We start from the raw sequence: 52972 nt of genomic DNA on the forward strand, positions 1-52972 counted from the left end.
TGCGCGCCGTCCGCGCCCTGGCCGCCGCCGACGTGATCGTCGCGGGCCCGGACGCCGACCCGGCGATCCTGTCCCTGGCCCGCCGCGACGCCGAACGCCTGGAGCCTGGCGAAGCGACCGCGGATCGCCTGGTCGGCCTGACGCGCTCGGGCCAGACGGTCGCGCTGGTGATGACCGCGCCGCTCCCGCCGGCCGAGCTGCGGGCGCTGGAACAGGCCGGGACTCCGGTCGAGATCTTGCCGACGGCGGCGCCGTGAGCGGCCTGACGCCCGACGACGTCGCCGCGGTCCTGCTGTCGCTCAAGGTCGCGGCGGCGGCGACGCTGGTCGCCCTGCCCATCGCCGTGCTCGTGGCCCTGGTCCAGGCCCGCGGCCGGTTCGCCGCCCGGGTGCTGCTGGACGGGGCGGTGACCCTGCCGCTGGTGCTGCCGCCGGTCGCCACCGGCTATGTGCTGCTGCTGCTGTTCGGCAAGCGCGGGGCGCTGGGCGTGTGGCTGGAGAAGGTCGGGATCGTCTTCGCCTTCGACTGGACCGGCGCGGCGCTCGCCGCCGGGATCATGGCCTTTCCGCTGATGGTGCGCCCGATCCGCCTGGCCATCGAGGCCATCGACCGCGAGGTCGACGAGGTGGCGCTCACCCTGGGCGCGGGCCGGCTCGTCCGCTTCTTCCGGGTCACCCTGCCGCTGGCCCTGCCGGGCGTCGCGGCCGGCGCCGTCCTGGGCTTCGCCAAGGCGCTGGGCGAGTTCGGCGCCACCATCACCTTCGTGGCCGCCATCCCGGGCGAGACCCTGACCCTGCCGGCCGCCATCTATGCGGCGACCCAGTCGCCGGGCGCCGAGGCGCGGGCCGCCGCGCTCTGCATGGTGGCGGCGGTGATCGCGGTGGGCGCGGTGCTGGTCTCCGATGCGGTCGGGCGCTGGGCGGGCAGGGCGGCTCGCGGCGAGCGGATATAACTACCCGGATAATATTGACGGCATATTTTAACCGGGTAAAAAGCGCGCCTTCCCTGCTGGAGGGCGTCCCATGCCGTTCGACATTCCGCCAACCGCCGCCGCCGCCGTCGAGCGGGGCCTGACCGCCGCCTTCGGGGTCGGCCGGCCCGATGCGGTGAAGCCGCTGGGCGGCGGGCTCTCGGGCGCGCGGATCTTCAAGATCAGGGTCGGCGGCATCGCCTACCTGCTGCGGCTGGAGGTCGAGCGCGACGGGTTCCGCGACCCGGCCCGGGCCTATGCCTGCATGGGCGTCGCCGCCGCCGGCATGCTGGCGCCGCGGGTGCGTTACGCGAACGCCGATGACGGCGTGGCGATCATGGATTTCATCGAAGAGCGGCCGCTGTCGCTGGAATATCGCGGCTCGCACGACGATCTCGTGGTCGAGGTCGCCCAGACCGCCCGCGCCCTGCATGGCGGGCCGCCGTTCCCGCCGCTGGTCGACTATCTGGACGGGGTCGACGCCCTGATCGCCCGGTTCCAGGCGCGTGGGTTGGTGGCGCCCGAGGCGATGGGCGAGCTGCTGGCGCTGCATGGCCGCCTGCGCCGGGGCTACCGCACCGCCCCCGGCGACCTGGTCGCCAGCCACAACGACCTCAACCCGCGCAACATCCTCTATGACGGCGCGCGCCTGTGGCTGGTGGACTGGGAGTCCGCCTTCCTGGCCGATCGCTACGTCGACCTCGCGTGCCTGGCCAACCTGTTCGCCCACACCCAGGCCGACGAGGACCTGCTGCTGGCGACCTATTTCGGGCGGGTGGACGAGGAGATGCGGGCCCGGCTCTACCTGATGCGCCAGGTCAACCACCTGTTCTACGGCCTGGTGACGGCCGCCGGCGTCGGCGCCTCGATCCCGCGCGCGCCGACCCTGGACGGGCCGAGCCTGGCGCAGATCCATGACGCCCTGACCTATGGCGACTTCGACCTGGCGAGCGACGAAGGCCGCATGGCCTACGTCAAGGCGCGGCTGGCGGCGGCGCTGGAGGGCCTGCGCGCGCCAGGGTTCGAAACGGCGCTGGCCAGGCTCGGCTACTGATCGAGCGAGCGGCCCCGGGTCTCCGGCGCCAGCAGCAGGCAGACGATCACCGAGACCAGGGTGAAGGCGAACGGATACCAGAGCCCGGAATAGATGCGCCCGGTCGCCGCCACGATCGCGAAGGCGGTGAACGGCGTGAAGCCGCCGACCCAGCCTGTGCCGATGTGATAGGGCAGGGACATGGCCGTGTAGCGGATGCGGGTCGGGAACAGCTCGACCAGGCAGGCGGCGATCGGGCCGTAGAGCGCGGTCGCGGCGACCACGAAGACCAGCAGCACCGCGAAGGCGCCCGGCAGGTTCATGCGCTCCGGATCGGCCCTGGCCGGATAGCCGGCCTGCGCCAGGGCTGTCCTGATCTCGGCCTCGACCCCGGCCTTGGCGGTCTTCGCCGCCTCGCCGGCCAGGCCGACGGCGCTGGCCGACCGCACCTGGGCCGAGCCGATCCGCACCAGGGCCGGCGCGCCCGCCGCCCCGGGCTCGTTGGAGTACGAGACCCCGGCCCCGGCCAGGGCGTTCTTGGCGATGTCGCAGGACGACAGGAAGGCGGCCTTGCCGACCGGGTCGAACTGCAGCGAGCAGTCGGCGGGGTCGGCGATCACCACGATCGGGGTCCGCGCCTGCGCCTCGGCCAGGGCCGGGTTCAGGGTCTGCGACAGCATGTGGAAGCCGGGGAAGTAGGCGACCAGCATCAGGCTCATGCCAAACAGCATCACCGCCTTGCGGCCCACCTTGTCCGACAGCCAGCCGAACAGCACGTAGCCGACCGCGCTGACCGCGGTCGCCGACAGCATCAGCAGGTTGATGGTCTCGGGCGGGACCTTCAGGAACCGCTCCATGAAGGTCTGGACGTAGAAGAAGGCCGTGTACCAGACCGCCCCTTGCGCGAACATGATCGCGACCAGGGCCAGCAGCACGATCTTCAGGTTGCGCCACTGGCCGAACGCCTCGGCGAAGGGGGCCTTGGAGGCGGTTCCCTCGGCCTTCATCTTGGCGAAGGCCGGGCTCTCCGACAGCTTCAGCCGCATCCAGATCGAGATCGCCAGCAGGCCGGCCGAGAACAGGAACGGGATGCGCCAGCCCCACTCGTCGAACGCCTCGGGACCGAAGAACCGGCCCAGCACCAGGCGGGTGATCAGGATCACCACCAGCGCGCCGAACAGGCCCAGGGCCGCCGAGGTCTGCACCCAGCCGGTGGCCCGGCCGCGGCCGTTCGCGGGCGCGTGCTCGGCCACATAGATCGCCGCGCCGCCGTATTCGCCGCCCAGGGCGAAGCCCTGCACGATCCGCATCAGCACCAGCAGGGCCGGGGCCAGCAGCCCGACCTGGGCGTAGGTCGGCAACAGGCCGATGGCGAAGGTGGCCGCGCCCATCAGCACGACGGTGACCAGGAAGGCGCCCTTGCGCCCGGCCTTGTCGCCGATCCGCCCGAACACCAGCGCGCCCAGCGGCCGGAACAGGAACCCCGCGCCGAACAGGGCCAGGGCGGCGACGTAGCCGGCGGTCTCGGGCAGGCCGGAGAAGAAGGTCTTCGAGATCACCTGGGTCAGGCTGCCGAAGACGAAGAAGTCGTACCACTCGAACGCGGTGCCCGCCGACGAGGCCGCCACCACGGTGCGCAGGGACGCAGGCTTCTTGCCCGTCGCCAAGGCTACGTCCGCCATCCGTCGTCTCCCCCCGAAACTGGAGAAAGGCTAACTCGGCGAACGGCGATGTGGGAAGGGACCATCGCGGTCCCGACCGAGCGGCGGCGGAGCCCTACGCCACCGCGGCCGGCTGGTCGTCGTTGGCGCCGGGTTCGACCGCGGCCAGCCGGGCGATCTCGCTCAGCAGGGCGGCGGGCGAGATCGGCTTGCCGACCACCCCGTCCATGCCCGCCTCCAGATAGGCCGTCCGCTGATGGGCCAGCACATTGGCGGTCAGGGCCACGATCGGCGTGGCCGCCACCGCGCCGCCCATCGCCCGGATGCGGCGCGCGGCCTCCAGCCCGTCGATGCCGGGCATCTGCACGTCCATCAGGATCAGGTCGAAGGCGCCGCGCCCCGCGGCCTCGACGCCGAGATAGCCGTCGGCGGCGGTCTCGACCACGGCGCCCAGCTTTTCCAGCAGCTTGGTGGCGATCATCCGGTTGGTCGAATTGTCCTCGACCACCAGCACCCGCAGGCCGTTCAGCCAGTCGTCGGTGGTCTCCTCCGCGGCGATGGCGGCCTCGGAGGGCGCGGCGGAGACCTCCAGCCAGAACACCGATCCGACGCCTTCGGTGGAGGCGAAGCCGACGCCGCCGCCCATCATCTGGGCCAGCCGCTGGGTGATCGAAAGCCCCAGGCCCGAGCCGCCGAACTTGCGGGTGGTCGAGGCGTCGCCCTGGTCGAAGCGCTGGAAGATCCGCGGCTGCACGGCCTCGGGAATGCCGACCCCGGTGTCGGCGATCTCCAGCCGCAGCATCGGGGTCAGCGCCCCCGGGCGCATGGCGGCGCGGATGGTCACCTGGCCCTTCAGCGTGAACTTCACGGCGTTGCCGACCAGGTTGAACAGCGCCTGGCGCAGGCGCACCGGATCGGACACCACCCAGCCGACGTCGGGCGCGACGTCGACCACCAGCTTCAGGTTCTTGGCCTCGGCCTGCGGGCGCAGCAGCCGGGCGACGCCCTCGATCAGGGACCGCGGATCGACCGCTTCCTGCACCATCTCCAGGCGCCCCGCCTCGATCTTCGAGAAGTCGATGACGTCGTTGAGCAGCTCGGCCAGCATGGCGCCGCAGGACAGCGCGTCATCCAGCATCCGCCGGCCCTCGTCGGACAGGTTCTCGGATTTCAGCAGGTGCAGCACGCCCATGACGCCGTTCATCGGCGTGCGGATCTCGTGGCTCATATTGGCCAGGAACGCGGCCTTGGCCTCGCCGGCCGACTGGGCCGCGCGCTGGGCGGCGATCAGGTCCAGCTCCTGGCGCTTGCGCTGGTCGAAGTCCTGGACCAGGCCCACGCCCTTCAGCCAGCGGCCCTGCCGGTCGGTGGACAGGTGGTGGAACACCCGGACCCAGCGTTCCTGGCCCGAAGGCGTGTAGGTCCGCGCCTCGAACGCCTCGCCCGGCGCGCGCCGGCCGTTGCGGATGTCCCGGAAGGCCTGGCGCACATGCTCGACGTCGTCGGGATGGAAGCGCGGGAACCGCAGGCTCTGGGCGTCCTCGTAGCCGCCGATCCCCTTGCCCACCAGCTTCTCGAACTCGGGACTGGTCCAGAAGGTCTTCTGGACGTGGTCGATCTCATAGACCCCGGCGTCGGCGGCGTTGAGCGCCAGCTTCAGGCGCCGCGCATTGACCTCGGCCTCCTTGCGGGCCTGGGCCAGGGGGGTGATGTCGTCGACATAGCAGACCACGCCCTGCACCCGGTCCTCGGCGTCGCGCCAGGGCCGGGCCTGCCAGCGCACCCAGCGCCTCATCCCCTCGACGTCGGTGAGGCGGCCTTCGGTGACGGTGACCACCTCGCCGCTCAGGGCGCGCGGCAGCGCGTTCAGCAGCCGCTTGGGCGCCCGCGGATAGGTCTGGGCCAGGGTCAGCCCGATCTGTTCCCTGTCCTTCTGGGTGAAGATGTCGCGCCAGCTTCCGCTCATCACCAGGTAGCGCAGCCGGCGGTCGAAGATGGCCACTGCGAAGGGCGAGCTCTCGATGAGCTGCAGCATCTGCTGGTGGCCGCGGACCGCGCCGTCCCGCGCCTGCACCAGCTCGGTGATGTTCTGCATCACCCCGCGCAGGGCGTATTCGCCGCCGGGCCGCGGTTCGGTGCGGAAGGTGTTGCGCCAGTGGGACCAGCCGCCGGTCTTGTCCTTCAGCCGGTGCTCGAACGAGCCGGCCTTGCCGTAGAGGATGCCCTCCATGACCGCAGCGCGGACGCCGGCCGCCTCGTCGGGGTGCAGGACCGCGCCGACCTTGTCGATGTCGTCGATTTCGTCGTCGCGGTAGCCGGTCAGGTTCAGGATGTCCTGCGACCACTCGATGCAGTCGTGCTCGGGCTCGTAGGACCAGGTGCCGATCCCCGCCGCCTGCGACAGCAACTGTCCGGTGCGCTCGGCCGCGACCAGGCGCGCGTCGCGCTCGCGCTCGCGGGTGGCGTTGCGCATCATCCCGATCAGCTCGCCGTCGGCGGTCAGTTGGGCGCGGCCCTCGAACCAGCGCCAACTGCCGTCCTTGGCGCGGATGCGCGAGCCGTGGTCGCTGTAGCCGTGCTCCTTCAGGCGCTGCAGGTGCGCCTCGATGCTGGCTTCCTCGCCCGGATGGATGAAGTCGCGGGCGAACTGGCCGACGACGTCGGCCTCGGTCCAGCCGGTCTCCCGCTCGAAGGTGGGATTGACCAGCTTGAACTTCTTGTCCGCACCGATGACGAACATCACTTCGCGGCTGTTCTCGAACAGCCACTCGGTGATCGCCGCCGATTCCTGCGGTGTCCGCTTTGCGGCCATCGCCCCCCGTCCTCTCGTTCAGGGGAAGTTGTAACGCCGGTCGGTAAACGTAACGTTTGAGCCCGGAACTTTCTGAACGCGATAGTTGTGGGCTGAAACCGCCGCGCGAAGGCCTAGAACGCGTTCTCGCCGGTGATGGCCCGGCCCAGGATCAGGGCGTGGACGTCGTGCGCGCCTTCGTAGGTGTTGACGGTCTCCAGGTTCGCGGCGTGGCGCATCACGTGGTACTCGCCCGAAATCCCGTTGCCGCCGTGGATGTCGCGGGCCTCGCGGGCGATGGCCAGGGCCTTGCCGCAGTTGTTGCGCTTCATCAGGCTGATGGCTTCGGGGACCCAGGCGCCCTCGTCGAGCAGCCGGCCCAGGGCCAGCGCGCCCTCGAAGCCCAGGGCGATCTCGGTCTGCATGTCGGCCAGCTTCTTCTGGACCAACTGGCGGGCGGCCAGCGGGCGGCCGAACACCTTGCGGGTCTGGGTGTATTCCCTGGAGGCGTGCAGGCAGAACTCGGCCGCGCCCATCGCGCCCCAACTGATGCCGTAGCGGGCCTTGTTCAGGCACGAGAACGGGCCGCGCAGGCCGCTGACGTTCGGCAGCACCTGGTTTTCCGGCACGAACACGTCGGTCAGCGAGATGTCGCCGGTGACCGAGGCGCGCAGCGAAAGCTTGTTCTGGATCTTGGCGGTGGCGAAGCCCTCCGAGCCGCGATCGACCAGGAAGCCGCGGATCACGCCGTCCAGCTTGGCCCAGACCAGCGCCACGTCGGCGATCGGGCTGTTGGTGATCCACATCTTGGCGCCGTTGAGCACGTAGCCGCCGTCGGCCTTCTTCGCCACGGTGCGCATCGAGGCGGGGTCCGAGCCGCCGTCGGCCTCGGTCAGGCCGAAGCAGCCGACGATCTCGCCCTTGGCCATGCCGGGCAGGTACTTCATCTTCTGCTCTTCCGAGCCGAAGGCGTAGATCGGGTACATGACCAGCGAGGACTGCACGCTCATCGCCGAGCGGTAGCCGGAGTCGACCGCCTCGATCTCACGGGCGATCAGGCCATAGGCCACGTGGCTGACGCCGGCCCCGCCGTACTGCTCGGGCAGGGTCGCGCCCAGGAAGCCCAGGGCGCCCATCTCGGACATGATCTCGCGGTCGAAGCGCTCGTCGGCGAAGGCCGAGACCACGCGCGGCAGCAGCTTCTCGCGGGCGTAGGCGCGGGCGCTCTCCCACACCATCCGCTCCTCCTCGGTGAGGCGCGAGGCCAGATCCAGCGGGTCTTCCCAGTTGAAGGTCTTTTGCTGGTCGCCGGTGTCGAGGGCCATGTCGCGTTCTCCGAAAGGTGACGCGCGCCTTATGACCCCATTTTACGTGCCCGTGTAGACGCCTTTGCGCTTCTCGCGGAAAGCGGCGGCCTGTTCCCTGGCGTCGTTGACCGCGCGGCGGGCCACGGTGAGGCCCACGGACTCGTATTTCAGCGCCTGTTCCAGTTCGCTCTCCAGGCTGTGCTGCAGCACCCGCTTGGCCGAGCGGACGGCCAGCGGCGGCCATTGCGCCATCTGCTCGCCATAGGCCACGGCCGCCTCGACCAGGTCGCCGTCGGTCAGCCGGTTGAGCAGGCCCAGCGACAGCGCCTCCTGCGCCTCGACCATGCGGCTGGTGAAGATCAGGTCGGCGGCGGCCGCATAGCCGACGATGCGCGGCAGGAACCAGGAGAGGCCGGAGTCCGGCGACAGGCTGCGCTCGACGAAGGTGGTCTTGAACCGCGCGCCCGGCCCGCCGATGCGCACGTCGCAGGCCAGGGCCGCGCTCATGCCGGCGCCGGCGCAGACGCCGTTGATGGCCCCGATCAGCGGCTTGTCGAAATCGTGGAACAGCCGCGCCCAGCGCCCGACCCAGCCCATCTCGTCCAGCCGCTCGTTCTGGCTTTCGGCCGGCGGCGGCAGGCCCGCGGTCAGGTCCGCCCCGGAACAGAACCCGCGCCCGGCGCCGGTCATCACCAGGGCGCGGACGCCGTCGTCCTGCCGGGCGACGGCGAAGGCGGCGTGGACGTCGCGGCGCAGCTCGGCCGAGATGGCGTTGAGCTTCTCGGGCCGGTTGAGGGTCAGCACCCCGACCTGGCCGCGGGTTTCGTAGGTGATGGTCTCGTAGGCCATGGCGCCGCTCCCCGTTTTTCGGAAGTCTGCGCCCTGGCGGGGCGCGCGCCTAGACCTCGGCCCACATCCGCAGCAGGTTGTGATAGGTCCCGGTCAGCGAGACCAGCTCGGGCGCCCCGGCCCCGACCTTCAGCGCCAGTTGCTGGATGGCGATGTCCATCTGGAACAGCAGCGCGCGGCGGGCGTCCTCGCGCACCATGCTCTGGATCCAGAAGAAGCTGGAGGTGCGGGCCCCGCGGGTCACCGGCGTCACCTGGTGCAGGCTCGAGGCCGGATAGAGGATCATGTCGCCGGCCGGCAGCTTCACCTCATGGACGCCATAGGTGTCCTCGACCAGCAGGTCGCCGCCGTCGTACTCGTCCGGCTCGGAGAGGAAGAGCGTCGCCGACAGGTCGCTGCGGATCCGCACGCTCCCGTCGCGGCTCTGGCGGATCGAGTTGTCGATGTGGGTGGCGAAGGTCTGGCCGCCGCCATAGCGGTTGAACAGCGGCGGGAACACCGTCTGGGGCAGGGCGGCGGTGACGAACAGCGGGCTGCGCGACAGGGCGTCCAGGATCTTCTCGCCGGCGAAGCGGGCGGCGTCCGATCCCTCCGGCAGTTGCTCGTTGCGCTTGGCCAGGGCCGACTGCGTGCCCGAGGTCGCGTTGCCGTCGACCCACTGGGCGGCGTCGATCACCTGGCGCAGTTCGGCGACCTGCGCCTTGGTCAGGACCTCGGGGATATGCAGCATCATCGGGCGGGACCTTAAGTCGGTATGGCCGGAAGGTAAAAGGCCCCGCCCGGGGAAGGGCGGGGCCTCTCGGCGTCCGTTCCAGGTAAGGGAAGGCTAGAAGCGGGCGTTGAGCGTCAGGATCGCCTGGCGGCCCGGACCGTAGTCGGCATGGTGCACGCCGTTGGTCTGGGCGATGTACTCCTCGTCGCCGACGTTCTTGATGTTGAGCTGCAGGTCCAGGTTCTCGCGGATGCGGTAGGCCGCATACAGGTCGAACTTCCAGTAGGCCGGGGCGTAGACGCGGTTGGTCCCGCCGCCCGCGCCGCCCTGGTTGCCGCCGTAGCTGTCCGAGGCGTAGTAGGCGCCGCCGCCGAAGCTGAAGGCGTCGGTCAGGTTATAGGTCGTGAACAGGCTGAAGGTGTGTTCCGGGGTGTTGGCCAGTTGCTCGCCCTGGTTGACGCTGTTGTAGGCGCCGCGGACCAGTTCGCTGTCCATGTAGGTGTAGCCGCCGAACACCATCCATTCGGGGGTGACCCGGCCGGTGACGCCGATCTCCAGGCCCTGGACCATGGTCTCGCCGACCTGGGCGAAGACGCCGTTGGCGATCTGGATCTGGGCGTTCTCGCGGGTCATGTGGAAGATCGCCGCCGAGGCCGACAGGCGCTCGTTGAAGAAGGCCCACTTCACGCCGGCCTCGGCCGAGGTGATCTCTTCGGGATCCAGCAGCACGTTGGCGAGGTTGCCCTGGCCGTTGCCCGTGCCGGTGTTCTGGTCGCCGCCCGAGATGGTCGGCGGGGTCGAGGACGTGCCGTACGAGATGTAGAGGCTGCCGTTGGCGACCGGCTTGTAGACCAGGCCGACCTGGTAGTTGGTGAACTGCCAGTCGCCCTCGCGCGGGGTGATGGTCGTGCCGGTGATCACGCCCAGGGCGCTGGTCGCGGTCACGTCGCGGCCCTTGACCGCGTAGTCGTCGAAGCGGACGCCGAGGTTCAGCATCCACTTGTCGCCGAACGACAGGGTGTCGAAGGCGTAGACGCCGACGGTGTTGGTGTAGTTCACCGACGGGTCGGGACGGGCGATGATCCCCTGCCACGGGTCGCTGGGGTTGGGCGCATAGACGCGGGTGCAGTCGGCGACGCCGGCGGCGGTGGTCGCGCCGGTGAAGCCGGCCGGGCAGGCCGCGCCGGCCGTGGTGTAGATCACGTAGGAGGCGTTGCGGTTGGTCTCGCGCGACAGCTCCAGGCCGACGTCGTAGCTGTGCTCGATGCCGCCGGTGCGGAACTTGCCGTAGAAGTCGGTGACGTTGGCGACGGTGACCGCCTCGTTCCAGCGGGACTTGGTGCCGCGCTTCATCCACCATTCGCCGGCCACGAACTGCGCGGCGCCGCCGTCGCCCGGGTTGGTGACCAGGTAGTCGTTCAGGGTCTTGGCCACGCGGAAGGCGTTGCGGAAGGTGATCGCCTCGTTGATGTCGTGCTCGGCGATCAGGGTGGCGACGTCGGCTTCCGTCTTCTGGAAATCGCGCGCCTTGAGGCCGTAGAACGAGTCACGCGGCACGTCGAGGACGCCGCTGGCGGTGGTGCGCGGGGCGGTCGCGCCGCCGAGCTTGGTGTACAGCGGCACGCCGTAGTCGGGCATGTCGTTGCGGGTCAGGTGATAGTAGCTCGCGGTCAGGCGGGTGTCGGCGCCCAGGCCGACCGCGGCGCTGATCGCCGCGCCCCAGGCGTCGAAGTCGACGCTGTCGCGGCCGGGGACGTCGCCTTGCGTGCCCATCAGGTTGATGCGCACGGCGCTGGTCTCGCCGACCGGCAGGTTGGCGTCGACCGTGCCGCGCAGATAGCCGTCAGTGCCGGCGGCGGCGCTGGCGCTGATCGCCTGTTCCAGCTTCGCACGCTTGGTGGTCAGGTTGATCGAGCCGCCGCCCGAGCCGCGGCCGTTATAGGCGCTGTCGGGGCCCTTGATGACCTCGACCTGCTCGAGGTTGAAGACCTCGCGGACCTGGCCGCCGGAATCGCGGATGCCGTCGACGAAGATGTTGTTGCCCGAGGCCTGGCCGCGGATGAACGGGCGGTCGGCCAGCGGCTGGCCGCCTTCGCCGGCGCCGAAGGTGATGCCCGGCGAGGTGCGCAGCAGGTCCGACAGCGAGGTGGCGGCGGTCTGGGTGATCACCGCCTGCGGGATCACCGTCACGCTGCGCGGGGTGTCCAGCAGTTGGGCGGTGTACTTCGGCGAGCTCGGCTTCAGGGCCTGGTGACCCTCGACCTGCACGCCCGAAACCTCGGTCGGCGCGTCGGCCGCCGCGTCGTCGGCCAGCGCCAGTTGCGGCGCGAGCGCCAGGCCGGCCACGCCGGCGACCGCCGCCGGCGTCAGCGCCTTGCGTGCATAGGCGCGAACGCCGCCTGTCCGTCGATTGTCCACGGGAATGCCCCCTAAAATATGCGAATGAAACTGCGAGGCGTTATTAGTAATCGAGAAACAAACTAGCAATAATAATTATTCGCAATTGCGCCGGGTGTGTCGCGGAAGCCGCAGTGGCGCGATCGGCCCGCCACGGGCGGCGGCGCGCGGCGCCCTACTTCCGCTGGTCAATCGGCCGCCGTGGTGCTTTCAGTCCGGGGTCCAGCCTGGAGGCTCCATGATCATCCAACCTCGCGTTCGCGGCTTCATCTGCACCACGGCCCACCCGGAAGGCTGCGCCCGGAACGTCCGTGAGCAGATCGACCATGTGCGCGGCCGCGGGGCCATGGCGGACATGCCCCGGCGGGTCCTGGTGCTGGGCTGCTCCACCGGATACGGCCTGGCCTCGCGCATCGCCCTGGCCTTCGGCGGCGGGGCCAGGACCCTCGGCGTCTCGTTCGAGAAGCCGCCGAGCGAGAACAAGACCGCCAGCGCCGGCTGGTACAACAACCGCGCCTTCGAGAACGAGGCCCGCGCCGCGGGCCTGGACGCCCCGACCATCGAGGGCGACGCCTTTTCCGACGAGATCAAGCAGCAGGTCGCGCAGGCGATCCGGCGCGAGTTCGGGCAGATCGACCTGCTGGTCTACAGCATGGCCGCCCCGGTCCGGACCGATCCGCGCACCGGCGAGACCTACCGCTCCGCCATCAAGCCGCTGGGGGCGCCGGTGCGGCTCAAGACCCTCGACACCCAGAAGGGCGAGGTGTTCGAGGCCGAGTTCCAGCCGGCGACCGAAGAAGAGACCGCCGGGACCGTCAAGGTGATGGGCGGCGAGGACTGGGCCCTGTGGATCGACGCCCTGCAGGAGGCCGGGGTGCTGGCGCCGGGCTTCCGCACCCTGGACTTCACCTATCTGGGCTCGGAGATGACCTGGCCGATCTACTGGAACGGCACGCTGGGCAAGGCCAAGGAGCATGTCGACCAGACCGCCCGGGCGCTGCGCGAAAAGCTCGGGCCGGATGCGGCACGGGTCGTGGCGCTGAAGGCGGTCGTCACCCAGGCCAGCTCGGCCATTCCGGTGGTGCCGCTCTATGGCGCGGTGCTGTTTGCGGTGATGAAGCAGATGGGCCTGCACGAGGGCTGCATCGAGCAGATCGACCGCCTGTTCCGGACCAGGTTCGCCCTGGACGCCGCCACCGACGAGGCGGGCCGCCTGCGGCTGGACGACTGGGAGCTGTCCGAGCCGGTCCAGGCCGAGGTCGCGCGCCGCTGGCCGCTGGTCTCCACCGAGACCCTCGCCGAGCTGGCCGACCTGCCCGAGTACCAGGCCCAGTTCCTGCGGCTGTTCGGCTTCGGGCTCGCCGGCGTCGACTACGGCAAGGACGCCGATCCGATGGTGGTTCCGGCGCTGGGCTGACCTGGCCGCCCGTTCACCGAACTTTGTCGCGCCGCGGCGGCAACCCGTCGCCGGTCTGGCTGTTCCAGTGTCGTGGGTCTCGACAGGAACATCCAGTGACCGAAGTCAGCGTCTATCAAATCGTGCGGCCGTTCGCATGGATCGCTGCGACCGCCTTCGCGGTCGGCTTTGCAGGCTATGTGGCGATCGGCCATGACCAGCCGGGCCTGGCCCAGGCGCCCGCCCCGGCGATGGCGGCCGCAGCCGCCGGCCAGGCCGGCTAGCCTTCGCCCTCAGCCCTTGGCGATGAACCAGCCGTTGCGGAAGCCGGCGTCGGCCTTGCCGTAGGCGACGTCCTGGCCTTCCGGCGTCTTCACCTGGCCGCCCGCCGCGGCCAGCACCGCGTGGCCCGCAGCGATGTCCCATTCCATGGTCGGCCCGTGGCGCGGATAGATGTCGGCCGAGCCCTCGGCGATGCGGCAGAACTTGATCGAGGAATCCATCGGCTCGCGCAGGTCGAAGCCGTACTGCTCGGCCAGCTTCTGCGCGGTCTCGTCCTTCATGGTGTGGCTGACCAGCGCCACCGCCGCGCCCTGCGGCCAGGGCCGGGTGCGCACCACGCGCGCCGCGCCGCCGGGGCTGCGCTTCATCGCCGCACCGCCTGAGGTGAACCAGGTCTCGCCCGTCGCCGGGGCGTTGATCGCGCCGGCCACCGGACGCCCGTCCTCGATCAGGCCGATATTGACGGTGAAGTTCGGATCGCCGCGCACGAAGGCCTTGGTGCCGTCGACCGGATCGACCAGGAAGAAGCGCGGCCCGATCGCGTCCGGCGTGCCGAACTCGCTGGCGTCCTCCTCGGAGATCACCGGCACGTCGGGAAAGGCGGCGGACAGGCGCTGCAGGATCAGCGCCTCGCCGCGGCGGTCGGCCTCGGTCACCGGGCTCTCGTCGGCCTTGGAGAACACCGTCAGGCCCGACTTCCACAGCGGCAGGATCAGGGCGGCGGCTTCCTCGCAGATGTCGGCCAGCACTTCGCCGACGTCGCGCTCGCGGCTCATCGGGCGCCTCGCGGATCATCCCCAAGAAAGACCAGACGGATCACGTCGCTGTCGATCACCTGTTTACCCGCATGCTCGAAGTTCACCGTCACCTTGCGTCCCGCGACCGATTGCACCTGGCCCGTCCCCCAGTCTTCCCGGGTCGGGTGCGCGACCAGCACGCCGGGCTCGAGGAAGGGATCGGGACCGCCCATGGGTGGTTCTCTAGAGTGCAGCGGCGCGTTTGCCAAAGCGCCAAATCAGGACAAGTTCGCGAGCGTAATGATGGACGGCGTAGACGCACCCCAATCGACCCCCGAAACCGCGCCGGCGACGAAGGCGCCGCCGCGCACCGCCGAGGTGGCCGCCTATCTGGCCGCGCGCATGTGTCACGACTTCATCAGCCCGGCGAGCGCCATCGTCTCGGGCCTGGACCTGCTGGACGACCCCAGCGCCCAGGACATGAAGGAAGACGCCATGAACCTGATCTCGGGTTCGGCGCGCAAGCTGGCCGACCTGCTGGCCTTCACCCGCGTGGCCTTCGGCGCCTCGGCCTCCGCCGAGACCTTCGACCCGCGCGAGCTGGAAAAGCTGGCCCAGGGCGTCTTCAACCACATGCGCGCCAACCTCGACTGGCAGGTCGAGGCGCCGACCCTGAACAAGCCCGCCGCCCGGGCGCTGATGAACCTGGCGCAGATGGCCGGCGCGGCGCTGCCCACCGGCGGGACCGCCAAGGTCCGGGCCGTCGCCCAGGACGCCACCATCGCCATCGCCGTCGAGGCGGTGGGGCCGCGCGCGCGGCTCCGCCCCGAGGTGCTGGCCGGCCTGCGCGGCGAGCCGCTTGGCGACGGGCTGCACGGCCACTGGGTCCAGGCCTACTACGTCCACCTGTTCATGGGCGACGCCGGCGGCCGGGTGTTCGCCGACGTGGCCGAGGAAAAGGTCACCTTCGCGGCCACGGTTCCGGCCTGACGCACGGCGCTGCGGCCATTTTCCTCCGCCTTCCCGCTTCGCAGGGGAGGAAATGGCGGCGGCTAGGTATCGTCCCTAGTTCGGCGGGAACGGCGCGCGCTGGCCGCCGACCTTGGCCACCACGCCGCGGTGCATGACGAAGGTCGGGCGCTCCAGTTCGGTGACGTCGGCCAGCGGGCTTTGGGCCACGGCGATGATGTCGGCGTCCTTGCCGGCTTCCAGCGTGCCGATGCTGGCCGAGCGGCCCAGCAGGTCGGCGGCGTTGACGGTGGCGGCCTTGATCGCCTCGGCCGGGCTCATGCCGACGCTGACCATCAGGGCGAACTCCTTGCCGTTGTCGCCGTGCGCCGAGACGCCGGTGTCGGTGCCGAAGGCGATCTTCACGCCGTTGGCGATGGCCCGCCTGTGGTTCTCCATCGCCGCCTTGGCCGCGATCTCGGCCTTTTCCAGCGAGTTGCGCGACCGCGCGCCGGCCCGGGCCTGGTCCAGCGCCGTCTTCGGGGCCAGCATGGTCGGGACGAAATAGGCGCCGGTCTTCTTGAACAGGGCGTCGGTCTGGGCGGTGCCGAAGGTGCCGTGCTCGATCGAGTCGACCCCGGCGTTCAGCGCCCCGACGACGCCGTCCGTACCGTGGGCGTGGGCGGCGACCTTGCGGCCGAACATGTGCGCGGTCTCGACCACCGCCTTCATCTCGTCGTCGAACATCTGGGCGCCCAGGCCGCCGGCGACGTTGGACAGCACCCCGCCGGTGGCGGTGAACTTGATCACGTCCGCGCCCTGGCTGATCTGGCTGCGCACCGCGCGGCGGCAGTCCTCGGCCCCGTTGCAGACGTTCTCGCCGTGCTGGTGGGCGATCTCGGCCAGGTCGCGGTTGAGGTTGTTGGAGCCGTCGCCATGGCCCGCGGTGACCGCGATCGCGCGGCCGGCCGCCACGATGGTCGGTCCGGTGATCAGGCCGCTGTTGACGCCGTCGCGCAGGGCGGTGACGCTGCGGATGTCGCTGCCCAGGTCGCGGATGGTGGTGAAGCCGGCCTCCAGGGTGCGGCGGGCGTTGTCGATCCCGATCACCATGTTGTCTTCGATGTCGCGGTTGGGGAACTCCATCCGCGACCTGACCTTGTCGTCGTCGCTGAAGATGTGGACGTGGCTATCGATCAGGCCGGGCAGCACGAACTGGTCGCGCAGGTCGACGACCTTGGCCCCGGCCTCGGGCTCGACGAAGCCGTCGCGCACCGCCTCGATCCTGCCGTCGCGGACGATGAGGGTGGAGGCGCCGCGCGGCGCCTGGCCCGGCCTGTCCAGCAGCGCGCCCGCATGGATGACCGTGGCCGGCTGGGCCTGGGCGGCCGCCTGGCTCGCCACGCCCAGGCCAAGAGCGATGGCGGCGCCAAGAATTTTCGCGGCGGTGGGCGCCGGGACTCTACGCATGGATACTCCCCCCTATAGATGGGCCGCACTCTAGCTTGGGCGCCGCCGCGGTCCAGGCCCGATCGGAGATCACATGACCCAGTCCCTCGCCCTCACGGCCCTCGTCGTCCGCGACTACGACGAGGCGATCGGCTTCTATGTCGGCCAGATGGGCTTCACCCTGACCCGCGACGACGACATGGGCGGGGGCAAGCGCTGGGTGGTCGTCACCCCGCCCGGGTCGCAGGCCGGCCTGCTGCTGGCCAAGGCGGCGGGCGAGGCCCAGGCCGCGCGGATCGGCGACCAGACCGGCGGGCGGGTCGGCTTCTTCCTGCACACCGACGACTTCGCCGCCGACCATGCGCGGATGAGCGCCGCCGGCGTGAAGTTCCTGGAGGCCCCGCGCGACGAGCCCTATGCGACCGTGGCGGTGTTCGAAGACCTCTACGGCAATCGATGGGATTTGCTGCAGCCGAAGTGAGAGCTTCTGACTCGCCCTGGCCGCCCAGCCGTAGTTTCATCGTACCAGCCAATAGGGAGATGGTCCGATGTCAGGCCTCACGATCCGCAAGGTGGCCGGCGCCCTGGGCGCCGAGATTTCCGGCGTCGATCTCGCCGCCGACCTGCCGGACGCCGTGATCGAGCAGATCCGCGCCGCCTTCGTCCAGCACCAGGTGGTGTTCTTCCGCGACCAGAACCTGACGCCCGAGGCGCAACTGGCCTTCGGCCGCCGCTTCGGTCCGCTCAACATCCATCCCTACGTCGCCGGCATGCCGGGCCACCCGGAGGTGATGGAGATCGTCAAGGAGCCGGGCGACAAGGTGAACTTCGGCGGCGGCTGGCACTCGGACATGAGCTTCCTGGAGCATCCCTCCATCGGCTCGATCCTCTATGCGGTCGAGATCCCGGAGTGGGGCGGCGACACCCTGTTCGCCAGCCAGGCCGCCGCCTATGACGCGCTCTCGCCGGGCCTGAAGGCGACGCTGGAGACGCTGAACGCCGTCCATTCCGCCGGCCGCGAATACTCCTCGCAGGGACACTCGGCCCAGAAGCGCCAGTCGATGAAGGTGGTCGAGGCCGAGGGCGCGGTCGGCGAGTACGTCCATCCGGTGGTCAAGGTCCACCCGGAGACCGGCCGCAAGGCGCTCTACGTCAATCCCGCCTTCACGATGCGGATCGACGGCTGGAGCAAGCGCGAGAGCAAGCCGCTGCTCGACTTCCTGTTCGAGCATTCCCGCTACGAGGCCTTCACCTGCCGGTTCGCCTGGACCGCAGGCTCGGTGGCCTTCTGGGACAACCGCTCGGTCTGGCATTTCGCGCTCAACGACTATCCCGGACAGCGGCGGCATATGCGCCGCGTCACGGTCGACGCCTGGCCCGCCCCGGCGGGCAAGCCCGCTCTCCGACAGGTGGAGGGCGTTTCCTAGGCGGGACCGTCAGCGGTCCCGTTTTTTTCCAATAAGAACAAAGACATTTTCATTAGGGAGATTTGAGATGAGCCAAGCCCGCTTCAATCCGGACGGACCGCTGAAGGGCCGCGTCGCCCTGGTCACCGGCGCCAGCCGCGGCATCGGCGAGGCGATCTGCGCGCGCCTCGCCCAGGAGGGCGCCAAGGTCGTGGCCTCGGCCCGCACCGCCGAGAGCGGCGAGAGCCGCCTGCCCGGCACCTTGCAGGACACTGTCGAGCGCATCGGCAAGGCCGGCGGCGAGGCGGCCTTCATCAAGGCCGACCTGGCCCAGGCGTCCGAGCGCGAGCGCCTGGTCGAGGAAGCGACCGCCCTCTACGGCCCGGTCGACATCCTGATCAACAACGCCGCGATCACCTATTTCATCCCGGTCGAGGAGTTCCCCGAGAAGCGCTTCAAGCTGATGATGGAGGTGCAGGTCTATGCGCCGTTCCACCTGTCGCAGCTCGTGATCCCCGGCATGCGCGACAAGGGCGCCGGCTGGATCGTCAACATCTCCTCGCCGGCCGGAATCCATCCCAAGCAGCCCTACGGCCCCGGCCGCGGCGGCACGGTCTATGGCATGTGCAAGGCGGCGCTGGAGCGGTTCTCCACCGGCCTGGCGTCCGAGGTCTATGCCGACAACATCGCCGTCAACGTCGTCTCGCCGGGCCTGGTCGACACCCCCGGCGTGGCCGTCCACGGCCTGATCAACGAGGCCACCAAGAGCCGCGTCCAGCCGATCGAGTACATCGCCGAGGCGGTCTACCGCCTGGCCTCCGGCGATCCGCAGACGGTCACCGGCCGCGTCGACTACGCCGAGCCGCTGCTCAAGGAGCTGAACGTCGAGCCGGCGGCGCTGATCTAGCGGGCGGGTCTGGCCAGATCGTCATCCCCGGCCCTGGCCCCTTTTCCTCCCCCATCAGGATGGGGGAGGAAAAATAGGGCGACCTCCATGCGATCGCGGGAGCGTCCGGAACCTGGCCGGGGGCGGTCCCGTGGCCGGGCCTGAGCCCTAGACGGCCGGCGCCGGCCGGGCGCGCTGGTTGTACAGCAGTCCGCGCCGGCGCTCCTGTTCCTCGGGGGTGATCGACTTGGGGTCCTCGCCGGGGTCGGCGACCACCGCCATGCCGCGCTGCACGGCCGGGCGGGCGCTCACCTCGTCGAACCAGCGCTTGAAGTATTTGAATTCATTGAGGTCGACGCCCTGCTGCTCCCAGCTCGCGGTCCAGGGGTAGGAGATCATGTCGGCGATCGAGTACTCGTCCCCGGCGATGTAGCGGCGGTCGTAGAGCCGGTTGTTCAGCACTCCGTACAGGCGATGGACCTCGTCGTTGAAGCGCCGCTGGGCGTAGGACTGGTCGCCGTGCTCGGGGGCCACGCGGCTGAAGTGGCCGCGCTCGCCGAACTTCGGCCCCTGGTTGGCCATCTGCCAGATCACCCACTGGATGACCTCGTACTTGCCGCGCACGTCGGCGGGCAGGAAGCGGCCGGCCTTCTCGGCCAGGTAGATCATGATCGCCCCGGACTCGAACACGCTGATCGGCGCCCCGCCGTCGGCCGGCGCATGGTCGACGATCGCCGGCATGCGGTTGTTGGGCGAGATCTTCAGGAAGCCGTCGGTGAACTGGTCGCCGCGGCCGATATGCACCGGCACGACCTTGTACGGCTGGCCGAGCTCCTCCAGCAGGATGGTCACCTTCTTGCCGTTGGGCGTCGGCCAGTAGTGGACGTCGATCATCGCGGGCCTCTTGGACTGGGTATGGACAGGCGCGCAGCCTAGGCCCGCCGGAGGCGGCCTCAACCGACAAATTCTGATTCAGTCCCCAGCCAAGCCTGGGGTCGCCGCCGGAATCTGGCCGGCGCCAAACGGCTCCTTAACCAACGCAGGGCAAGAACGGCGCGAGGGAGGAGCGTCCGCGTTGAAGACCTGTCTCGTCGTCGACGACAGCCGCGTGATCCGCAAGGTCGCGCGCCGAATCCTGGAGGACATCGGCTTCGAGATCGCCGAGGCCGCCGACGGGCTGGAGGCGCTCGCCTGGTGTCGTGCGGCCATGCCCGACGCGATCCTGCTGGATTGGAACATGCCGGCCATGTCGGGCATCGAGTTCCTGCGCATCCTTCGCCAGGAGCCGGGCGGCGAGCGGCCGACCGTGGTCTTCTGCACTGTCGAGAACGGCATCGACCGCATCCGCGAGGCGCTCGACAGCGGCGCCGACGAATACATCATGAAGCCCTTCGACGGGGACATCATCACGGCGAAGTTCGCCGAGGTCGGCCTGGCATGAAGCTGGAGGACCGCGAACTGGTGGCCCAGCTCTGCGCGGCGCGCGCGGGCGTGCGGGTCGATCCCGAAAAGACCTATCTGATCGAAAGCCGGCTGGGCCCGGTCGCCCGGCGCGAGGGCTTCGGCAGCGTCGCCGACATGCTGGCCATCCTGCGCGAGCGGCGCGAGGACAAGCTGGCCTGGTCCATCGTCGAGGCCATGGCCCACGCCGAGAGCGCCTTCTTCCGCGACCGCGAGCCGTTCGCCCTGTTCCGCGACGAGGTGCTGCCGACCCTGGCGCGGGCGCGCGAGACCGAGCCGGTGCGCATCTGGTCGGCCGCCTGCGCCGCGGGCCAGGAGGCCTACTCCCTGGCGATGATCGTCGAGGACGAGCGCGGCCGCCTGCCGGGCCTGAAGGTCGAGCTGTTCGGCACCGACATAAGCGAGCGCCAGCTCGAAAAGGCCCAGAGCGGCCTGTTCACCCAGTTCGAGGTGCAGCGCGGCCTGCCGATCCGCCAACTGGTCCGCCACTTCGAGCAGGCCGACGACATGTGGCGGGTCTCGCCGCGGCTGCGCCAGATGGTCCGCTGGCGGCGGGTCAACCTGGTCGCCGACCTGTCGACCGCCGGCCGCTTCGACGTGATCTTCTGCCGCTACGTGCTCTCGACCCTGGTCGAGCCGATGAAGGGGCGCCTGCTGATCAACCTGGCCCGCGCGCTCACCCCGGAGGGGTTCCTGTTCCTGGGCGAGCAGGAATCGGTGGCGGGGCTGTCCGACGCCTTCCAGCCGGTCGCCGGGCGGCCCGGCCTCTACGCCCGCGACCCGGCCTATCGCGTCGCCGCCTGAGGCCGTGCTCAAACGACGACTGCCGCCCCGGCCCGCCGTTGTGTTCGCGGCGACCTGGACGGCAGCTTGAAATGCGCATCTGCGGCGGGCGGGCCCGCCGCGTCGAGAGGCTTACTTCTTGGCGTCTTCAGCGGTGTTGGTCACCGCCTGTCCGGCCGCCTTCACGTCCTTGCCCGCGCCGGACACGGTGTTGCAGGCGGTGACGGACAGGCTGGCGGCCAGAACCGCGAGGATCACAAGTTTACGCATGAGCGGTCTCTCCTAGGGAGCGCGGATGGCTAAGGCCACACTAACGGTCAAGCCGCTGCCTGGTTCCCCCGGGCGGGCGTCCCGGCCCGTCGGTTGGCGTGCTCTTCCAGGGGCGTGGGGAAGATCAGCCGGGCGGTGATCCCGCCCTTTTCGTTCCGCACCATCTCCGAGCGGCCGCGTAGCTGGCGGCCGAAGGCGGTCATCAGGGTGCGGCCCACGCCCGAGGTCGTCAGGGCGTCCGGCGGCGCGTCGCCGTCGTCGCTGATCTCCAGCTCGGCCTCGTCGCCGCGGACGTTGAAATTGACGGTCAGGGCGCCGCCGCGGCCGGCGAAGGCGTGCTTCTGGGCGTTGGTCACCGCCTCGACCGCGAACAGCGCCAGCGGCGCCAGCCGGTCGGGGTCGATCACCAGGTCGTCGACATGGATCTCGGTCTTCACGCCCGCGCCGTGGCTGATGTCGGCGGCGATGAGCTGGGCGGTCAGCTCCTCCAGGAAGGTACGCAGGTCGACCCGCTTCAGGTCGGGGCCCTGGTAGAGCGCGCGGTAGATCAGGGCCAGGGCGGTGATCCGCTGGCGGGTGTCCGACATCGCCGCCCGCGCGGCCGGGTCCGACAGCGCCCGCTGCTGCATGTTCAGCAGCGAGGAGATGACCTGCAGGTTGTTCTTCACCCGGTGGTGGATCTCGCGCATCAGGTCGTCCTTCTGCGCCAGGGAGTCGCGCAGGGAGGCGTCGCGCCCGACGATGGCGTCGGCCATGTCCTCCAGGGTCTCGGCCAGGTCGCGGATCTCGGGCGGGGCCTGGTCGGCCTGCACCGGCCGCACGGTCAGGCGGCCGCGGGCGTAGAGCGCGGCGATCCGCTGCAGATAGGCGATCCAGCGGATCACCACCCGCTCGGTCACCACCGACACCGCCACCAGCGCCAGGATGAAGGTCAGGATCGGGAAGACGATGCTGGTCAGCGGGTTCAGCGTCGCCCACGAGAACAGGCCGCCCGAGCGCGCCGACAGGATCACGAACAGCTCGTCGCCGACCAGCGGCGCGGCCGAATAGACCCGCCGCTCGCCGCGCACGTCGCGGGCGTACCAGACGATCGAGCCCTGCTTCAGGGCCTTGGCCCGCCAGTCGGCCGGCAGGCTGGGGAAGGCTTCCTTGTCGGTGGCGTTGATATAGGCGCCCTCGCCGTCGGCCAGGGCGACCTCGGCGTCCTCGGGCAGCGACCGGTCGGCCGTGCGCGGGGCCAGGCTTTCCAGCGAGATCACCGCCACCAGCGCCCCGTCGAACCCGACGCGCGGATCGTGCGCCGGCACCGCCGCCAACAGGGCCGGCACGGTGGCGTAGTTGGCGCCGGGCTCGCGGGTGATCACCAGGCTGTCGCCCTTGGACAGGCTCTGGAACCAGGGCCGGCTGGCCCGGGCCTTGTCGACCGGCACGTCGCCGGCGGCGCAGGCCACCCGGCCGATGCGGTCGAAGCGGATCAGGTTGTGATAGCCGGGAATGCGGTGCGTCACCTCGGCCAGCCGCTGAGCGCAGTTGAAGCCGACCGAGCCGGGGGCCAGGGTCTCCAAGAGGATGTCGGCCGCCTCCATGCGGGCCCGGGCGGTGGCGGCGCTGCGCGCCGAGGCGGCGGCCAGCTCCTCGCGCAGTTGCACGCCTTCACGCCGGAAGGCGATCGCCGATTGGAGGATTCCCAGGATCAGCACCGGCAACAGGGCGGCAGCCAGCGCCGCCGTCAGACGGACGCGGATTGTCGAAAGGGATCCCCAGGGCGTGCCGTCCATCCTCCCGCCCTATCAGCGCGCGGTGCTCAGCCGCTCCGCGTCGGCCAGGATGGCGCTCATGGCGTCACCCGCCGCGCTCCCATCCCGCTCGTATGAGCCGTCTTCCAGAATGCTGTGCAGCGCCTTGCGCGCCCGGCTGACCCGGCTCTTCACCGTGCCCACCGCGCAGCCGCAGATCTCCGCCGCCTCTTCATAGGCGAAGCCGCCGGCCCCGACCAGGATCAGGGCCTCGCGCTGCTCGGGCGGAAGCTGGGCCAAGGACAGCCGCAGCTCGTCCAGCGCCACCGGCGCCTCGGGGTCGTCCACCGCCACCAGGGTCCGCTCGGCGGCCTCCTGGTCAAGCTGGCTCTGGCGCCAAGAGCGTCGCTTCTCGGAATAGAACTGGTTGCGCAGGATCATGAAGGTCCAGGCCTTCATGTTGGTGCCCATCTGAAAGCTGGCGCGCGCGTCCCAGGCCTTCATCATCGCATCCTGCGCCAGGTCGTCGGCGCTGGCGGGGTCGCCGGCCAGGGTGCGGGCGAAGGCGCGCAGATGCGGAATGAGCTTCACCAGCTCGCGCTTGAACGCCTCGTCGTCACCCTGTGCTGGCCGGGGCTTGCTGTCCTCGGCCATCAGCCGTTCTCCGCTGACTTCTTGTCCGCTTGTCGAAGAATGGCGAGGAATTCCTCGGGCACCGGTTCGCTGACCACCTCGTCGAACATCTGCCGCAGCCGCACGCCGATAGCCTGCTGGCGCAGGCGGGCTTCGTCCAGCGCCGCGGGCGCCCGTCGCCGGTCCTCTGTGGCTCGCTGTTCTATCATGGCCTCGGCGCCCGGCTTTCGCTGAGCCCGCCCCCTCGGTTCGTCCTGGTCGCCGGTCAACGCCTCACCCCACCCAGGGTTCCAAACTGTAGACATAATAGCGTGCAGGAAAACCTCGTTCTTAGGGAACCGGTTCCCAAGGCCAACGTTCGGGCACATGATGGACCTGATCCAGGAGCCAATCCTGGTCGGCTGCATCGAACTTCAGAGGGAGGGGTTTGATTTGAGTCTTCTTGCCCGACTGGCGCCGCATCTTCCTTATGTACGGCGTTATGCCCGCGCCTTGACTGGCGATCAGACGACTGGCGACCACTATGTTCGGGTGGCGCTCGAGGCGCTGGCGGCGGGCGACCGGGTGCTGGAAGCCAGTCTCACCCCCCGCGTCGCGCTCTATCACGTGTTCCACGCCATCTGGCTGACCAGCGGCGCCCAGCTCGAACCCCAGGGCGACGACGAGGGCGACGACGCCAGCCGGCGGCTGATGCGCATCGCGCCGCGCTCGCGCCAGGCGTTCCTGCTCACCGCCCTCGAAGGCTTCACCCCGTCCGAGGCGGCCCAGATCCTCGGCGTCGAGTTCCCCGAGGTCGAACGCCTGATCGGCGAGGCCCAGTCCGAGATCGACGCCGAGCTGGCCACCGACGTCCTGATCATCGAGGACGAGCCGGTGATCGCCGCCGACATCGAGGCCCTGGTCACCGAGATCGGTCATACGGTCGTCGACATCGCCGCCACCCGCACCGAGGCGGTCGACGCCGTCGCCCGCAAGACGCCGGGCCTGGTGCTGGCCGACATCCAGCTCGCCGACGGCTCCTCGGGCATCGACGCGGTCAAGGACATCCTGGCCCGCCACGACGTGCCGGTGATCTTCATCACCGCCTTCCCCGAACGCCTGCTGACCGGCGAGCGGCCCGAGCCGACCTTCCTGATCACCAAGCCGTTCCAGCCGGAGACCGTGAAGGCGGCCATCGGCCAGGCGCTGTTCTTCCATCCGCGCAACACCCGCAAGGCCGCCTAGGAACGGCGCGGCGGCTCCCTAGCGCGTGCAGGGGCGTCGCCTATGAATTTCCCCCTATGGCTCGTCATGGCCGGGCCGCCAGGTCCCGGCCATCCATAGACGCCGAGCCTCGCCGAAGAACCCTGGTGCGTATGGATCCCCGGCACGCCTGCGCGGCCGGGGATGACGATCAGAGGTGGGCTCAAGGCGACGCCATCGCCCTGCTAGCGCGTGGGAGCGGTGTGCGGGGACGGCGTCGTCTGCAAGGTCCCCGGCGCCGGGTCCCCGCTGTTGAACGACTGGGCCGTGCGCGCCGCGCCGGCCTTGCTGGGCGGGGTCGAGGGCAGGTCCCCCGCACGCCACGACCAGGCGCCGAACAGGGCCAGCGCGGCCAGGGCCGTGGAAACCGCCAGCACCCAGAACATGTGCACGCCGATGCGTCCCTGGCGCGCGCGCGTCGCGTTCAGGCCGGGGCGGGAAGTGTAGCGGGTGATGGCCATAAAGGGTCGCCTCCAGTGGTTTCAGAACGGCAGTTGGTCGAGGGGGCCGGGCGGAACCGGGCGCTCGGCGTCGTTGCGGACCACCGACATCTGGCCGAGCAGGGCGCCCGCCATCGCGACCGCCGCAATGACCGCTATGGCCCACCAGCGCCGGCGCAGCATGCGCCCGTGGTCCTCGCTCGCCTGCAGAAAGCCGAAACCTTCGTTCCGCTCACGGATCATGGCCCTCACCCCTGACCAATACGGGCCTGTTCGCCCGCTAGAGGCTAACGTTCCGCGGGCCGCGGGCGTTCCCGGGCCGCAATTCGCAGGCCCAGGGGGTTCGACAAGCCGCCGTGGACGCCTATCTATGGTGTATGAACAGGACCAAGATTCTCGTCGGCGCGCTCGTCGCCTTCGCCCTGGCCGGGGCGGCCCACGCCCAGGCGCCCGCCTCGTCGCTGGAGGGGATGATCGTCCGCGGCCAGGGCGGCGTGGTGCTCGGCTATGTCGAGCGCGTGACCTATCGCGAGAACGGAACCCCGGCCCAGGTGCTGGTGCGCCCCAAGGGCCCGCCCGGCGCCGGCCCGCGCAGCCTCGCCTACAGCGCCCTGCGCAAGGAGGGCGGCGACCTGTCGGCGCCCCTGACCCAGGCCGAGTTCAACGCCATGCCGGCGGTGAACGTCGCGCCGAAATAGGCCGCGGAAAAACCCGCCAAAAAAATCGCGCGTGGCGGGAACGTTCGAGCGGCGGACGGGTTTAGAGATTGCGGAGGCGGCGACGCCCCCCCCGACTTGAGGCCGGCGACCATGCCGGTCTGCCGCCTCCGCACCCCTTTTCTCGATGATGCGCACTTTAAGAGGCGGGCCCCGGGCCCGCCTTTTCTTATGCGCCTGCGGCTATGGCGCGGCCAGCTCCAGGGTGACGTCCGCGCGGCGGCGCAGGGGCCGGGCTTCGCCGTCCTGGGTCGTGGCGCCCTGCTGGCCGGCGGCGGCCAGGTCGAACTCGCCCTCCGGCAGGCCGCTGGCGACCAGCGCCTGGGTGACCGAGGCCACCCGCTGCTTGGACAGTTCCAGGTTGGCGGCCGGGGCGCCGACGGCGTCGGCCAGGCCCAGCACCTTCACCCGCTCGACCTTGCAGGCCTTGGCCTGGCTGGCGGCCTGCGAGAGCACGGCGCGGCCCTCGTCGGTGATCTCGGCGCTGTCGGGCTCGAAATAGATCTGCACGGTGACGTTCTGGCAGACGACCGGCGCCTTGACGATCTTCGCCCGCGCGTCGCTGGCGTCGGTCGCGCAGCCCGCCAGGGCCAGGCCCGCGCCTGCCGCCAGCGCGGCGAGCGCCCACGTCTTGATTCCCAGATCCATGATCCTGCCGCCCTCATATGCCGATGGGCGGACAGCATAGCTGACCGCCCATCGGTGGCTAGTCCAGGTTGCGGCCGCCGGCTCAGCGCGGGCTGCCGTCTTCCCAGTAATAACGACCCGAGCCGGAGTCGTAATAGTAGTAGCGGCCGGCGCGCTCGTCATAATATTGGCGGCGGTTCTGGCTCTCCGCGCCGCAGCCGCCGTCCTGACGACAGCCGCGGACCGCGCCCGCGCCGCCGCCCAGGGCCGCGCCGATGGCCGCGCCGGTCCCGGCGTCGCCGCTGCCGACATTGTTGCCGATCACGGCGCCCGCCAGAGCGCCCAGGGCTGCGCCCCCCGCGGCGTTGCGTTCGACGTTCCCGGAGGTGGTGCAGGCCGACGCCAGCAGGCTCGCACCGGCCAGCGCGATGATCGGCATGAGAGATTTGGCCTTGAGCATATGGCTCTCCTTACTTATCCCGCCGACCCCAACGCGCGCCTTAAGGCAGAGTTCCGGGCGCAACCGCGTCCAACCGTCGCCGTTTGGGGCCGGCCCCCCGGGGTGCTAGTTGAGGACACATGGCCGACAGACCCAACATCTCCCGGATCGAAGCGGTGGTGAACCTCGCCTCCGGCGGCGCCACGCCCCAGGACGTCGAGCAACTGCGCGCCATGCTGGCCGAGCGCGGCGCCGTCGCCAACGTCCAGGTCGCCGAGGGGGCGGAGATCGAACGCCGCCTGCGTTCGGCCGTGGACGCCGCGCCCGACCTGCTGGTCGTGCTGGCCGGCGACGGCACCGCGCGGGCGGCCGCCGACATGGCCGGGCCGCAAGGCCCGCTGATCGCGCCGCTGCCGGGCGGCACGATGAACATGCTGCCGCACGCGGTCTACGGCGCCGTCCCCTGGCAGGAGGCGCTGCGCGGCGCCCTGGAGCATGGCCAGGAGCGCTCGATCGGCGGCGGGCTGGTCGAGGGGCGCAGTTTCCTGGTCGCCGCGATCCTCGGCGCGCCCGCCCTCTGGGCGCCGGCCCGCGAGGCGGTCCGCGAGGGCCAGTTGCGCCTGGCCTTCGCGCGGGTGCGCCGCGCCTGGCGGCGGGCCTTCTCGGGTCGCCTGCGCTACTCCCTCGACGGCGGGCCGCGCGGCAAGGCCGAGGCGGTGGCCTTCCTGTGCCCGCTGGCCTCCACCGCGCTCTCCAACGAGGCCCAGAGCCTGGAGGCGGCGGTGATCGATCCCCAGACCATGGCCGAGGCGGCGCGCATCGGCATCAAGGCGCTGGTCGACGACTGGCGCAACGATCCGGCGGTGTCGGCGGGGCCCTGCCTGCAGGCGCGGGTCTGGGCGGCCAGCCGGGTGCCGGCCGTGCTGGACGGCGAGCCGGTGTGGCTGGGCTCCAGCGCCCGGGTCGACTGGCGCTCGCAGGTGGCGCGGCTGCTGGCCCCGCCGCGGGAGCGGGCGGCTTGATCCGCATCGCCCACCTGTCGGACATCCATTTCGGCGGCGAGAACGCGGCGGCGGCGGCCGGCGCCGCACGGATGCTGGGCGAGGGCGGCTTCGACCTGACCATCGTCTCCGGCGACCTCACCCAGTTCGGCCAGGTTCGCGAGTTCGAGGCCGCCGCCGCCTGGCTGCAGAGCCTGCCGGGGCCGCGGCTGGTGTGCCCGGGCAATCACGACACCCCCTATATCGCCTGGTGGGAGCGGTTCTTCAGCCCGTTCGGCCGCTTCGCGCGCCACATCGGCCCGGCCGACGTCCAGACCTTCGCCGCGCCGGGCCTGGCCGTGCGCGGCCTCAACACCGCCCGCGGGGTGCAGCCGCGCCTCAACTGGTCGAAGGGCCAGATCTCGCCGGCCCAGACCCGCGAGGCGCTCGCCTGGCTCGGCGCCGCGCCGGCCGACGCGCTGAAGGTGGTGGTCGTCCACCATCCCCTGGTCGAGATGATCGGCGGCCCGATGACCGGCCGGGTGTGGGGCGGGGAGGCGGCCGCCCGCGCCCTGGCGCAGGGCGGGGTCGATCTGGTGCTGTCGGGCCACATCCATGCGCCGTTCGTCCGGCCCTATCCGTTCGGCGACGGCTGCGCCCAGGCGGTGGGGGCCGGAACGCTGTCGGTGCGCGAGCGCGGGGCGCCGCCCAGCTTCAACGTCATCGAGGCGGGCGCCGACCAGATCCGCATCGTCGCCCAGGCCTGGACCGGCGCGCGCTACGAGCCGCTGCGCACCTGGTCGGTGGATCGCAGACGGCAAAACGCCCGCCCCGGTTAGGGAGCGGGCGTTCGGCGTTTCAAGCTTCGTTCAGAGCGCGCCGCGCCCTCGAACCAGGTGCATGACGAGGGAAACCACGAACAGCACCAGGAACACGAAGAATAGAATCTTGGCGACGCCCATCGCTGCGCCGGCGATCGAAGTAAAGCCGAGCACGCCAGCAATCAGGGCGACTACCAGGAAGGTCAAGGCCCAGCCTAGCATGTCGTTTCCTCCGGTTATTGGGTCCGGAGCTATAAACGCTTAGCTGTCACTGACGTTCCGGGACCTTGACCGGCCCCGGATGAGTCCAGCCCTTTTCGCCCTTGCGGGCGGCGTCGTACTGCGCCTGGGCGAACGTCCAGTTGGGCAGGGCGTCGAACCACGCCTTCAGGAAGCCTTCGCGATCGTTCTTGTGGTCCAGGTAATAGGCGTGCTCCCACAGGTCGCAGACCAGCAGCGGCAGCACCCCGTCCTGGCTCAGCAGGTTCTCGCCGTCATGGGTGTCGATGATCGACAGCGTCTCGCCCTTGGCGGCCAGCCACACCCAGCCGGAGCCGAAGTGGGCGACGCCCTTGGCCACGAACTGGGCCTTCAACTGCTCCAGCCCGCCGAAGTCGCGCTCGATCGCCGCGGCGAGGTCGCCGGGGGCCTTCTGGCCGGGCGGGCTCATGCATTCCCAGAAGAAGGTGTGGTTCCAGGCCTGGGCCGAATTGTTGAACAGCTTGGCCTTGCCGACGGCGCCGCGCACGACCTCTTCCAGCGAGGCCGGGGTCTGGCCCGCCTCGTCCAGAAGCTGGTTCATGACGTCGAAATAGCGCTTGTGATGCTTGCCGTGGTGCAGGTGCATCGTGGCCTGCGAGATCACCGGCTCCAGCGCGTCGTGGGCGTACGGAAGGTTTGGCAGTTCGAACATAGCAATATCCTACGGGGGAGGGAGGCAGGCCAAGGCCCGCCGTCCCACACTAACCCGAACGGCCGTGTTTGGTTCTCTAGGATTTGGAGGCGCGGCCGGCCATCAGCGCGGAAACCACGGTGGCGGTGGTGCGCGGATTCTTCAGCGCCACGGCCGCGACGGCCCCGACCACGCCCAGGGCGACCCACGGCTTGGCCTGGGCCAGTTCGAACATCCGCGAGGTGAGGTCCTTGTCCTGCTCGCGCTTGTGACGCCGGCGCGGCGGGTTGGCCAGCATCAGCAGCACCATGCCGATGATCCCGGCCAGGGCCGCGGCGGCCGCGGCCACCAGCACCCCGGCCCAGGCTTCACCGACCACGGGGGTCAGGCCCGCGTGCAGGGCGAGCGCCAGGAACACCACGCAGACGACCGCCGTCGCGGCGAGCGCGACGACGGCGGTGACGTAATAGATCGCTCGCTTGAGGATCAATTTTTGCGGCCGCTCGACAGCAGCAGGCCGATCAGCAGGCCGACGCCGAGCGCCGCCCCGGTCGCCACCAGCGGGCGTTCCTTGACGCGTTCGACGACATAGCGCTGGGCCTCGTCGATGTGTTCGCCGGCATTGTCGGCATAGGTGCGGCTCTGGGCGCGGATCTGCTCGAGCCCTTCGGCCACCACCTTTTCGAACTTCTTGGCGGCTTCGCTGAAGCTGCGCTGGGCCTCGGCCGACAGCTTGGAGGCGGACTCGGCCACCTGTTGGGCCGCGGCCTTGGCTTCATCTTTCGCGTGGTCGACGGCGTTGGTGGCCATGTCAGTTTCTCCAAGTATTCGACAGGTAACGCAGGGATTGCATGGAAGCCTTGCCGGAACGTCAAAGGCAATAGGGGGTTCCGAAAATTGACTGAAAGACTCCACGCGCAAATCGGGGCATACAACCGTTGGTTCCTGTCGCTCGGACCCGAACCCGGCTTTATGGTCGCGCCATGGTGAAGCCCGCCTCTGGACCTAGTCTGGATCAAGAACGCCTGGAGCTGGCGCTGCAATCGGCGCGCCTCGGCGACTACGAATGGGACATGGTCCGCGACGTGGTCGTCATCAGCGCGCGCATGTCCGAGATCAGCGGCCTGCCCGCGGGCGAGTGGCCGGCCCAGAAGGGCGACTTCCTCTATCGGGGCGTGCACCCCGACGACCGGGAGAAGACCCGGCGGTTCATGGAGACCTCCATGCGCGCCGAGGGCCGCTTCGAGGTCGAGTACCGGCGCATCCGCGAGGACGACGGGCGCACCGTCTGGATGCGCACCTCCGGCCTGCTGGTCACCGACGACCAGGGGCGCGCGATCCGCACCGTCGGCGTCGTCCAGGACGTCGGCGACCGCCGCGCCGAGGAGGATCGCCGCCGCGCCCTGATGGCCGAGCTCGATCACCGGGTGAAGAACGTGCTGGCCGCGGTCCAGGCCCTGGCCATGCAGACCGCCAAGCGCACCACCTCGCTCGACAGCTTCCTCTCCACCTTCTTTGGCCGGCTGAAGGCCATGGCCTCGGCCAACGAACTGCTGACCGCCGCCCGCTGGCGCGGCGCGGCCATCGCCCACCTGGCGGCGGCCGAGCTGGGCGGCATCGCGCCCGGCCAGGCCCGCTGGGAAGGCCCCGAGCTCTTCCTCACCCCGCGCGCCGCCAACGCCCTGTCGCTGGCCCTGCACGAGCTGGCCACCAACGCGGTCAAGTACGGGGCCCTGTCGGTGGAGAGCGGCCGCGTCGACGTCCGCTGGACGCGGATCGCCGACGGCGGCTTCGAACTGTTCTGGAGCGAGACCGGCGGGCCGCCGGTCGCCGTGCCGACCCATCGCGGCTTCGGTTCCACCCTGCTCAGCCAGGTCACCGCCCGCGAGCTCAACGGCGAGGTCGACGCGGAATTCCGCCGGGCCGGCGTCAATGTGCGGCTGCGCGCCAGCGCCGCCGCCGTCGTCTCGCGGCCCGAAACCGTGCCGGAGGCGCCGACCCCGCGGAAGATCGAGGTCGCGCCCGCCGTGCAGGGCCCCGCCGACCTCGCCGGCAAGCGCGTGCTGATCGTCGAGGACGCCGTGCTGCTGGCGCTGGAGCTCGAGACCGGCCTGTCGGAGGCCGGCGCCGTCGTAGTCGGCCCGGCCTACGAGCTGGAGGAAGCGATGAACCTGCTCGGCGGCCAGATCGACGCCGCGGTGCTGGACGCCAATCTCAACGGCCTGTCGGTCACCCCGGTCGCCGAGGCGCTGGCCGTGCGCGGCGTGCCCTTCGTCTTCGCCACCGGCTATGGCGACAGCGGCGCCCCGATGGGCTTCGACGCCCCCATCATCCGCAAGCCCTACGACGTGACCCAGGTCGCCGCCGCCGTCGCCGCGCTGCTGGCCTAAGCCTATCCTCGACACCGGTCATCCCGGCGATCCCTAGCCGTTCAGGAAGGCGATCATCTCGCGCGCCGCGCTGCGGTCCTGGATCATGAACAGGTGGCCGCCCTCGTAGAATTTCAGCTCCGCGCCCGGAATCCGCCCGGCCATCCCCTCCAGCGTCGCGGGCAGGGCGATGCCGTCATAGCGGCCGCCCGCGACCAGGGTCGGGGCCGTGATCTGGCCCAGCCGGTCCCAGGTGTCGTGCCCCGCCCGCGCCTCCAGTTGCCGATGCGCCCCCTGCGCCCGGCCCGGCTCGCCGGCGAACGGGTCGGCAGCGGTCATGGCGATGATCGTCGCATAGGTCTCGGGATTGGCCGCCGCCCAGGCGGCGTCGCGGCGGGTGTCGGAGATCGGGGTCAGATACCGCGCTCGCTCCTCGCCCTTCAGGTGCTCGATCTCGTGGAACGGGAACGAGGCGCCGCCCGCCCCGCCCGGCGAGGTGCAGGCCAGCACCAGCCGCCGCACCCGGCCCGGGTGGCGCAGCGCCAGCTCCTGGGCGACCATGCCGCCGAACGAGACCCCGACCACATGGGCGCTCTCCCAGCCCTGGCTCTCCATCAGCGCCGCCGCGTCGTCGGCATAGTCGGCCATCGAATAGGCCACGTCCGGCTTGTCCGACCGCCCCAGCCCCCGCTGGTCGTAGGAGATCATGTCGAAGGCCTTGGGGAACGGCCCGTCGAACTGGTTGGGCTTGGCGCGCAGGTCGCCGCCGGTGCCGGAGATGAACAGCAGCGGCTCGCCTTCGCCCGCGCGCTCGAAATAGAGGTTGAGGCCGTTGACGGCGGCGATCGGCATGGACGCGCTCCCCTGATTGTTCTTGGCTCCATGGGCCATTCGCCAGGGGCGTTGGTCAACCGTGCTCGACGGGCAGGACGATCTGCTGGCCGTTGACCCGGGCGATCAGCTCGCCGTCCTCGCGCCGGAAGTCGGCCTCCACGGTGACGAGCCGCTTGCTGGCCGCGGTGACGCGCCCCTCGATCAACAGGGGATGGGCGCGCCCCACCTTCACGAACTGCATCTGCAGGTTCACGGTCCGATAGCTCGCGCCGTCCGGCATCACGGTCATCGCCGTGAACGACAGGATCTGGTCGCCCAGCGCCGCGAGATAGCCGCCGAACAGCGAACCGTCGCTGTTGAGGATCGACGGATCGGGCTCCCAGCGCTTGCGAACCCAGCCTGGACCCCATTCCTCGCACAGGCCGAGCTTCAGCGTGTTCACCACCGGCGGCGGGTTGTTCTTCCTGGCGGTGATCAGGTCGAGCTGGTCGGTCCAGAAGGTCATGGAGGATGTCTCTCGTTGCTGTGGCCGACACAATCCGAGCTAGGCTCATATTTGACGACTCGCTTTCCGGAGGCCGCATGCCGCCCACGCCGCAACCCCAACGCCGCTCGCCGAAACAGGCGCGCGCCCAGGCCACCCGCGCGGCGATCTTCCAGGCCACGACTCAGATTCTGGAGAGCGAGGGCGAGGCGCGCCTGACCACCAACCGCATCGCCGAGGTGGCCGGGGTCAGCGTCGGCAGCCTCTACCAGTACTTCCCCAACAAGCAGGCGATCCTGATCGCCATGGCGCTGGAGGAGAACGCCAAGGTCCGCGCGGTGATCGAGGCGGCCTCGGAAGACCGCAGCCGCGTCGCCATCCGCGCCCAGATCGCCATCTGATCTGGGCCGACAGGCCCGCCACCCGCCGCGCGGCGCTGAAGGCGATGCTCAACGCCGACGCCAGCAGGTCGCTGGCCGCCGAGACCAACGACACCCTGACCCTGCTGAAGGGGCGCCAGGCCGACCTCGACCACTTCGTACGCACCCGCGCCGTGCTGGGTGTGATCCGGGCCGCGGTGCTGGAGGGCTATCCCCACCTGCACGACCCCGGCTTCGAGGAGGCCCTCGTGCGGTTGGTGCGCCCGCCGGCCTGACGCGTTTACGCCGCCCGCCGAACCGTGCAGCCTGCGGCTTTCGGCAGGAAGGGGCGCGGCATGAGTTCGACCCACGGTGACCCGATCGCGCGGATCGGGTGGCTGCGCGCGGCGGTGCTGGGCGCCAATGACGGCATCGTCTCGACCGCCAGCCTGATCGTCGGGGTCGCCGCCGCCGCCCAGGGCCGCGGCGACATCCTCATCGCCGGGGCCGCCGCCCTGGTGGCCGGGGCCATGTCGATGGCGGCCGGCGAATACGTCTCGGTCAGCTCGCAGCGCGACACCGAGCGCGCGGCGCTCGAACAGGAGCGCCGGCGGCTGGAAGCCGAGCCCAAGACCCAGCTCGCCGAACTGGCGGCCATCTATCAGAGCCGCGGCGTCGCCCCGGACCTGGCCATGGAGGTCGCGCGCCAGGTCTCCGCCTATGACGCCCTGGGCGCCCACGCGCGGGCCGACCTCGGGCTTTCGGAGGTCACCGCCGCGCGCCCGATCCAGGCGGCCTTCACCTCGGCCGTCACCTTCTCGGCCGGAGCGGCCCTGCCGCTGCTGGTGTCGCAGCTCTCGCCGATGGCCTGGGTGGCGCCGGCCGTGGCGGCCGCCTCGATCCTCTACCTGGCCCTGCTGGGCGCGGTCGGGGCCTGGGCGGGCCGCGCGCCGATGATCCGGCCGGTGATCCGGGTGACCTTCTGGGGCGCGGTGGCCATGGCCGTCACCGCCGGGGTCGGGGCGGCGTTCGGGGTCGCCGCCTAGGTCTGTTCTGCGAGCGAAACGAAAACGGCCCAGATCCCGTCGGGGACCTGGGCCGTCGATCTCCTGGCCTTGCGGCCGTGGCTTAGGCCGCTTGTAGCTGGCCGGCCGAGAACTTGCCGCTGCGCTGGTCGCGCTCCAGCTCGAAGCTCAGCTTCTGGCCCTCGTGCAGGGTGCCCATGCCAGCCCGCTCCACCGCCGAGATGTGCACGAACACGTCCGCGCCGCCATCGTCAGGCTGAATGAAGCCGAAGCCTTTTTGGCCGTTGAACCACTTCACAACACCGGTTTTCATCTAATCGTCCCTTTCCGGACATGAGTTCTCGCGCCCAGAACGGGTCGCTCGATCAAATTTTCGGAGAGGTCCGGAGGCGATTGTGAAGCTGCTCTTCCAACAGATACAGCCGCACGGCAGCGAGCCAAAACGACATTTGACCCTTATAGCGTGCGCAAAAATTCGGCCCGTCGCAAGAATTATTTAGAAAAATCTCCGGAGAGGCCCGGGATGTGCTAAGCTGCGGGATGCAAAAAGGTTTGGAACGGGCCGTCTTGACGGTCGCACTTCGTGACGGCGTCTGGGCCGTCGAGTTGGACGGCGACCTTTTCGGGCACTCCCCGGACAAGGACGTCGCCAAGGCCGCCGCCAACAAGCGGGCCCGCGAGGTCCAGGACAAGGGCCGCCCCTGCCAGGTCCGCGTCAGCGGCGAACTCGGCTTCTTCGCCGCCTGACCGCCAAAGATGCTCCCCCGCTGGGGGAGCTCCCGGCGAAGCCGGGTGAGGGGGACTTACGACTCCAGCGCCTGACGGATCGTAGCGATCGCGGCGTCGACGTCCTGGAGCACCAGCTCGGCCGAAATGCGCAGCGTCCTGATCCCCTGTTCTGCCAGCCATGCGTCGCGCTGCTCGTCGCGCGCGGGTCGCGTCCCCGCGCCATGGCTGTATCCGTCCACCTCCACGCAAAGCTTTGCGCTGTCGCAGTAGAAGTCGAGGACGTAGGGCCCTGCCGGATGCTGCTTGCGAAAGTGCAGGCCATCCAGTCGCCGGCCCTTGAGGGCTTTCCACAGCAGGACTTCCGGAAGCGTCATCGCCTTGCGGAGACTAAGCGCCAGTCTCCGCGTCCGCTCCGGCGCTTCCATGGTCAAAGTCCCCCTCAGTCAGCCATACGGCTGACAGCTCCCCCAGAGGGGGAGCATCTTTAGAATATAGGGTCCAGCGCCAAGATGCCCATCGTCCTCCAGATGCTCCCCTCTGGGGGAGCCCCCGGCGCAGCCGGGTGAGGGGGACTTCGGCCCCTACGAACCTAAACCACGCCCTTCGCCCGCAGCCCCGCCACCGCGGCCGCGTCCAGCCCCACCTCGGCCAGCACCTCGTTCGTGTGCTCCCCCAGCTCCGGTCCCGGCCAGCGCACCGCGCCGGGCGTCTCCGACAGTTTCGGGAAGGCGTTCTGCATCTTCACCTTGCCGAAGGCCGGGTGGGGCAGCTCCACGATCGCCTCGCGGGCCTGGTACTGCTCGTTCTCCAGCATGTCCGGGGCGCGGAAAACCCGGCCGCAGGGAATGCCGCTGGCCTCCAGGTGCGCGATCAGGTCGCTCAGCGTCCAGGTCGCGGTCCAGGCGGCGATGATCTCGTCCAGTTCCTTCTGGTTCACGCCTCGCGCCGCGTGGCTGACGAACTTCGGGTCGCTCGCCAGGTCGGGCCGGCCCATCGCCTCGGCCAGCCGCGCGAACACCGTGTCGCCGTTGCCGCCGATCAGGATCATCTCGCCTTCCGTACACGGATAGACGTTCGACGGCGCGATGCCCGGCAGGATCGAGCCCGAGCGCTCGCGCACATAGCCCGTGAGGTCGTACTCGGTGACCAGGTTCTCCATCACCGCCAGCACGCTTTCGTACAGCGCCGCGTCGATCATCTGGCCGCGGCCGGTGCGCTCGCGCGCGTGCAGCGCCATGGTGATCCCCATCACCGCATGCATGGCGGTCAGGCTGTCGCCGATCGAGATCCCGGCCCGCGCCGGCGGCCGGTCCGGCTCGCCGGTGACATGGCGCAGGCCGCCCATCGCTTCGCCGATCAGGCCATAGCCGGCCCGCTTGGCGTAGGGCCCGGTCTGGCCGAAGCCCGACACCCGCGCCACGATCAGGCGCGGATTGCGCGCCGCCAGCGCTTCGTAGCCCATGCCCCACTTCTCCAGCGTGCCCGGCCGGAAATTCTCGATCAGCACGTCGGCCTGGTCGATCAGCTTGAGCGCGATTTCCCGGCCCTCGGGCGTGCGCAGGTCCAGGCCCACCGAGCGCTTGTTGCGGCCGATCACCGGCCACCAGGGCGACAGCCCCTTGGGCAGGCTGCGGCCCCACTGGCGCATCGGGTCGCCGGTCCTGGGATCCTCGATCTTGATCACGTCGGCGCCGAAGTCGCCCAGGATCTGGCCGCAGAACGGGCCGGCGATCAGGGTCCCCATCTCGACGACCTTCAGGTCCTTCAGCGGCCCGTTGTTGGCGGCGGCGTCGGTCACGTCTGCTCTCTCCCGGAACTGATCACACGTCCGTGAGTTCTGGACGGGTGCTCGGTCCGTTGGACCTGGGCCGATCATCTTAGTCAATCTTGAGGAGGGTTTGATGACCCGTCACCTGCTGATCGCGGGCGTGGCCGTGGCTGCCTTGTCGCTGGCCGCCTGTGGACAAAAGACCGAAACCGAGGGCGCGGCGACGCCGGCCGAACAGGCCGCGACCCCCGACGCCAATCCGGCCGCGACGATCATCACCCCGTCGAACGAGGCCGCGGCCCCCGACTTCGTCGCCAAGGCCGGCGCCAGCGACCTGTTCGAGATCGAGGCCGCCAAGCTCGCCCAGACCCGGGCCAAGAACGCCCAGTTGAAGAAGTTCGCCGCCGACATGGTCGCCGCCCACACCAAGTCGACCGCGGCGCTCAAGAAGGCGATCGCCGATTCCGGCCAGACCACGCTCGCCCCGCCGGTCGCCCTGCCGAACGACCTGCAGGACAAGCTGGGCGACCTCGCCAAGGCCGACAACTTCGATGCGGCCTACATGGACAACCAGGTCGACGCCCACCAGGCCGCGCTCGACGTCCTGCAGCGCTACGCCGAGGACGGCGACGTGGCGGCCATCAAGGCCTTCGCCGCCGCCACCGCCCCGACGGTGCAGCAGCACCTGGAGATGGCCCGCACCGTCCGCGACGCCGTGAAGTAGGTCGCTCGGCGCCCGGCGCCGAGACCGGGGGGACCTGGCTCATCCGAGCCGCCTAGGGTTCCCTCGGTCAGCCGCCGCGCGCATCGGCGGGCTGACATCCCCGCTCCGATCCCCTAAGCGTCCCCGCAACCAGATAGACGGGGACCAGTCATGCAGAGCTTCCAGCCGCCGCGCCGTATCTTGATGGGGCCTGGCCCCTCCGACGTCAGCCCCCGCGTGCTGGCCGCCCTGGCCCGTCCGACCATCGGCCACCTGGACCCGCAGTTCCAGGACCTGATGGAGGAGATCAAGGCTGCGCTGGCCCGGCTGTTCAACGCCCCCGACCACGCCTGCGTGCCGCTGCCCGCGCCCGGCACCGCCGGCATGGAAGCGGCGATCATGAACCTGCTGGAGCCGGGCGACCGCGCCGTCATCGCGATCAACGGCGCCTTCGGCGGCCGCATGGCCGACATGGCCGACCGCGCCGGGGCCGAGGTCGTGAAGCTGGAATTCGAATGGGGCAAGCCGGTCGACCCGGCCGTGGTCGAGGAGGCGCTCAAGGCCGCCCCGGCCAAGGTGCTGGCCTTCGTCCACGCCGAGACCTCCACCGGCGCGCGCAGCGACGCGGCCACCCTCTGCGGCCTGGCCCGCAAGTACGGCGCGCTGTCGATCGTCGACTGCGTGACCTCGCTGGGCGGCGTCACCGTCGACGTCGCCGCCTGGGACGCCGACGCCGTCTATTCGGGCACCCAGAAGTGCCTCTCGGCCCCTCCGGGCCTGTCGCCCATCGCGCTGTCCAAGCGTGCGCAGGAAGCCATCACCAGCCGCAAGACCAAGGTCCGCAACTGGCTCTGCGACTTCAACCTGCTGATGAGCTACTGGGGCGGCGACGGCGGGCGCACCTATCACCACACCGCGCCGATCAACGCCCTCTACGGCCTGCACGAAAGCCTGGTCGCCCTGTTCGAGGAAGGCCAGCAGGCGGTGCTCGTGCGCCACGCCCGCACCCACGAGGCGCTCGCGGCCGGCATCGAGGCCCTGGGCCTGAAGTTCCTGGTGGCCGAGAAGGACCGCCTGCCGCAGCTCAACGCGGTGATCGTGCCCGAGGGCGTCGACGAGGCCGCCGTCCGCACCTATGTGCTCGACAAGTGGGACCTGGAGCTCGGCGCCGGCCTTGGCCCGCTGAAGGGCAAGGTCTGGCGCATCGGCCTGATGGGCGCCTCGGCCACCCCATGGCACGTCCGCCTGTGCCTCAACGCCCTCTCCGAAGCGCTCCAGGCGCAAGGCTTCAACGCCGACAGCCAAGCCGCCGTCGCCGCCGCGGAAGCCAAGCTGGCCGCCTGACCTCCATCCGCCCCCACCCCCACGTGTCATCCCGGTTTGCGAAGCAAGACCGGGACCCATTCGCGCCGGGCGGGCGGAATGGGGCGGGGACCTGCCTGCGCCATCAGGTGTTCATGGGTCCCGGTCTTCGGCCTGCGGCCGAAACCGGGATGACACCCAAAGCGCCTCCCCGGCTTCGCAGGGCGATCCTGCGTGACGCGATCGTTTTGGCCCCTTCCTCCGATCGTCATCCCCGGCCGCGTAGGCGTGCCGGGGATCCATGAGCGCCGGGGGTTTTCGGCGAGGCTCGGCGTCCATGGATGGCCGGAACCTGACGGCCCGGCCATGACGAACCCTGGAGAAGATCGTCCCCTAGATCCGCGCCTGCATCCGGTAGAGCCGTTCATAGGCCCCGCCGGCGGCGATCAGCTCCGCGTGGCTGCCCTGCTCGGCCACGCCCTGGTCGGTCAGCACCAGGATGCGGTCGGCGTTGCGGACCGTCGACAGCCGGTGGGCGATGACCAGGGTCGTGCGGTTGCGGGCCAGTTCGCCCAGCGCCTGCTGCACGGCCCTCTCGCTCTCGTTGTCGAGCGCGCTGGTCGCCTCGTCGAAGATCAGGATCGGAGCGTCCTTCAGGAAGGCGCGGGCGATGGTCAGCCGCTGCTTCTGCCCGCCCGACAGCTTCACCCCGCGCTGGCCGATGTCGGTGTCGTAGCCGTTCGGCAGCGCGCTGATGAAGTCGTGCGCATTGGCCCGCCGGGCGGCCTCGACCACTTCCTCGTCGGTCGCGTCCGGCCGCCCGTAGCGCAGGTTCTCGGCCACGCTGCCGGCGAACAGGTAGATGTCCTGCTGCACGACCGCGACGTTGCGGCGGAGCGAGCTCAGCGTCAGGTCGCGCACGTCGATCCCGTCCACCAGGATCGCCCCGGCGCTCGGCTCGTAGAACCGCGGGATCAGCGAGCACAGCGTCGTCTTGCCGACCCCCGACGTCCCGACCAGCGCCACGAACTCGCCGGGCCGCACCTCCAGCGAGACGCCCCGCAGCACGTGCGGGCCGTCCTCCTCGTAGCGGAAGCTGACCTCCCGGAAGGCGAGGGCCCCGCGGGGCCGGGCAAGGGCGATCGCGCCGGGACGGTCGGGAACCTCCGGCGCGGTCTCCAGGATCTCCATCATCCGGGCGAACCCCGTATAGCCCTGCTGCCAGAGCCGCACGAAGTTGGCCAGCCGCTGCACCGGGTCGATCAGCACCGCCACGCACAGCAGGAAGGTCAGCATGTCGGCCACGCTGAGCTGCGCCTGCTGCACGCGGATCGCCCCGGCCACGATGACCACCACGGTGATCAACTGGGCGAAGGTGGTGGTCCCGACCGAGAAATAGGCCTCGCTCTTGTAGCCGGCCCGCCGGGTGTCGAGGAACTTGGCGTTCTCGGCCTCGAGGCGCCGGTTCTCGACCTCCTCGCCGACGAACGACTTCACCACCCGGATGCCGGCCAGCGAGTCCTCGACCCGTTCGTTGATCGCCCCGACCTGCCGCTTGGACTGGGTCAGGGCGATGTTCATGCGGCCGCTGAAGTGCAGGGCGTAGATCACGGCGAACGGGATCACCGCCACGATCATCAGGGTCAGCGGCGCGTCGAGATAGGCCAGGATCGCGATCGCCCCGACGAACTTCAGCACCGCGATCGCCAGGTCCTCGGGGCCGTGGTGGTAGAGCTCGCCCAGGGCGAACAGGTCGTTGGTGATCCGGCTCATCAACTGCCCGACCCGCGTCTGGTCGTAGAACCGGAAGGGCAGGGTCTGGCAGTGCTCGAACAGCTCCTTGCGAAGCGCGCTTTCCATCTTCGCGCCCATCACATGGCCCTGGTAGTCGACGAACAGCGTCGCCAGCACCTGCACCGCCAGCAGGCCCAGCATGATCCCGCCGATGACGTAGATCTGGTTCAGCACGGCCGGGGCGTCGCCCGCCGCGCCGAGCTGGCGGGTCACGTAGTTGGCGCACAGCGGCAGGAACAGCGCCGTCGCCGAGACGAGCACTGCGCAGGCCAGGTCCGCCAGGAGCAGCGGAATGTGCGGCCGATAGTAGGAGATGAACTTCAGCGCCCGGGCGCGGGCCTGGGCGGAGAGACCGGCGCGGGGCCGGAAGGTGAGGGGCTTATGCGGCGCGTCTGCTTGCGCCAGCACCCCCGGGGTTCGTGATTGCATGAACCTTCATGTCCTGTTGCGAGGATTTTCCTTTCTGGCTGGACACGAACGTTCTCATTTCACTCTCCCTGCGCCGGACTTGGGCGACGGCGCGGACTATGCCGCCGCCGCGGCGCGTGGGCAACCGGCGTTATCTTGCGGCCATCCGCCTTTTTCGATTCCCAAGCCCGCGCCCGGGCGTAACGTGCCGGCCAAGTCCGCCGGCATGAGCGGTCGTCCGGGGAGGCCGCCTTGAGCACAGTGGAAGCCAGCGGATCGGGGGCGGTCGCCGACCTGCCGATCGACGCCGAGGTCATGGGCGACGGCCGCCTGAACCGCGGCGGGGTCGCCTGGTCCCTCTTCGAGGGCGCCCGCAATCCCTACGTCATCCTGATCACCATCTACATCTTCATGCCCTATGTCGCCGGCGTGATGGTCGGCGACCCCGTGCGCGGCCAGGAGGTGATCTCCCAGTGGAGCCAGTACGCCGGCTGGGCGGTGATGCTCACCGCGCCGCTGCTGGGCGCCTCCATCGACCAGCTCGGGCCGCGCAAGGGCTGGCTGGCCCTGATCGTCGGCCTGATGGTCCCGATGATGGTCGCCCTGTGGTGGGCCAAGCCCGATCAGAGCGGCCTGACCATCACCATGGTCATGCTGCTGACCACCGCCATCGGCCTGCTGTTCGCGTTCAGCGAGGTGCTGCACAACTCGCTGCTGGTCCGCGCCGCGGGCCTCAATGCGGCGCACAAGGCCTCGGGCCTGGCGCTGGCGCTCGGCAACTTCACCTCGGTGCTGGCCCTGGCCTTCACCGCCTGGGCCTTCGCCCTGCCGGGCAAGGTCGACTGGGCCTGGGTTCCCAAGGCGCCGTTGTTCGGTCTCGACCCGGCCAGCCACGAGCCCGAACGGGTGGTGGCGCTGATGGCGGCGGGCATCTTCGCGCTCGGCGCCCTGCCGCTGTTCCTGTTCACCCCCGACGCGCCCAAGACCGGCGTCCCGATGCTCAGCGCCTTCCGCAACGGCGCGGTCCAGCTTGTGCGGATGGTGGCCACGGTCCGCCGCTACAAGGACGCGGCGATCTACCTGGTCAGCCGGATGTTCTATGTCGACGGCATGAACGCCATCCTCATCTATGCCGGGCTCTACGCCATCGGGGTGATGAAGTGGGGGGCGCTGGAGATGCTGATCTACGGCATCGTGCTCTCGATCCTGGCGGTGTTCGGCGGCTTCGTCGGCCGCTGGCTGGACGCGGGCCTTGGCCCCAAGGGCGCGGTGCGGGTCGAGATCTTCATGTCGCTGCTCGGCATCATCGCCATGCTGGGCATGGCCCCCGACAGGATCCTCTACGCCTGGGCCTTCGACGCCGCCGCCCATCCGCCGATGTGGGACGGGCCGGTGTTCCGCACCCTGCCGGAGTGGATCTTCATCCTGATCGGCTTTTCCAACGCCGTCTTCATCACCGCCCAGTACGCCTCCAGCCGCACCATGCTGACGCGGATCACCCCGCCGGACCAGACCGGGGCCTTCTTCGGGGTCTATGCGCTGTCGGGCGTGGCCACCGGCTGGCTCGGCCCGATGATGGTCAACTGGGGCACCAAGGCGACCCACAGCCAGCAGGGCGGCTTCGCCATGGTGACCATCCTGCTGGCCCTCGGTTTCGTCGGCCTGCTGTTCGTGCGCGGCGGCGGCCGCCGCATCTGACTTTCCCTCGGGCCTGAGCGGCGCTAAGGCCCGCGCCATGCACCATGTCGTCCAGCTTCCCGCCCCGTGGCGCGAACCGGCCGAGGTCCTCTCGGCCTTTGCGGGCGAGCCCTGGGCGCTGGGCCTGGTCTCGGGCGATGCGGGCTGGTCCTATGTGGCCCGCGATCCGGGCGCGACCCTGACCCTGCGGGCCGGCGACCGGCGCGATCCGTTCGAGGCCCTGCGCGACCTGCTCGGCCCCCCGGTTCCACCCGCCGAGGGCCCGCCCTTCCAGGGCGGCGTCGTCGGCCTGGCCGCCTACGAGCTCGCCGACCGGGTCGAGGCCCTGGGCCTGCCGCGCCAGGACGCCTGGCCCGACCTCGCCGCCGCCCGCTACGAGGCGGTCCTGGCCTTCGACCATCGCGCCCGCACGGTTCTGGCCATCGGGCGCGGTCCCGACCGGCCGCAGGCGCAGGCCCGCGCCCGCGCCGCGCTCGCCTGGCTGGACGCCGCGCCCCGGCCGCCCCGTGGCGGCGTCCTGGCCGGGCCGCTGCAGGCGTCCGACCCCGCCGCCTACGAGGCCGCGGTCGGCGAGGTGGTCGGCCGCATCCGGGCCGGCGAGATCTTCCAGGCCAACATCGCCCGCGCCTGGACCGGGGCGCTGGCGCCGGGCGCCGCGCCCTTCGACCTCTTCGCGCGGCTGCTCGCCCAGAGCGCCGCGCCCTTCGCCGCCTATCTGCGCCTGCCGGGCCTGGCCCTGGTCTCCAACTCGCCCGAGCGCTTCCTCAAGGTCCGCGAGGGCCAGGCCCAGACCCAGCCGATCAAGGGCACCCGCCCGCGCGGCGCCGACCCCGCCGCCGACGCCGCCCTGGCCGCCGAGCTGCTGGCCAGCGAGAAGGACCGGGCCGAGAACCTGATGATCGTCGACCTGATGCGCAACGACCTGGCGCGCGTCTGCGCGCCGGGCAGCGTCAGGGTCCCCAGCCTCTGGGCGCTGGAGAGCTTCGCCAACGTCCACCACCTGGTCTCGACCGTCACCGGCCAGCTCACGGCCGGCGCCACCGCCCTCGACCTGTTGCGCGCGGCCTTCCCGCCGGGCTCGATCACCGGCGCGCCCAAGGTCCAGGCCATGAAGGTCATCGCCGCGCACGAGACCCCGCGCGGCCCCTATTGCGGCTCGCTGTTCTGGGCCGGTTTCGACGGCGGCCTCGATTCCAGCGTGCTCATCCGCACCGCCGCCTGCGTCGAGGGGCGCGGCGGCTGGTCGGTGGAGGCGCGGGCCGGGGCCGGCGTCGTCGAGGGCAGCGATCCGCGCGCCGAACGCCTGGAGACGCAGGCCAAGATCGCCGCCCTGGTTCGCGCCCTGACGCAGGAGCCCTGCCCATGATCCCCTTCGACGACCGCGGCCTGCTGCTCGGCGACGGCCTGTTCGAGACCCTGCTGGCGGTGGACGGCGCCCTGGTCGCGCCGCAGCCGCACCTGGACCGCATGGGCGGCGGCTGCGCGGCGCTCGGCCTGCCGCCGCTCGACAGCGCCGAGGCCGGGCGGCTGATGGCGGAGGCCCTGGCCGGGCTGGACGCTCCTCGCGCGGCCGTGCGCCTGACCCTCACCGCCGGCTCCGGCGGCCGCGGCCTCGACCGTCCCGACGCGCCCCAGGTTCGCCTGTTCGCGACCGCCGCCCCGGCCCCGCGGCCGGCGGAGCCGGCCGACCTGATCACCAGCACCGTGCGCCGCAACGACCTCTCGCCCGCCTCGCGGCTGAAGACCCTCTCCTATCTCGACAACGTCCTGGCCCGGGCCGAGGCGCGCGGGGCGGGGATGGACGAGGCGCTGATGCTCAACACCCGCGGCGACGTCGCCTGCGCGGCGGCGGCCAACCTCTTCTGGCTGTGGGGCGGGCGGCTCTACACCCCCAGCCTGGCCTGCGGGGCGCTGGCCGGGACCATGCGCGCCCGGGTGATCGCCGCGGCGGCCGACCTGGGCGTCGAGACGGCGCAGGTGCGCGCCGGCCCCGCCGAGCTGGCGCGCGCCGACGCGGTCTTCCTGACCAACAGCCTGATCGGCGTGCGGCCGGTGCGCAGGCTGGACGGCTTCGAGCTCGGAGAGGCGGCCCTGGTGGCGCGCCTGGCCGCCGCGGTCAGTTGAGCGCGATCGGCACCCCGGCCCGCGGGCTCAGGTCCATCTTGTGCCGGAAGGTGAACGCGCCGGGCAGCATCTTCTGGAACGGCGTGCGGTAGGTATAGAGCACCTCGGCGCGCAGCACCGCGGTGTTGGGCGTGCGCATGGCGGTCGCGACGGTGCCGACATTGGTGACCGGGATCGAGCCCCTGGGCACGGTCCACTTGGAGACCGGCGTGCCGCTGGCGTTGATCTCGATGCTGGTCACCCGCATCGCCAGTCCGTCGGTCGGGAACGGCTTCATGATCGCGGTGCTGGCGTTGAAGATGTTGTTGACCTCGGCCGTCGTGACCTGCGCCTGCTGGGTGACCAGGTCGCCGACCGCGGTGGTCAGCGCCCCGGCCCGGCGGTTGGCCAGCAGCGCCTGGGTCGCCTCGACCATGCCGAAATAGAGCGCCAGCACGATCGGCACGATGAACGCGAACTCGACCGCGGCCGAGCCGCGGCGGTCGCCGATCAGGTTTCGCCTCAGCATGCGGTGTTGTTCCCCAGGGGTTGCAGCGCCGGATTGAACGGCTCGTTGCGGAACAGCCGGGTCGAGGTGATCATCCGGCCGCCGGCATAGTTCTGGAACAGCGGCCGGATCAGCGGCGTGACGATCGGCCATTTGAAATAGGCGGTGACGACCACGATGTCCCCGGGGTTGCCCGGGCACCAGTCCGTGTTCTGCGGATCGAACGTGGTCGGGTCGCGCCGCGCCTGGGCCCCGGCCGCCGCATAGTCGGCGTAGGTGCGGGTTTCCACGAACAGCGGGTTGGGATCGGCCTCGCCCGGCTCGGGCGCGGCGAGGGAGCACATCGGCTGCAGCCAGCTCATGTTCACGCAGACCAGTTGGCGAAAGCCGGCCTGGGTGCGCGGCGCGCCGCTGGCGCCCTCCTGGAACACCCCGGTGCGGATGTTGCGGGCGGCGAAGTCGGTGGCGGTGTCGAGGGTCGCCGAAACCAGCAGGATCATGGCCAGTTCCAGCACGCCGAACATCAGCGTCATCAGGGGGATGCTGATCAGGGCGAACTCCACCGCCGTCGCGCCGCGGCGCGAGCGCACGAAACGCCGGATCAGGGCGCGGAGTCGGGTTGCAGAGCGCGTCATGGCGTCCCCAGGGAGCTTGGCCACGGGGAGACTAGCGAAGTCTGGCTAACTGGAGGTTTAAGGCTTGGCTGAATCGCCGGCCGGGCCGGCGTCGCCGCCGGAGCGTTCGCAGCCGCCGGCGCAGGCGTATTCCTCGACGCGCGGCCCGCGGATCACCGAGACCCGCCCGGCGTTCGGCGCGGCGACCACCACCTGGCGCTCCATGACCGTGCGGCCGAGCTGGTCGATGACGACCAGGTTGGTCACCCCATAGCCGCGGCCGCTGACCACCGCCTTGCCGGCGTCCAGCACCGCGACGTCGGCGATGGCCGGATTGCCGATCAGCACGTCGCGCACGCCGCGCGGCAGCGCCAGCGGAGTGCTCTGGTCGATCGGGACCACCAGGGCCGGCGCGGCCTGGGCGCCGCCGGCGAGGGCGGTCAGGACGGCGGCCAGGGTTAGGATCGGGCGGCGCATGGGCGGTTCCCAGGTGAAGCGTCGAGCCGAAACTCCGCTGGAATGGTCAATAAAGCCTGAACATTCCGCGCCTCGCGTGCGCGAGAATCATTATGTCGAAACGCGAAAATCGCCCGTTTTGGCCTGCTTGGTTAATCGATATTTACAGTAAACACAAGTAAACCATAGATTAGAATTCGTTTATACATGGCTGTTTACTGGTAATTAAGCGAGACTTGCGAAAGTCATCCTGCGTTTCGGGGCGAGCAGACCAAACAGGTTTGAGGCCTCAACAGTCTGCTCGCTAAACACAAAGGAGATCGAGCAATGTCGACGTTCGTTTCGCGCTTCCTGAAGGACGAATCCGGCGCCACCGCCATCGAGTACGGCCTGATCGCCGCCCTCATCGCGGTCGCCCTGGTCACCGCCATGGGCTTCCTGGGCACCGGCCTGGAAACCTCGTTCGGTAACATCCAAGCGCAGCTGGAAAAGCCGCTCGAGTAGGCGGATTACAGCGCCGCGGCGGCCTTGGCCGCCGCGGTAGCCTTGTTCTGGGACGCGGTAGAGGAGTCTTTGAATGAGAAATCTTCTGAAGCGTTTCCAGAATGAGGACTCGGGCGCCACGGCAGTCGAGTACGCGCTCATAGCCGCCCTGATCACCGTGGTCCTCGTGGCCGCGCTGGGGCCGCTGACCACCGCCTTGGTGAACGCCTTCCAGGCCGTCGCCAACGCCATTCCACAGACACTCCCCTGATCGGGATTGAAAAGAAAAGGGCCGCTCTCGCAGCGGCCCTTTTCTTTTCAATCATCCATTCACGGCTGCGGATGCAGATTGCCGCTGAACAAAGTTCTCGGACCGATCCAGAAATGATCCCGCTTCTTCAGGCTGTCCTGCTTCTCGTCTTCCCGGTGCTGGTGGTCGTCGGCGGCCTGCGCGACCTGACCAGCTTCACGATCCCCAACTGGATCTCCGGCCTGCTGATCCTCGGCTTCGTCCCGGCCGCCCTGCTGCTGGGAATCAGTCCGTCGGTCATGGGCCTGCACCTGCTGGTCGGCCTAGCGGCCCTGGCGGCGGGCGTGGCCATGTTCGCCCTGCGCTGGATCGGCGGCGGCGACGCCAAGCTGTTCGCGGCGGCGGCGCTCTGGCTCGGCGGCCCGGCCATGATCTCGTATGTCGTGATGACCGGCCTGGCCGGCGGCGCCCTGGCGCTCGCCCTGCTCAGCCTGCGCTCGCCGATGCTGCGTCCCTACGTGCTCAGCGGCCCGGCCTGGTTCGGCCGCCTGGCGGACCCGGCCGAAAGCGTGCCCTACGGCGTGGCCATCGCGGTCGGCGCCCTGCTGGCGTTCCCGGCGTCCAGCCTGATGCAGGCCTGGCCCGGTTTCTAACCGTGGCTTTAGGTCGCGTTAACTATGCGGACCGCAAGTAAGCCCAGTCGGCAAAAGGCCGGACGACCGAATCGCGTGCGCCGGCGGATTGCAGGCGCGCCCGCCTGATACCCGCATCTGCGGAGCCTTGAGCGCCGATCCATGGGTCAAGTCCGTATCGTCATTCTGATCGTCGCCGCGATCGCCGCCATCGGCCTGGCGTTCATCGTGCGCGGCATGGCGACGCCAAAGCGGCCCGAAGCGGTCGCCGCCGCTCCGCCGCCCCGCCCCGTGGTCCAGGTGCTGGTCGCCAAGCGCGAGCTGCCGATCGGGACCCGGCTGACGCCGGCCGACCTCGGATGGCAGCCCTGGCCCGCCGACGCGCTCAACGCCGCCTTCGTGACCGACGGCGCCGCGCCGGCCCTCCCGGCCAAGATGCCGGACAAGGCGGTGCAGAAGGCCGCCCGCGCCGCCAACGACCTGGTCGCGCCCCAGGGCCCGATGCAGGCCTTCGAAGGCGCGATCGTCAAGGAAGCCCTCGCCCTCGGCGAACCCGTCGTGGCCCGCAAGGTGGTTCGCGCCGGGCAGAGCGGCTTCATGGCGGTGGTGCTGCAGCCGGGCATGCGCGCCATGGCCGTGCCGATCAACGCCGAGACCGCGGCCGGCGGCTTCATCCTGCCGGGCGACCGCGTCGACGTCCTGCAAAGCCGGCAGGACTCCAATGGCGGCTCCAAGGCGATGATCACCGAGGTGCTGATGCGCAACGTGCGCGTCCTGGCGATCGACCAGAACATCGAGCCGGCCAAGGACTCCAAGACCATCGTCGGCGGCGTCGCCACCCTCGAGATCCCCGCCGCCGACGTCGAGGTGATGGCCCGCGGCAAGGCTCAGGGCGAGATGCAGCTCGCCCTTCGTTCCTATGCAGATATCGGCGGCGCGCCCGGACGCGGCGTCGCCAGCCGGGCGTCCGCGCAAGGCGTGCGCGTCTTCCGCGCCGGACAGGTCACCGAGGTCGCCAATCCATGACGCCGCGCCGTATCCTCATAGCGCTCGCCGCCCTGGGCGCATCCATCCTCGCGCCGGCCGCGGCGTCGGCCCAGGTCTCCGAGGCCGCCGCCCCGGCGATGGCCGCCGGCATGGCCGCGCAGTCGGCGGTCGTGCGGGTCAACCTGACGGGCGGCACGGCCTCCCAGGCCCTCAACCTTCCCACCGGCAAGTCGGCGATCGTCGAACTGCCGGTCGACGTGCGCGACGTGCTGGTCACCAATCCGGGCGTGGCCGACGCCATGCTGCGCTCGCCGCGGCGGATCTTCATCCTGGGCCTCAAGAGCGGCACCACCGACGCGGTGTTCTTCGACGCCGCCGGCCGCCGCATCCTGTCGCTCGACATCCGCGTCGACCAGGACCCCGCCGCCGTCGCCCAGACCATCAACCGCATCGTCCCGGGCTCGCGCGTCCAGGTCGATTCGATGAACGACAGCCTGATCCTCTCGGGCCAGGTCGCCAATCTGGCCGACGCCGACAAGGCCATGCAGATCGCCCGCGCCGCCGTCGCCAAGCCCGAGCAGGTGATCAACATGCTCGGCGTCGCCGGCAAGGACCAGGTGATGCTCAAGGTGCGCATCGTCGAGATGCAGCGCAACGTCATCAAGCAGTTGGGCTTCAACCTCAACGCCGTGCTCGGCCAGTTGGGCGAGACCCAGTATCAGTTCGGCACGCTCGCCGGCTTCGGGGTCAACGGCTCGCTGCTCGGCGGAATCACCGGCGGCTGGCAGACCAACACCACCAAGCAGCCGGTCATGCAGTTCCCCTGCACCTTCGACACCACCAAGATGTGCGACGTCGTCGTCCGCGACGCGACCCAGGCCTCCAACTGGGACACCGCGACGATCAAGGACACCGCCGGCAGCCCCGGCCTGAACAAGGGCGAGGCGACCATCAAGGCCTTCGAGCGCGTCGGCCTGGTCCGCACCCTGGCCGAGCCGAACCTCAGCGCCGTCTCCGGCGAGTCGGCCAGGTTCCTGGCCGGCGGCGAGTTCCCGATCCCCGTCGCCCAGGACAAGGACGGCGGCGTCACCGTCGAGTTCAAGCCCTTCGGCGTCGGCCTCGGCTTCACCCCGGTGGTGCTGTCCTCGGGCCGCATCGCGCTGAAGGTCTCGACCGAGGTCTCCGAGCTGACCAGCCAGGGCGCCTTCTCGCTCAGCACCCCGGGCGCCAGCGCGGCCCTGACCATTCCCGCCCTGACCGTGCGCCGCGCCGAGACCTCCATCGAACTGCCCTCGGGCGGCTCGATGATGATCGCCGGCCTGCTGCAGGAGAAGACCAAGCAGAACATCGACAGCCTGCCGGGCATGACCACCCTGCCGGTGCTGGGCACGCTGTTCCGCTCGCGCGACTACCTGGCGGGCGAGACCGAGCTGGTGATCCTGGTCACGCCCTACATCGTCGAGGCGACCAGCCCCAGCCGCCTGCAGACGCCGGTCGACGGCCTGCGCATCGCCGACGACCCGTCGACCGTGCTGATGGGCTCGCTGATCAAGGCCTACAAGGCCAATCCCCAGGCCCAATCGGGGCGCAGCTATCAGGGGCCCCACGGCTACGTGATCGAATGAGCGCATCTCGCCTGTCCCTCGTCCTCCTCGCCACGGCCGCGCTGGGCGCCTGCGCCACGGTCGCGCCGATGGCGCCGGCCCCCTCGCGCGCCTCGATCGCCAAGACGCCCACCGAGCTCTGGACCCCAGAGGTCGCGCCGCAGCCGGAACGGATCATGCTGGCGGTACACGCCCAGGGCCTTTCCAGCACCCAGGCCGACGCGCTGGCGGCCTTTGCGGACGACTGGCGCGCCGGCGGGCGCGGGCCGGTCACCCTGCAGGCCCCGGTCGGCGGCCCCGACCCGGCCATGGTCTCGCGGTCCACCGAGGGGGTCCGCGCGCTGCTGGCCAGCTACGGCGCGCAGGTGCATGTCTCCGGCTACGAGGCCAAGGGCGATCCCCGGGCGCCGCTGATCGTCGGGCGCGAACGCTACGCCGTCTCGCTTCCGACCTGCGGCCTGGAGTGGGGCAACATCTCCCGCTCGGCGACCAACGAGGTGCAATCGAACTTCGGCTGCGCGGTCAGCGCCAACATCGCCGCCCAGATCGCCAATCCCGGCGACCTGCTGGGTCCGGCCGAGATCACCGCCATCGACGCCCAGCGGCGCGGCGTGGTGCTCGACAAGTACCGCAAGGGCGAAGTCACCGCCGCGGCCCGGGACGACCAGGCGAAGGGAACCGTCTCGCAGGTGGTCAAGTGATGAAGCCGCAGCAGGGTCACGATCCGTTCGATCTCGATTTCGACGCCGACGACGAGTTCGCCGCGCCGCAGGACGAGTCCTGGCGCGAGCCGCCGGCCGCCGCGGCCGATCCGTTCGGCGATCCCTTCGCCGACCTGCCCCCGGTGCGCGAGACCGTCCGCGCCGAGGCGCGCCTGGACGCCGAGGCGGACGACTTGGGCGTTTCGGCCCTGCCGCCGCCCCCGCCGCCGGCCGCCGCCAATCCCGTGCACGACATGCTCGCCGGGGCCGAGGCGGCCTTCGGCGAGGCGAGCCTGCCGCGGATCACGGTCCACATCTATTGCGTCAACCCGCAGACCGCCGAGTTCGCCGAGGCCGCCGCCGCCGACCGCCGCATGGAGCGCGGCGTGGTGGTCACCCGGATGGGCGGGCTCGCCGCCGCGGTCGAGGCCTACCAGAACCAGGCTACGCCCTCGCTGGTGATGGTCGAGAGCGCCGATCCGCCCCCGGTCCTGCTGGGCCAGCTCGACCGCCTGGCCGAGGTCTGCGACCCGGGCACCAAGGTCGTGGTCATCGGCTCGGCCAACGACATCGCCCTCTATCGCGAGCTGATGCGCCGCGGGGTGTCGGAATACCTGGTCCCGCCGCTGAGCCCGCTGCTGCTGGTCCGCACCGCCACCGGGCTCTACGCCGATCCCTCCGCGCCCTTCCTCGGCCGCCAGATCGCCTTCTGCGGCGCCAAGGGCGGGGCGGGCGCCTCGACCATCGCCCACAACGTCGCCCACTCGATCAGCGAGCGGCTGCAGACCGGCGCGGTGCTGGTCGACCTCGACCTGCCGTTCGGCACCGCCGGGCTCGACTTCAACCAGGACCCGCTGCAGGGCGTCGCCGACGCGCTGGGCCAGCCCGACCGGCTCGACCCGGTGCTGATGGACCGGATGATGGCGCGCTGCACCGAGCGGCTGTCGCTGTTCGCCGCCCCGGCCACGCTCGACGCCGACTGGGACATCTCGGCCGAGGCCTTCGAGGAGGTCACCCAGAAGATCCGCGGCGCGGCCCCCTTCGTGGTGCTGGACCTGCCGCACGTCTGGTCCGCCTGGAAGCGCAAGATCCTGCTGTCCTCCGACGACCTGGTGATCGTCGCCACGCCCGACCTGGCCTCGCTGCGCAACGCCAAGAACATCGTCGACCTGGTGCGCCGCGCCCGGCCCAACGACGCCCCGCCCCGCCTGGTGCTGAACCAGGTCGGCGTGCCCGGCCGGCCCGAGATCCCGGTCAAGGACTTCGGCGAGGCCCTCGACCTGACGCCGGCCCTCTG

The 52972-nt window shown here is 70.4% G+C and carries 63 protein-coding genes (2 of these 63 cut by a window edge); 32 read left to right on the forward strand and 31 right to left on the reverse strand.

Annotation, left to right across the window (positions count from 1 at the left end):
- From RTL41_RS12045 to RTL41_RS12055, 3 genes are all read left to right on the forward strand, one after another.
- On the forward strand, window positions 1-257 hold the end of the coding sequence (locus RTL41_RS12045) for an NAD(P)-dependent oxidoreductase (protein WP_312164683.1). The gene continues 637 nt to the left of window position 1, outside the view; 257 of the gene's 894 nt are visible here — the last part of the coding sequence; the start codon falls outside the window, past its left edge; it ends in the stop codon at window positions 255-257.
- Window positions 254-952, forward strand: a complete 699-nt coding sequence (modB, locus tag RTL41_RS12050; RefSeq protein WP_312164685.1) for a molybdate ABC transporter permease subunit — start codon at window positions 254-256, stop codon at window positions 950-952. Before RTL41_RS12045 ends, modB begins: the two co-directional genes overlap by 4 nt.
- Window positions 953-1022: 70 nt before the next feature.
- Complete coding sequence (locus RTL41_RS12055) at window positions 1023-2024, forward strand: phosphotransferase (protein WP_312164687.1); 1002 nt, start codon at window positions 1023-1025, stop codon at window positions 2022-2024.
- On the opposite strand, the gene RTL41_RS12060 is transcribed toward RTL41_RS12055, so the two are convergent.
- The 6 genes from RTL41_RS12060 to RTL41_RS12085 form a co-directional block, all read right to left on the reverse strand.
- Window positions 2018-3685, reverse strand: coding sequence for an MFS transporter (locus tag RTL41_RS12060; protein ID WP_312164690.1), 1668 nt, complete (start codon window positions 3683-3685; stop codon window positions 2018-2020). The two genes, RTL41_RS12055 and RTL41_RS12060, sit on opposite strands and share 7 nt — an antisense overlap.
- Before the next feature lie 94 nt (window positions 3686-3779).
- Window positions 3780-6476, reverse strand: a complete 2697-nt coding sequence (locus RTL41_RS12065) for a PAS domain S-box protein (protein ID WP_312164693.1) — start codon at window positions 6474-6476, stop codon at window positions 3780-3782.
- Window positions 6477-6589: 113 nt separating this feature from the next.
- Entirely contained in the window at window positions 6590-7780 is a 1191-nt protein-coding gene (locus tag RTL41_RS12070; RefSeq protein ID WP_312164696.1) for an acyl-CoA dehydrogenase, read from the reverse strand.
- A gap of 42 nt (window positions 7781-7822) precedes the next feature.
- Window positions 7823-8611: an enoyl-CoA hydratase/isomerase family protein gene (locus RTL41_RS12075; RefSeq protein ID WP_312164699.1), complete on the reverse strand. Its 789-nt coding sequence runs from the start codon at window positions 8609-8611 to the stop codon at window positions 7823-7825.
- Window positions 8612-8660: 49 nt separating this feature from the next.
- Window positions 8661-9344, reverse strand: a complete 684-nt coding sequence (locus RTL41_RS12080; RefSeq protein ID WP_312164700.1) for a Fe2+-dependent dioxygenase — start codon at window positions 9342-9344, stop codon at window positions 8661-8663.
- Window positions 9345-9437: 93 nt separating this feature from the next.
- Window positions 9438-11741, reverse strand: a complete 2304-nt coding sequence (locus tag RTL41_RS12085) for a TonB-dependent siderophore receptor (protein WP_312164702.1) — start codon at window positions 11739-11741, stop codon at window positions 9438-9440.
- Between the two features lie 217 nt (window positions 11742-11958).
- Between RTL41_RS12085 and fabV the strand changes: the two genes are divergently transcribed.
- Together fabV and RTL41_RS12095 are read left to right on the forward strand one after the other, a co-directional pair.
- On the forward strand, window positions 11959-13137 hold the full coding sequence (fabV, locus tag RTL41_RS12090; protein ID WP_312164704.1) for an enoyl-ACP reductase FabV: 1179 nt from the start codon (window positions 11959-11961) through the stop codon (window positions 13135-13137).
- Between the two features lie 95 nt (window positions 13138-13232).
- Window positions 13233-13400, forward strand: coding sequence for a hypothetical protein (locus RTL41_RS12095; RefSeq protein WP_312164706.1), 168 nt, complete (start codon window positions 13233-13235; stop codon window positions 13398-13400).
- Between the two features lie 9 nt (window positions 13401-13409).
- On the opposite strand, the gene cysQ is transcribed toward RTL41_RS12095, so the two are convergent.
- The gene (gene cysQ / locus RTL41_RS12100) at window positions 13410-14174 is read right to left on the reverse strand and encodes a 3'(2'),5'-bisphosphate nucleotidase CysQ (protein WP_312164708.1); all 765 of its coding nucleotides are present in this window, start codon (window positions 14172-14174) and stop codon (window positions 13410-13412) included.
- Window positions 14171-14368 (reverse strand): DUF3553 domain-containing protein, encoded by a 198-nt coding sequence (locus RTL41_RS12105; RefSeq protein WP_312164710.1) that lies wholly within the window; start codon window positions 14366-14368, stop codon window positions 14171-14173. Before RTL41_RS12105 ends, cysQ begins: the two co-directional genes overlap by 4 nt.
- Before the next feature lie 70 nt (window positions 14369-14438).
- Between RTL41_RS12105 and chpT the strand changes: the two genes are divergently transcribed.
- The gene (gene chpT / locus RTL41_RS12110; protein ID WP_312164713.1) at window positions 14439-15125 is read left to right on the forward strand and encodes a histidine phosphotransferase ChpT; all 687 of its coding nucleotides are present in this window, start codon (window positions 14439-14441) and stop codon (window positions 15123-15125) included.
- A 75-nt stretch (window positions 15126-15200) separates the two neighbouring features.
- On the opposite strand, the gene RTL41_RS12115 is transcribed toward chpT, so the two are convergent.
- Entirely contained in the window at window positions 15201-16553 is a 1353-nt protein-coding gene (locus RTL41_RS12115; protein ID WP_312164715.1) for an amidohydrolase family protein, read from the reverse strand.
- A 73-nt stretch (window positions 16554-16626) separates the two neighbouring features.
- On the opposite strand from RTL41_RS12115, the gene RTL41_RS12120 reads away from it, so the two are divergent.
- From RTL41_RS12120 to RTL41_RS12130, 3 genes are all read left to right on the forward strand, one after another.
- Window positions 16627-17013, forward strand: a complete 387-nt coding sequence (locus RTL41_RS12120) for a VOC family protein (RefSeq protein WP_312164716.1) — start codon at window positions 16627-16629, stop codon at window positions 17011-17013.
- 67 nt (window positions 17014-17080) lie between these two features.
- A complete protein-coding gene (locus RTL41_RS12125; RefSeq protein ID WP_312164718.1) occupies window positions 17081-17959 on the forward strand; it encodes a TauD/TfdA family dioxygenase in 879 nt (292 codons plus the stop codon).
- A 67-nt stretch (window positions 17960-18026) separates the two neighbouring features.
- Window positions 18027-18845: an SDR family NAD(P)-dependent oxidoreductase gene (locus RTL41_RS12130; protein ID WP_312164721.1), complete on the forward strand. Its 819-nt coding sequence runs from the start codon at window positions 18027-18029 to the stop codon at window positions 18843-18845.
- Between the two features lie 147 nt (window positions 18846-18992).
- Here the strand turns inward: RTL41_RS12130 and RTL41_RS12135 are convergent, their stop codons facing one another.
- A complete protein-coding gene (locus RTL41_RS12135) occupies window positions 18993-19718 on the reverse strand; it encodes a glutathione binding-like protein (protein WP_312164723.1) in 726 nt (241 codons plus the stop codon).
- Window positions 19719-19899: 181 nt separating this feature from the next.
- Between RTL41_RS12135 and RTL41_RS12140 the strand changes: the two genes are divergently transcribed.
- Entirely contained in the window at window positions 19900-20265 is a 366-nt protein-coding gene (locus RTL41_RS12140) for a response regulator (protein WP_312164725.1), read from the forward strand.
- A complete protein-coding gene (locus tag RTL41_RS12145) occupies window positions 20262-21089 on the forward strand; it encodes a protein-glutamate O-methyltransferase CheR (protein ID WP_312164727.1) in 828 nt (275 codons plus the stop codon). Before RTL41_RS12140 ends, RTL41_RS12145 begins: the two co-directional genes overlap by 4 nt.
- 111 nt (window positions 21090-21200) lie before the next feature.
- On the opposite strand, the gene RTL41_RS12150 is transcribed toward RTL41_RS12145, so the two are convergent.
- The 4 genes from RTL41_RS12150 to RTL41_RS12165 form a co-directional block, all read right to left on the reverse strand.
- Window positions 21201-21338, reverse strand: a complete 138-nt coding sequence (locus RTL41_RS12150) for an entericidin A/B family lipoprotein (RefSeq protein WP_312164728.1) — start codon at window positions 21336-21338, stop codon at window positions 21201-21203.
- A gap of 47 nt (window positions 21339-21385) precedes the next feature.
- Window positions 21386-23038, reverse strand: coding sequence for a sensor histidine kinase (locus tag RTL41_RS12155; protein WP_312165114.1), 1653 nt, complete (start codon window positions 23036-23038; stop codon window positions 21386-21388).
- 90 nt (window positions 23039-23128) lie between these two features.
- Window positions 23129-23728, reverse strand: coding sequence for a sigma-70 family RNA polymerase sigma factor (locus tag RTL41_RS12160; protein WP_312164731.1), 600 nt, complete (start codon window positions 23726-23728; stop codon window positions 23129-23131).
- Window positions 23728-23916, reverse strand: coding sequence for a NepR family anti-sigma factor (locus RTL41_RS12165; RefSeq protein ID WP_269629426.1), 189 nt, complete (start codon window positions 23914-23916; stop codon window positions 23728-23730). Before RTL41_RS12165 ends, RTL41_RS12160 begins: the two co-directional genes overlap by 1 nt.
- Before the next feature lie 223 nt (window positions 23917-24139).
- Between RTL41_RS12165 and RTL41_RS12170 the strand changes: the two genes are divergently transcribed.
- Window positions 24140-24931 carry a response regulator gene (locus tag RTL41_RS12170; RefSeq protein WP_312164733.1) on the forward strand — a complete coding sequence of 264 codons (792 nt, stop codon included), beginning with the start codon at window positions 24140-24142 and terminating at the stop codon, window positions 24929-24931.
- 203 nt (window positions 24932-25134) lie between these two features.
- Here the strand turns inward: RTL41_RS12170 and RTL41_RS12175 are convergent, their stop codons facing one another.
- Together RTL41_RS12175 and RTL41_RS12180 are read right to left on the reverse strand one after the other, a co-directional pair.
- On the reverse strand, window positions 25135-25410 hold the full coding sequence (locus RTL41_RS12175) for a hypothetical protein (RefSeq protein WP_312164734.1): 276 nt from the start codon (window positions 25408-25410) through the stop codon (window positions 25135-25137).
- Window positions 25411-25431: 21 nt separating this feature from the next.
- A complete protein-coding gene (locus tag RTL41_RS12180) occupies window positions 25432-25632 on the reverse strand; it encodes a hypothetical protein (RefSeq protein ID WP_312164736.1) in 201 nt (66 codons plus the stop codon).
- Between the two features lie 134 nt (window positions 25633-25766).
- Here RTL41_RS12180 and RTL41_RS12185 point away from each other — a divergent pair, with 134 nt between their 5' ends.
- Window positions 25767-26087 carry a hypothetical protein gene (locus RTL41_RS12185; RefSeq protein ID WP_312164739.1) on the forward strand — a complete coding sequence of 107 codons (321 nt, stop codon included), beginning with the start codon at window positions 25767-25769 and terminating at the stop codon, window positions 26085-26087.
- Window positions 26088-26288: 201 nt separating this feature from the next.
- On the opposite strand, the gene RTL41_RS12190 is transcribed toward RTL41_RS12185, so the two are convergent.
- Window positions 26289-26753, reverse strand: a complete 465-nt coding sequence (locus RTL41_RS12190) for an OmpA family protein (protein ID WP_312164741.1) — start codon at window positions 26751-26753, stop codon at window positions 26289-26291.
- An 82-nt stretch (window positions 26754-26835) separates the two neighbouring features.
- Window positions 26836-27171, reverse strand: a complete 336-nt coding sequence (locus RTL41_RS12195; RefSeq protein WP_312165118.1) for a YMGG-like glycine zipper-containing protein — start codon at window positions 27169-27171, stop codon at window positions 26836-26838.
- Between the two features lie 140 nt (window positions 27172-27311).
- Between RTL41_RS12195 and RTL41_RS12200 the strand changes: the two genes are divergently transcribed.
- Window positions 27312-28193, forward strand: coding sequence for a diacylglycerol kinase family protein (locus tag RTL41_RS12200; protein ID WP_312164744.1), 882 nt, complete (start codon window positions 27312-27314; stop codon window positions 28191-28193).
- Window positions 28190-28990 carry a metallophosphoesterase gene (locus RTL41_RS12205; protein WP_312164746.1) on the forward strand — a complete coding sequence of 267 codons (801 nt, stop codon included), beginning with the start codon at window positions 28190-28192 and terminating at the stop codon, window positions 28988-28990. Before RTL41_RS12200 ends, RTL41_RS12205 begins: the two co-directional genes overlap by 4 nt.
- Window positions 28991-29020: 30 nt before the next feature.
- On the opposite strand, the gene RTL41_RS12210 is transcribed toward RTL41_RS12205, so the two are convergent.
- The 4 genes from RTL41_RS12210 to RTL41_RS12225 all read right to left on the reverse strand — a co-directional run bounded on the left by RTL41_RS12210 (window position 29021) and on the right by RTL41_RS12225 (window position 30674).
- Window positions 29021-29194 (reverse strand): DUF1328 domain-containing protein, encoded by a 174-nt coding sequence (locus RTL41_RS12210; protein ID WP_183771352.1) that lies wholly within the window; start codon window positions 29192-29194, stop codon window positions 29021-29023.
- Window positions 29195-29240: 46 nt separating this feature from the next.
- Window positions 29241-29885 carry a superoxide dismutase gene (locus RTL41_RS12215; protein ID WP_312164750.1) on the reverse strand — a complete coding sequence of 215 codons (645 nt, stop codon included), beginning with the start codon at window positions 29883-29885 and terminating at the stop codon, window positions 29241-29243.
- A 76-nt stretch (window positions 29886-29961) separates the two neighbouring features.
- Window positions 29962-30354: a hypothetical protein gene (locus tag RTL41_RS12220; RefSeq protein ID WP_312164752.1), complete on the reverse strand. Its 393-nt coding sequence runs from the start codon at window positions 30352-30354 to the stop codon at window positions 29962-29964.
- On the reverse strand, window positions 30351-30674 hold the full coding sequence (locus RTL41_RS12225) for a glycine zipper domain-containing protein (protein ID WP_312164754.1): 324 nt from the start codon (window positions 30672-30674) through the stop codon (window positions 30351-30353). The genes RTL41_RS12220 and RTL41_RS12225 overlap by 4 nt, the downstream gene beginning before the upstream one ends.
- A gap of 173 nt (window positions 30675-30847) precedes the next feature.
- On the opposite strand from RTL41_RS12225, the gene RTL41_RS12230 reads away from it, so the two are divergent.
- Window positions 30848-32254, forward strand: a complete 1407-nt coding sequence (locus RTL41_RS12230) for an HWE histidine kinase domain-containing protein (protein ID WP_312164757.1) — start codon at window positions 30848-30850, stop codon at window positions 32252-32254.
- Window positions 32255-32287: 33 nt separating this feature from the next.
- Here the strand turns inward: RTL41_RS12230 and RTL41_RS12235 are convergent, their stop codons facing one another.
- Window positions 32288-33085: an alpha/beta fold hydrolase gene (locus RTL41_RS12235; protein WP_312164759.1), complete on the reverse strand. Its 798-nt coding sequence runs from the start codon at window positions 33083-33085 to the stop codon at window positions 32288-32290.
- A 55-nt stretch (window positions 33086-33140) separates the two neighbouring features.
- Entirely contained in the window at window positions 33141-33572 is a 432-nt protein-coding gene (locus RTL41_RS12240) for a PaaI family thioesterase (protein WP_312164762.1), read from the reverse strand.
- Between the two features lie 77 nt (window positions 33573-33649).
- Between RTL41_RS12240 and RTL41_RS12245 the strand changes: the two genes are divergently transcribed.
- From RTL41_RS12245 to RTL41_RS12255, 3 genes are read left to right on the forward strand one after another with little or no spacing between them, the layout of a single operon-like run.
- Complete coding sequence (locus RTL41_RS12245; RefSeq protein WP_312164764.1) at window positions 33650-33952, forward strand: TetR/AcrR family transcriptional regulator; 303 nt, start codon at window positions 33650-33652, stop codon at window positions 33950-33952.
- A gap of 44 nt (window positions 33953-33996) precedes the next feature.
- Complete coding sequence (locus RTL41_RS12250; protein WP_312164765.1) at window positions 33997-34206, forward strand: hypothetical protein; 210 nt, start codon at window positions 33997-33999, stop codon at window positions 34204-34206.
- Window positions 34207-34266: 60 nt separating this feature from the next.
- A complete protein-coding gene (locus tag RTL41_RS12255) occupies window positions 34267-34956 on the forward strand; it encodes a VIT family protein (RefSeq protein ID WP_312164767.1) in 690 nt (229 codons plus the stop codon).
- A gap of 82 nt (window positions 34957-35038) precedes the next feature.
- On the opposite strand, the gene RTL41_RS12260 is transcribed toward RTL41_RS12255, so the two are convergent.
- Window positions 35039-35248, reverse strand: coding sequence for a cold-shock protein (locus RTL41_RS12260; RefSeq protein WP_312164768.1), 210 nt, complete (start codon window positions 35246-35248; stop codon window positions 35039-35041).
- A gap of 254 nt (window positions 35249-35502) precedes the next feature.
- Here RTL41_RS12260 and RTL41_RS12265 point away from each other — a divergent pair, with 254 nt between their 5' ends.
- Window positions 35503-35682, forward strand: a complete 180-nt coding sequence (locus RTL41_RS12265; protein ID WP_312164772.1) for a hypothetical protein — start codon at window positions 35503-35505, stop codon at window positions 35680-35682.
- Window positions 35683-35738: 56 nt separating this feature from the next.
- On the opposite strand, the gene RTL41_RS12270 is transcribed toward RTL41_RS12265, so the two are convergent.
- Both RTL41_RS12270 and RTL41_RS12275 read right to left on the reverse strand, forming a co-directional pair.
- Complete coding sequence (locus tag RTL41_RS12270; RefSeq protein WP_312165120.1) at window positions 35739-36089, reverse strand: endonuclease domain-containing protein; 351 nt, start codon at window positions 36087-36089, stop codon at window positions 35739-35741.
- 164 nt (window positions 36090-36253) lie between these two features.
- Window positions 36254-37462, reverse strand: a complete 1209-nt coding sequence (locus RTL41_RS12275) for a CaiB/BaiF CoA-transferase family protein (RefSeq protein ID WP_312164775.1) — start codon at window positions 37460-37462, stop codon at window positions 36254-36256.
- A gap of 103 nt (window positions 37463-37565) precedes the next feature.
- Between RTL41_RS12275 and RTL41_RS12280 the strand changes: the two genes are divergently transcribed.
- Window positions 37566-38156: a DUF4142 domain-containing protein gene (locus RTL41_RS12280; protein ID WP_312164778.1), complete on the forward strand. Its 591-nt coding sequence runs from the start codon at window positions 37566-37568 to the stop codon at window positions 38154-38156.
- 150 nt (window positions 38157-38306) lie between these two features.
- Window positions 38307-39479, forward strand: a complete 1173-nt coding sequence (locus RTL41_RS12285; protein ID WP_312164781.1) for an alanine--glyoxylate aminotransferase family protein — start codon at window positions 38307-38309, stop codon at window positions 39477-39479.
- Between the two features lie 351 nt (window positions 39480-39830).
- Here RTL41_RS12285 and RTL41_RS12290 read toward each other — a convergent pair whose 3' ends face one another.
- A complete protein-coding gene (locus tag RTL41_RS12290) occupies window positions 39831-41660 on the reverse strand; it encodes an ABC transporter ATP-binding protein (RefSeq protein ID WP_312164784.1) in 1830 nt (609 codons plus the stop codon).
- A 240-nt stretch (window positions 41661-41900) separates the two neighbouring features.
- Here RTL41_RS12290 and RTL41_RS12295 point away from each other — a divergent pair, with 240 nt between their 5' ends.
- From RTL41_RS12295 to RTL41_RS12305, 3 genes are read left to right on the forward strand one after another with little or no spacing between them, the layout of a single operon-like run.
- The gene (locus tag RTL41_RS12295) at window positions 41901-43337 is read left to right on the forward strand and encodes an MFS transporter (protein WP_312165122.1); all 1437 of its coding nucleotides are present in this window, start codon (window positions 41901-41903) and stop codon (window positions 43335-43337) included.
- Between the two features lie 37 nt (window positions 43338-43374).
- A complete protein-coding gene (locus RTL41_RS12300) occupies window positions 43375-44703 on the forward strand; it encodes an anthranilate synthase component I family protein (protein ID WP_312164787.1) in 1329 nt (442 codons plus the stop codon).
- A complete protein-coding gene (locus tag RTL41_RS12305) occupies window positions 44700-45461 on the forward strand; it encodes an aminotransferase class IV (RefSeq protein WP_312164790.1) in 762 nt (253 codons plus the stop codon). Before RTL41_RS12300 ends, RTL41_RS12305 begins: the two co-directional genes overlap by 4 nt.
- Here RTL41_RS12305 and RTL41_RS12310 read toward each other — a convergent pair.
- Genes RTL41_RS12310 through RTL41_RS12320 form a run of 3 tightly spaced genes read right to left on the reverse strand, consistent with a single transcriptional unit; the run spans window position 45454 to window position 47039 of the window.
- A complete protein-coding gene (locus tag RTL41_RS12310) occupies window positions 45454-45969 on the reverse strand; it encodes a TadE/TadG family type IV pilus assembly protein (RefSeq protein WP_312164793.1) in 516 nt (171 codons plus the stop codon). The genes RTL41_RS12305 and RTL41_RS12310 overlap by 8 nt on opposite strands.
- Window positions 45963-46583 carry a TadE/TadG family type IV pilus assembly protein gene (locus RTL41_RS12315; RefSeq protein ID WP_312164795.1) on the reverse strand — a complete coding sequence of 207 codons (621 nt, stop codon included), beginning with the start codon at window positions 46581-46583 and terminating at the stop codon, window positions 45963-45965. The genes RTL41_RS12310 and RTL41_RS12315 overlap by 7 nt, the downstream gene beginning before the upstream one ends.
- A 57-nt stretch (window positions 46584-46640) precedes the next feature.
- On the reverse strand, window positions 46641-47039 hold the full coding sequence (locus RTL41_RS12320; protein WP_312164798.1) for a pilus assembly protein N-terminal domain-containing protein: 399 nt from the start codon (window positions 47037-47039) through the stop codon (window positions 46641-46643).
- A gap of 306 nt (window positions 47040-47345) precedes the next feature.
- On the opposite strand from RTL41_RS12320, the gene RTL41_RS12325 reads away from it, so the two are divergent.
- From RTL41_RS12325 to RTL41_RS12355, 7 genes are all read left to right on the forward strand, one after another.
- Window positions 47346-47522 carry a Flp family type IVb pilin gene (locus RTL41_RS12325; RefSeq protein ID WP_312164800.1) on the forward strand — a complete coding sequence of 59 codons (177 nt, stop codon included), beginning with the start codon at window positions 47346-47348 and terminating at the stop codon, window positions 47520-47522.
- Between the two features lie 73 nt (window positions 47523-47595).
- Complete coding sequence (locus RTL41_RS12330; protein WP_312164801.1) at window positions 47596-47772, forward strand: Flp family type IVb pilin; 177 nt, start codon at window positions 47596-47598, stop codon at window positions 47770-47772.
- A gap of 113 nt (window positions 47773-47885) precedes the next feature.
- Window positions 47886-48404 carry a prepilin peptidase gene (locus RTL41_RS12335; RefSeq protein ID WP_409418331.1) on the forward strand — a complete coding sequence of 173 codons (519 nt, stop codon included), beginning with the start codon at window positions 47886-47888 and terminating at the stop codon, window positions 48402-48404.
- Window positions 48405-48545: 141 nt separating this feature from the next.
- Window positions 48546-49409: a Flp pilus assembly protein CpaB gene (gene cpaB / locus RTL41_RS12340; RefSeq protein WP_312164804.1), complete on the forward strand. Its 864-nt coding sequence runs from the start codon at window positions 48546-48548 to the stop codon at window positions 49407-49409.
- The gene (locus RTL41_RS12345) at window positions 49406-50995 is read left to right on the forward strand and encodes a type II and III secretion system protein family protein (protein WP_312164806.1); all 1590 of its coding nucleotides are present in this window, start codon (window positions 49406-49408) and stop codon (window positions 50993-50995) included. Before cpaB ends, RTL41_RS12345 begins: the two co-directional genes overlap by 4 nt.
- On the forward strand, window positions 50992-51675 hold the full coding sequence (locus tag RTL41_RS12350; RefSeq protein WP_312164808.1) for a CpaD family pilus assembly lipoprotein: 684 nt from the start codon (window positions 50992-50994) through the stop codon (window positions 51673-51675). Before RTL41_RS12345 ends, RTL41_RS12350 begins: the two co-directional genes overlap by 4 nt.
- Window positions 51675-52972, forward strand: partial view of a CpaE family protein gene (locus tag RTL41_RS12355; protein WP_312164810.1) — the 5' portion only. Its footprint extends 181 nt past the window's final position; the window shows 1298 of its 1479 coding nt (coding positions 1-1298); its start codon is at window positions 51675-51677; its stop codon lies beyond the right edge, outside the window. The genes RTL41_RS12350 and RTL41_RS12355 overlap by 1 nt, the downstream gene beginning before the upstream one ends.

It is taken from the genome of Phenylobacterium sp. (genome assembly GCF_031984885.1).
Lineage (GTDB): Bacteria > Pseudomonadota > Alphaproteobacteria > Caulobacterales > Caulobacteraceae > Phenylobacterium.

Coding starts and splice junctions, on each gene's coding strand:
- RTL41_RS12180 (WP_312164736.1), bottom strand. CDS start 25,632: ATGATCCGTGAGCGGAACGAAGGTTTCGGCTTTCTGCAGGCGAGCGAG.
- cpaB (WP_312164804.1), top strand. CDS start 48,546: ATGGGTCAAGTCCGTATCGTCATTCTGATCGTCGCCGCGATCGCCGCC.
- RTL41_RS12245 (WP_312164764.1), top strand. CDS start 33,650: ATGCCGCCCACGCCGCAACCCCAACGCCGCTCGCCGAAACAGGCGCGC.
- RTL41_RS12175 (WP_312164734.1), bottom strand. CDS start 25,410: ATGGCCATCACCCGCTACACTTCCCGCCCCGGCCTGAACGCGACGCGC.
- RTL41_RS12285 (WP_312164781.1), top strand. CDS start 38,307: ATGCAGAGCTTCCAGCCGCCGCGCCGTATCTTGATGGGGCCTGGCCCC.
- RTL41_RS12260 (WP_312164768.1), bottom strand. CDS start 35,248: ATGAAAACCGGTGTTGTGAAGTGGTTCAACGGCCAAAAAGGCTTCGGC.
- RTL41_RS12070 (WP_312164696.1), bottom strand. CDS start 7,780: ATGGCCCTCGACACCGGCGACCAGCAAAAGACCTTCAACTGGGAAGAC.
- RTL41_RS12310 (WP_312164793.1), bottom strand. CDS start 45,969: ATGCTGAGGCGAAACCTGATCGGCGACCGCCGCGGCTCGGCCGCGGTC.
- RTL41_RS12075 (WP_312164699.1), bottom strand. CDS start 8,611: ATGGCCTACGAGACCATCACCTACGAAACCCGCGGCCAGGTCGGGGTG.
- RTL41_RS12290 (WP_312164784.1), bottom strand. CDS start 41,660: ATGCAATCACGAACCCCGGGGGTGCTGGCGCAAGCAGACGCGCCGCAT.
- RTL41_RS12135 (WP_312164723.1), bottom strand. CDS start 19,718: ATGATCGACGTCCACTACTGGCCGACGCCCAACGGCAAGAAGGTGACC.
- fabV (WP_312164704.1), top strand. CDS start 11,959: ATGATCATCCAACCTCGCGTTCGCGGCTTCATCTGCACCACGGCCCAC.
- RTL41_RS12065 (WP_312164693.1), bottom strand. CDS start 6,476: ATGGCCGCAAAGCGGACACCGCAGGAATCGGCGGCGATCACCGAGTGG.
- RTL41_RS12255 (WP_312164767.1), top strand. CDS start 34,267: ATGAGTTCGACCCACGGTGACCCGATCGCGCGGATCGGGTGGCTGCGC.
- RTL41_RS12240 (WP_312164762.1), bottom strand. CDS start 33,572: ATGACCTTCTGGACCGACCAGCTCGACCTGATCACCGCCAGGAAGAAC.
- RTL41_RS12320 (WP_312164798.1), bottom strand. CDS start 47,039: ATGCGCCGCCCGATCCTAACCCTGGCCGCCGTCCTGACCGCCCTCGCC.
- RTL41_RS12115 (WP_312164715.1), bottom strand. CDS start 16,553: ATGCGTAGAGTCCCGGCGCCCACCGCCGCGAAAATTCTTGGCGCCGCC.
- RTL41_RS12350 (WP_312164808.1), top strand. CDS start 50,992: ATGAGCGCATCTCGCCTGTCCCTCGTCCTCCTCGCCACGGCCGCGCTG.
- RTL41_RS12120 (WP_312164716.1), top strand. CDS start 16,627: ATGACCCAGTCCCTCGCCCTCACGGCCCTCGTCGTCCGCGACTACGAC.
- RTL41_RS12305 (WP_312164790.1), top strand. CDS start 44,700: ATGATCCCCTTCGACGACCGCGGCCTGCTGCTCGGCGACGGCCTGTTC.
- RTL41_RS12270 (WP_312165120.1), bottom strand. CDS start 36,089: ATGGAAGCGCCGGAGCGGACGCGGAGACTGGCGCTTAGTCTCCGCAAG.
- RTL41_RS12235 (WP_312164759.1), bottom strand. CDS start 33,085: ATGCCGATCGCCGCCGTCAACGGCCTCAACCTCTATTTCGAGCGCGCG.
- RTL41_RS12335 (WP_409418331.1), top strand. CDS start 47,886: ATGATCCCGCTTCTTCAGGCTGTCCTGCTTCTCGTCTTCCCGGTGCTG.
- RTL41_RS12325 (WP_312164800.1), top strand. CDS start 47,346: ATGTCGACGTTCGTTTCGCGCTTCCTGAAGGACGAATCCGGCGCCACC.
- cysQ (WP_312164708.1), bottom strand. CDS start 14,174: ATGAGCCGCGAGCGCGACGTCGGCGAAGTGCTGGCCGACATCTGCGAG.
- RTL41_RS12210 (WP_183771352.1), bottom strand. CDS start 29,194: ATGCTAGGCTGGGCCTTGACCTTCCTGGTAGTCGCCCTGATTGCTGGC.
- RTL41_RS12200 (WP_312164744.1), top strand. CDS start 27,312: ATGGCCGACAGACCCAACATCTCCCGGATCGAAGCGGTGGTGAACCTC.
- RTL41_RS12315 (WP_312164795.1), bottom strand. CDS start 46,583: ATGACGCGCTCTGCAACCCGACTCCGCGCCCTGATCCGGCGTTTCGTG.
- RTL41_RS12060 (WP_312164690.1), bottom strand. CDS start 3,685: ATGGCGGACGTAGCCTTGGCGACGGGCAAGAAGCCTGCGTCCCTGCGC.
- RTL41_RS12165 (WP_269629426.1), bottom strand. CDS start 23,916: ATGATAGAACAGCGAGCCACAGAGGACCGGCGACGGGCGCCCGCGGCG.
- RTL41_RS12130 (WP_312164721.1), top strand. CDS start 18,027: ATGAGCCAAGCCCGCTTCAATCCGGACGGACCGCTGAAGGGCCGCGTC.
- RTL41_RS12185 (WP_312164739.1), top strand. CDS start 25,767: ATGAACAGGACCAAGATTCTCGTCGGCGCGCTCGTCGCCTTCGCCCTG.
- RTL41_RS12195 (WP_312165118.1), bottom strand. CDS start 27,171: ATGCCGATCATCGCGCTGGCCGGTGCGAGCCTGCTGGCGTCGGCCTGC.
- RTL41_RS12160 (WP_312164731.1), bottom strand. CDS start 23,728: ATGGCCGAGGACAGCAAGCCCCGGCCAGCACAGGGTGACGACGAGGCG.
- RTL41_RS12150 (WP_312164728.1), bottom strand. CDS start 21,338: ATGCGTAAACTTGTGATCCTCGCGGTTCTGGCCGCCAGCCTGTCCGTC.
- RTL41_RS12300 (WP_312164787.1), top strand. CDS start 43,375: ATGCACCATGTCGTCCAGCTTCCCGCCCCGTGGCGCGAACCGGCCGAG.
- RTL41_RS12215 (WP_312164750.1), bottom strand. CDS start 29,885: ATGTTCGAACTGCCAAACCTTCCGTACGCCCACGACGCGCTGGAGCCG.
- RTL41_RS12230 (WP_312164757.1), top strand. CDS start 30,848: ATGGTGAAGCCCGCCTCTGGACCTAGTCTGGATCAAGAACGCCTGGAG.
- RTL41_RS12225 (WP_312164754.1), bottom strand. CDS start 30,674: ATGGCCACCAACGCCGTCGACCACGCGAAAGATGAAGCCAAGGCCGCG.
- RTL41_RS12190 (WP_312164741.1), bottom strand. CDS start 26,753: ATGGATCTGGGAATCAAGACGTGGGCGCTCGCCGCGCTGGCGGCAGGC.
- chpT (WP_312164713.1), top strand. CDS start 14,439: ATGGACGGCGTAGACGCACCCCAATCGACCCCCGAAACCGCGCCGGCG.
- RTL41_RS12055 (WP_312164687.1), top strand. CDS start 1,023: ATGCCGTTCGACATTCCGCCAACCGCCGCCGCCGCCGTCGAGCGGGGC.
- RTL41_RS12345 (WP_312164806.1), top strand. CDS start 49,406: ATGACGCCGCGCCGTATCCTCATAGCGCTCGCCGCCCTGGGCGCATCC.
- RTL41_RS12125 (WP_312164718.1), top strand. CDS start 17,081: ATGTCAGGCCTCACGATCCGCAAGGTGGCCGGCGCCCTGGGCGCCGAG.
- RTL41_RS12145 (WP_312164727.1), top strand. CDS start 20,262: ATGAAGCTGGAGGACCGCGAACTGGTGGCCCAGCTCTGCGCGGCGCGC.
- RTL41_RS12280 (WP_312164778.1), top strand. CDS start 37,566: ATGACCCGTCACCTGCTGATCGCGGGCGTGGCCGTGGCTGCCTTGTCG.
- RTL41_RS12330 (WP_312164801.1), top strand. CDS start 47,596: ATGAGAAATCTTCTGAAGCGTTTCCAGAATGAGGACTCGGGCGCCACG.
- RTL41_RS12250 (WP_312164765.1), top strand. CDS start 33,997: ATGCTCAACGCCGACGCCAGCAGGTCGCTGGCCGCCGAGACCAACGAC.
- RTL41_RS12080 (WP_312164700.1), bottom strand. CDS start 9,344: ATGATGCTGCATATCCCCGAGGTCCTGACCAAGGCGCAGGTCGCCGAA.
- RTL41_RS12105 (WP_312164710.1), bottom strand. CDS start 14,368: ATGGGCGGTCCCGATCCCTTCCTCGAGCCCGGCGTGCTGGTCGCGCAC.